The following is a 57,671-nucleotide window of genomic DNA, read 5'->3' as shown; positions in this document are numbered from 1 at the left end:
CCAATCCGCGTAAGCCAGCCGATCCACGCAAGCCGACCGATCAGCGCAACTCAGCCGATTCCCGCGGACCAGCCGATTCCCGCGGACCGGCCGATTCCCGCGGATCAGGCGATCGCTGCGAGCCAGGCGATCGCTGCGAGCCAGCCGATCACCGCAGGACAGGCGATCACCGCGGGCCAGGCGATCACCGATAGCAGGCCCCCCACGCTCGCGCACGTCGCCGAGCTCGCCGGTGTCTCTCCGGCGACCGCGTCCCGCGTCCTCACCGGCTCAGCCAGGGTCAGCCACCAAGCACGCCTACGGGTCGAGAAGGCGGTGGAACTCCTCGGCTACGTCCGGCGCCGCCAGCCCGCGCTCGGCACGGTCCCTTCCGGAGCGATCGCGGCGGTGCTCTGCGAGGACAGCGCCCGCGTGTTCGCCGACCCGTTCTACTCCCGCCTGCTGTGGGGCGTCCGGCGGGAGCTCGACGGCCGGGCCCCGCTGGCCATCCTCATGGTGGGCAAGCCCGACGAGTGGCGGGTGACCACGGACTACCTCCGCGGCGGGGATGTGGCGGGCGTTCTGCTGATCGGCTCACACCGTGACCATCCCGCGGCGCTGGTGCACGCGACCGCGGGCGCCCCGGTGGTCCTGGCCGGACGGCCGCTGGGCGATCCGGCCCTGCCGTACGTCGACGTCGACAACCTCGGAGGTGCGCGGGCGGCGGTCCGCCATCTGCTCGCGACCGGCCGCTCCCGCATCGCCACCATCGCGGGCCCGGCGGACATGGGCGCGGGCGCCGACCGGCTGGCCGGCTATCGGGGGGCCGCGCGGGAGGCCGGGATGGACGTGACCGGGATGGTCGGGCACGGTGACTTCGGCCCGCTCTCCGGCGAGCACGCGATGGACCGGCTGCTGGACCGGCGGCCCGACCTCGACGCGGTGCTGGCCGCGTCCGACCTGATGGCCACCGGGGCCCTGCGCGCGCTGCGCCGGGCCGGTCGCCGGGTGCCCGACGACGTCGCCGTCGTCGGCTTCGACGACGCCCCGATCGCCCAGCGCACGCTTCCCCGGCTGACGACGGTGCGGCAGCCGGTGGAGGAACTGGGCGCGCGGCTCGTCCGCGAGTTGCGCGCCCGTATCGCGGGTCGGATCACCACCGATCGCGGCGTCGTGCTCAAAACCAAATTGATCATTCGCGACTCCGCCTGACGCCCGCCCGGCACACCGCCTGACGCCCGCCCGGCACACCGCCTGACGCCCGCCCGGCACACCGCCTGACGCCCGCCCGGCGCCTCGCCCGGCCCACCGGCCGGCACCGCGCCTGGCACTCCGGCCTCCGCCCGACGCTCCGTCTGGCGCCGCATCGAACGCTTCGCACGATGCGGCGCCTGACGCGGCGGCCGACACAGCGACCGACACACCGTGCGTTCGCCGACCTGCCGGCACGACCTTCCTGGTCCCTCTCTGTCCCCAATCGCCCTGTCCAGGGCACCCGATGAAAGGAATCCCGGTGAGAAGACGGCATCGATGGCGCGCGTTCACGGCGATGAGCGTGCTGCTGACCTTGTTGTGCGGCGGCCTGGCGGCCGTCGCCGCGTCCCCCGCCCAGGCGGCGGTGGCGTGCAAGGTCGTCTATACGAAGAACGCGTGGAGCACCGGCTTCACCGCGAGCCTCGACATCACCAACCAGGGTGACGCGGTCGACGGCTGGAAGCTGACCTACTCCTACTCGGGCAACCAGACCCTCGTGAACGGCTGGAGCGGCAAGTGGTCGCAGTCCGGCCGGCAGGTGACGGTCGAGAACGAGACCTGGAACAAGACGCTCGCCTCCGGCGCCACCGTGAACGTCGGCGCGCAGTTCAACTACAGCGGATCCAACGACGACCCGGCCGTCTTCACGTTCAACGGCGTCCGCTGCAACCAGACCTCGACGCAGCCGACCGTCGCGCTGACCAGCCCGGCCGCCGGCGCCACCTACTCGGTGGGCGGCACGGTGCCGCTCGCCGCCACGGCCGCCGCCGGTTCAGGGGCGACGGTCAGCAAGGTGGAGTTCTACAACCAGGACGGCCTGCTCGCCCCCGGTGACACCACCGCCCCGTACACCCTGTCCTGGTCGCCGGCCGCGGCGGGGAACCACTCGCTCTACGCCAAGGTCACCGACAGCACGGGCGCGACCGCGGAGTCCGCGCCTGTCGGCATCACGGTCACCCAGGGCGCGAGCATCGTGACGAGCCCGGCCTCCTTCAGCCTCGCGTCCGGTGCCAAGGCGACCTACGGCGTCAAGCTCTCCGAGGCGCCCACGGCGAACGTGACCGTGACGACGGCCCGGACCGCGGGCGTCACCAGCCTGTCGGTCACCGCCGGGGCGACGCTCACCTTCACGCCCCAGAACTGGTCCGCCGAGCAGGACGTGGAGATCACCGCGGCCGCGACCGGCAGCGGGGAGGCCACCTTCACCTCGACGGCCACCGGGTACACCGCGGCCAAGGTGACCGTCCGGCAGATCGACGGGACGGGCGGCGTCTACGAGCAGCGCTTCATCGACCAGTACAACAAGATCAAGAACCCGGCGAACGGCTACTTCAGCCCTGAGGGCATCCCGTACCACTCGGTCGAGACGTTCATGGTGGAGGCCCCCGACCACGGCCACGAGACGACCTCCGAGGCCTACAGCTACCTCATCTGGCTGGAGGCGATGTACGGCAAGGTCAGCAAGGACTGGGGGCCCTTCAACGCCTCATGGGCGCTGATGGAGAAGTACATGATCCCCACTCACGCCGACCAGCCCACCAACGCCTCGTACCAGGCGAGCAAGCCCGCCACCTACGCGGCTGAGCACCCCCAGGTGACCTCCTATCCATCGCAAATCGACGGCAGCATCCCGGTAGGCCAGGACCCGATCGCGGGTGAGCTCAAGTCCGCGTACGGGACCGACGACATCTACGGCATGCACTGGCTGCAGGACGTGGACAACGTCTACGGGTACGGCAACACTCCCGGCGGCGGATGCGAGAACGGCCCGAGCGCGGATGGCCCCTCGTACATCAACACCTACCAGCGCGGCCCGCAGGAGTCGGTCTTCGAGACGATCCCGCAGCCGACGTGCGACGCGTTCAAGTACGGCGGTCCCAACGGCTACCTGGACCTGTTCATCAAGGACGCCAGCTACGCCAAGCAGTGGAAGTTCACCAACGCCCCGGACGCCGACGCGCGTGCCGTCCAGGCCGCGTACTGGGCGAACCTCTGGGCCAAGGAGCAGGGCAAGGCCGGCGACGTCTCCGCGACCGTGGGCAAGGCCGGCAAGATGGGCGACTACCTGCGCTACGCCTTCTTCGACAAGTACTTCAAGAAGATCGGCAACTGCTACCCCGCCGCGACGTGCCCCGGCGCGACCGGCAAGGACAGCGCGCACTACCTCCTCTCCTGGTACTACGCCTGGGGCGGCTCGCTGAGCACCAGCGGCGGCTGGTCGTGGCGCATCGGCGACGGCGCCTCGCACTTCGGCTACCAGAACCCGATGGCCGCGTACGCTCTGGTGAACGACCCGGCGCTCGCGCCCAAGGGCTCGACCGCGAAGGCCGACTGGCAGGCGAGCCTCACCCGCCAGCTGCAGCTCTACAAGTGGCTGCAGTCCGCCGAGGGCGCCATTGCCGGCGGCGTGACCAACAGCTGGGACGGCAGCTACAGCGCCCCACCCGCGGGCCTGACGAAGTTCTTCGGCATGGCCTACGACTGGCAGCCCGTCTACCACGACCCGCCCAGCAACCAGTGGTTCGGGTTCCAGGTGTGGTCGATGCAGCGGGTCGCCGAGTACTACCAGGTCACCGGTGACGCGAACGCCAAGTCGATCCTCGACAAGTGGGTCTCCTGGGTGTTGCCGCAGACCACCGCCGACCCCGCCACGGGTGCCTACCGAGTGCCCTCCACGCTCCGCTGGAGCGGCCAGCCGGACGCCAACTGGTCCGGTACGTCCGGCATGCCGCCGGCCAACACCGGCCTGCACGTCACCGTCGCCGACCACACCGACGACGTCGGCACCACAGCCGCCCTGGCCCGCACCCTGACCGCCTACGCAGCCAGAGCCAACCATGCCCAGGCCAAGCAGACGGCCAAGAACCTCCTCGACGCGCTCTGGAAGCACCAGGACACCAAGGGAATCTCGGTCTCGGAAACGAAGGCCGACTACAGCCGCGTCAAGGACCCGGTCTACGTGCCCCCTGGCTGGACCGGGACGATGCCCAACGGCGACCCGATCAACTCCAGCTCGACGTTCATGTCCATCCGCTCGTTCCTCAAGAGCGACCCCGACTACAACCGGGTCTGGGCCTACGCCACCGGCGCCAGCTCCACACCGCCCGCCTTCAAGTATCACCGCTTCTGGGCGCAGGCAGACATCGCCATGGCCATGGCCGACTACGCCCGCCTCTTCAACGAGTGAGCGGAGGGAGCGAGTGAACAGAACAAGCACGCTCCACCGGCTGTTCGTCGTGGTGATCCTGGCCATGGCATCGCTCACGGTCGCGGCGCCTGCCCAGGCCGACGTCCAGCTCTGCGAACAGTGGGGCAGCGCCATCCAGGACAAGTACGTAGTACAGAACAACCGCTGGGGAACGTCCGCCACACAGTGCATCGAGACCACCGGGTCCGGCTTCCGGATCGTCCGGGCCGACGGCTCGGTGCCGACCAACGGCCCGCCGAAGTCCTATCCATCGATCTTCATCGGCTGCCATTACACCAACTGCTCGCCGGGCAGCCCCCTGCCCGCGCAGATCAGCACGATCGGGAGGCTGAACAGCAGCATCTCCTACACCTACACCGGCGACTCGATCTACAACGCCTCCTACGACATCTGGCTCGACCCGACACCGAAACGGGACGGCGTCAACAAGACCGAGATCATGATCTGGTTCAACCGGGTGGGGCCGATCCAGCCCATCGGCAGGCCGGTCGGCACCGCCACCGTCGGCGGCCGGAGCTGGGAGATCTGGACCGGCAACAACGGCGGCAACGACGTGATCTCCTTCGTGGCCCCGGCGGCGATCGGCAGCTGGAGCTTCGACGTCATGGACTTCGTCGACCAGGCGATCAGCCACGGCCTGGCCAATGCCAGCTGGTACCTGACGAGCGTGCAAGCCGGTTTCGAGCCGTGGCAGAACGGCACCGGACTGGCTGTGAACTCCTTCTCCGCCGCCGTGGAGAACGGAAGTGAGAACCCACCCCCGACCTGCAAGGTCGCCTACACCACGAACACCTGGTCAGGAGGCTTCACGGCGGACGTGACCATCTCCCCCACATCCCCGGTCAACGGCTGGTCCCTGGCATTCACCCTGCCGCCCGGGCAAACGATCACCAACGCCTGGAACGCCACCGTCACCCCGGCCACCGGCGCCGTGACGGCCCGCCCCGTTGACCACAACGCGTCGATCCCGCCCAACGGCAGCCGGTCCTTCGGCTTCCAGGGCACCTACACGGGCGCATTCACCCGCCCGACCACCTTCACCCTCAACGGCACCCCCTGCACGGTGACATGACGCGGGCAAACCACCACCAGATGGGAGGCATGTAGATGCGCTAGGACCGCGACGACGTGCTCGTAGACCTCGCCAAGGCGGGCGCCCGGATGAGCCGGGCGCCCGCTGTGGGTTAACGGAGGGGGCGGGGTTTGGCTCTGAGGCCGCCGCAGCCTATTTCGCTGGCTATGGCCGGGCCCTGGGTTTCCAGGCGCAGGTAGCGGGCGATCGTCGGGCGGAAGCGCGCTTCCTTGAGGGTGTGGTCTAGCGGCCACGTGCCTTGGGTCAGGGGGCGGAACGTCTTGCCGTTGGTGCTCGCGGATATCCGGTAGGACGTGATGTTGCCCGTGGTCACGAAGTCTTCTAGGACGAAGTCCTTAGCGGTGTCCTGGCGCGGGAGGTAGGTCAGGATGTCTACGCCAGTGAAGACCTTGCCCAGGTCGATGGTGATGGACTGCGGCCCCTCGGAGGTTGTCCAGAGGGTCTGGTCGGCTTGGCCGTTCCAGCCGAAGTCGCTGTGGCCGTCGATGGCGTTGGCGGCCTCGCCGGTTGTCGCGGTCGCGGACGTGGGGGTCAGGGGGTGCTTCACCACGTCGGGTTGGCGTGGGAGCGGTGGGCGTTTGGCAGGGCGCCACTGGCGGCCTACTTCATGGAGGGTTTGGACGACTGTGTCGTCCAGGAGGCCTTGCGGGTTGGGCGGGCAGTTGAGGATGAACGTGCAGTAGCGGGGTTCGAGTTTGGCTAGGTGGCCTTCGACGATTTGTTGGGGCGTGAGCAGGTTGGTCGGTGTGGAGGGGTGCCAGAACCAGCCTGCGGGGGCGATCGTCTGGCCTTGGGACGCGGCGTAGGTGTTGCCCGGCGGGCAGAAGACGCCGCCCTTGGTCTCCTCGATGAAGAGCAGGTCCGAGTGCCACGGCACGGCGAGGCCGTTGAGGTCCAGGACCAGGCAGTTGGGTTGGAGCGAGGAGATGTGCTCGCGGATCTCGTGCCAGGGGATCGTCTTGTGGTTGAACGCCCAGTGCCAGGCCCAGCCGTCGAGGATCAGCAGGGGGATGGGGCCGTAGCCCGTGAGCAGTTCGGTGAGCTGGGCCTTGACGAAGTCGATGGCTTCGCGGGTGATCGGCGGGCGGTCGTCGAAGCCCTTGGGGCCGACGCCGTTGGTGCGGTCCCAGATCGAGAAGTAGAGGCAGGGCGTGAGACCTCGGGACCGGAAGGCGTCGACGTATTCGCGCACGATGTCGCGTTGGGCCTTGTAGGTGGTCTTCTTGGTGGGCCACAGGCAGAAGCCGTCGTGGTGCTTGGCCGTGAGCACGCCGAACTTCATGCCTGCGGCCTTGGCCGCATCCGCCCACTGGCCGCAGTCGAGATGGGTCGGGTTGAACGAACGTGGGTCTTGGTCGGGCTCGACCCACTCCGCGTCGTGGTAGGTGCCCATGTTGAAGTGCAGGAACATGCCGAAGCGCCAGTCGACAAAGCGCTTCTGGAGGCGGTAGCGGTTGCCCATGGAGTAGGACGCGGATGCGGGCGTGGCTGCGAGCAGGGGAAGAGCGGCGCCTGCTCCGAGGAACGTTCTGCGGTGGAGACTCATCGTGCACCGCCTCGGTGGTTGGCGACGGGGACGAGAGTGGGCTTGCCGATGGTGGCGTTCTCCTCGGCGATGACGGCGAGAGCCAGGGTGTTGCGGCCGCGCTCACGGAGGATGCCGGCGGGCAGTGCGAAGTCCCGCTGCGGGCCGGTGGAGAGGTACTGGCCCATGTTCCAGCCGTTCAGGAAGAGGATGACGCGGTACTTTCCGCTGCCCTGTGGGAAGCGCAGGGTCAGGGGAACGTCCTGATCCTTCGGCAGGTCCAGGTTGAACGTGGTGCGGAGCCAGGACGAGCCCGGGGTGATGGTGGACTGCGCTGGACGCCACGTGCGGTCGGAGTAGCCGGGGAGGGTCCAGCCGAGGCGCTCGCCTATGAGGCCACCGTTGTTGAGGGGACCTCGGACGGGGTCGGTGGCACGGGCGCCCTGGATCTTCCAGGTGATGGCCGCGTCGCCGACCGACGCGCCGACGAGGCCGCGCGGCTGCTTCTGGCGGACGTCCTCGGCGGTCCAGTCGTCGTTGTGGCCCATGTTGCCGACGAGAACGGCGAGGGTCGCGGGTTGCCCGGCCTTGAGCAGGCCGGACGGGATCGTGAAGTGACCCGGCCCGGGGTCGGGGTTGGGCGGGGTGGACGCGTCACCGGCGTCGGCCTGGACTCCTCCGGCGGCCGAACCCAGATAACGGCCGTTGAGCCAGACCTGGTAGATGCCCTTCCGGCCAGTGATGGCGTTGAGGTCGACGGTCTTCTCCTGGCCGTCGGACGTGAAGCGCCCGCGATACCAGACGTGCCCGTGGTGGTAGCCGTAGTCATCGGCGTACAGGACGGGCAGCGTCTTCGGCTTGATCGGGCTCACCGTGGTGGTCTTGTCGGCCACGGTCCACCGGGAGTCGTCGAAGCCTGGCTTGGCCTCGGGAGCTCCCTCGGCGCTCCGCCACCGGGTCAACTCGGGTAGGCGGACGGCTTTGGGACCTGCCGCATGCGCCAGGAGCGAGCCGCTCGGGGTGCGGCGGGCGGTGATCCGCTTGCCGTTGAGGGTGAGACCCCTGGCTGGGGCGAACACCTCTACGTCCCCCGCCTTGGCCAGGTCGGCGCGCAGGTGGATGGTGCTCTGGCCCTTCGCCGAGCGGACGAGGGAGGTGCCGCGGACGAGGACGTCGTCGGCCCGCCAGAACTTCGCCGCCTCGGCGTCGGTGCCGAGCAGGAGCAGGAGCGGGCGGCGGCCGCCGTCGCTGATGAGCACGCGGGCGAGGCCCTGGTGGTCATAGCCCAGCGTGAGGTTGCCGTTGGCGTACGAGGTCTGGACGGAGCCGGAGAGCACCTTGACCGTCGGGCGCGTGGCGTAGCGGAGGACGGTGGTGCCTTGCGTTCCCTCCTTGCCGTAGAGCACGGCGACGTCCCGGCCGCCCGACTCGGTGTGCGTGAGCAGTTCGGAGGTGCTCACCGCCAGGCGCTGGCCGCCCATGTCGTAGCCCGCGAGCAGAAGCTTGGCGTCGCGGCCCTTGACCCGGACCGGCACGGTGTACGAGCCGTCGGGCGCCGTCCAGGTGAGGGTGGCGGACTCGTCGGCGTCGGTGGTGCGGTCGGCGTGACGGACGAGCACGACCTGGGTGCCTGTGTCCGGGTTGGCGCGAGCCTCGGTGTGCACGGCGGCGTTGCTGGACGCGGGGGCGGACGCGGGGTCTGTCTTGGTCAGCGGCGCCGCCGTGGTGAGGAAGAGCCCCTGCCGCTTGAACTCGTCGTACTTGGTGGTCAGCTGCCGGTTCTCGGTGATGGCGGCGCCGTAGTCGTAGGAGGTGTAGACGTCATTCGGCTGGGGCAGCCAGCCCCACGACGTTCCGCCGTACGCCATGTAGTAGCCGAACATGGTGGCGCCGCTGGTGACGAGGTTGGACTTGTAATAGACCTTCATGTAGTCCGGGCCGGTCAGCTCCCGGCACTTCTCATAGCCCGCGTCGTTCAGGTCGATCGCGCCTGCCTGGTATTCGGCGGCGTAGACGGGCGCCTCCCTGCTCCTGCGTTCGGTGACGCCCGTGCCCCAGGTGCCCCACGTACGCGGGTCAGGGCAGTTGAACGCCTGCGGATAGTCGTCCACGCCGAGGATGTCCACGGCGCCCTGACCTGTGGACCAGTCGGTGGTCCAGTCGGCGGCGTCGCAACACTGGTTGTGCGTGATGGGCACGTCGATCCCGGCCGCGCGCGCTCTGGCCGAGATGTCGGCCATGTAGGCACGGTCGGTGTTGACGGCGTATTCGTTCTCGGCGTTGTAGGCGATGACCGAGCCGCCACGGGTCGCCTGGTGGCGGACAATGATCGGGTTGATGCGGTCGAGCCATTCGCGGTAGGCCGCGGTGTAGCCGGGATCGCTGGAACGAGCACGTCCCGGCACGTTCTTGAGCCAGGCGGGCAGGCCGCCGCCCGTCGTCTCGGCGTTGATGTACGGGCCGGGCCGGGCGACGACGTACAGGCCCAGTTCCTCGGTCATCCGCAGCAGCCGGTCGACGTCCCGGACGCCGGTGAAGTCGTACACCCCTTGCTTGGGTGAGTGGTAGCCCCAGTGGAAGTAGAGCGAGACGCCGTTGAAGCCGGCGGCCTTGATCCTCTCCAGGGTGTCCCGCCAGAGCGCCTGGCTCGGCAGCCGGAAGTAGTGGAACTCCCCCGACCACAACAGCACCCGCTTGCCGTCGACCATGAGCGAGTACTTGTCATAGGTGATCTTGGGAGCGGCGACGGCCCTGTCCGCCCCCGCTTCCGGCCCCGCCTCCGCCCCCGCAGGGGAACCCGGTGCCCAGAACGTGGCGGCCACCATGAGCGTCGCGAACAGGAACGCGAGCGTCCTGCGGAAGCCCCGGCCCTGGGGACCTCTTCTTCGAATGCTGTCCTTGCCGGTGCTGCCTCTTCTAAGGGTTGGTCGCATCGTGGGCGTCCTTCCGCAGATCGGATGGCGGTGATGGCGGAGACGGTCGCGTCGCCGAGCAGGACTGGAGGGGCACGCGGCGCCTGGCGCCAGCAGACGGCGCCCGGCGCCCGGCGCCGGGATCAGGGCACGGGCGCGCGCATGGAGGAGTCTCCGGGCTCTCGCACGGCCTCGAGATGGGGGTGGTGGCGCCCCGCCCCCACCGCTCAGCGGAGGCGGAGGCGGGGCGCTGTCCGTTACTTGGTGAAGGAGAAGGAGCTCAGCCGCACGTCACCGCCGAAGACGAGGTAGACGTCCGTGCGTCCCGAGGCCTGCGCGATCTTGCCCGTGATGTCCTGGTAGGTGTACTTGTCACCGGTGGACGGCACGGTCAGCGTGCCGAGCAGCCGGCCGCCCGGCCCGCCGGCGCGGACCTGGATCGTCGCGGTGCCCGCGCCCGCCTTGGCCACCCGCGCCTTGATGCCGGTGGGGCCGGAACGCAGGTCGGCGTCGGCGAACGAGATCCACGCGCCGGCCACGCCGCCGACGGCCGTTCCGCTCGCCTTGGACTCGTCGACCAGCTTCACCTTCGAGTAGTCGTCGAAGTTCACCGCGAGCGTGGCCTTGCTCAGGTCGCGGGCCGGGACGCGCTCCCCGTTGACCTTGATCGAGGCGCGCTGCCGGATGTCGCCCGCCGAGGCGCCGACCAGCAGGTCATAGGTGGACGACTCGACGATCTCCTTGCCGCGCGTCACGTCCCAGTGCGCCAGGTCGGCCTTGGCGAAGGTCAGCCGCACGGTCGTGGTCTTGCCCGCGGCCAGGTGCACCTTCTGGAAGGCGCGCAGCTGCTTGAGCGGCTGCTTGACGCGCGAGGCCCGCTGGTGCGTGTAGAGCTGGACGACGTCCGAGCCCGCGACCTTGCCGGTGTTGGTGACGGGCACGCTCACGGTCACGTTCGCACCCGACCCGGAGACCTGCGGGCGCCCGTACCGGAACGTGCTGTACGACAGTCCGTGGCCGAACGGGTAGAGCGGCTTGCCCTTGTAGTAGAGGTACGTCCGGTTCGACTTGATGATGTCGTAGTCGAAGATGCTCGGCAGTTCCCGGTCGGACCGGTACCAGGTCTGGGTCAGGTGGCCGGACGGGTCGACGTCGCCATAGAGCACGTCGGCGAGGGCGTTGCCGGTCTCGGCTCCGGCGTGCGAGGTCCACACGATCGCCGGAACGTTCTTCTGCTCCCAGGTGATCGCGGTCGGGTAGCTGTTCTCCAGGACCAGGGTGGTCTTGGGGTTGGCCTTGAGCGCGGCCTGGATCAGCGCCCGCTGCCCGGCGGGCAGCTCGGTGGAGGGCCGGTCGTAGTTCTCACGGCCGTTGATCGTCGGGTTGCTGCCCGCCAGGAAGACGACCTGGTCGGCTCCCTTGGCCGCTTTGACCACCTCGTCGGCGCCCTTGACCAGCGTCTCCTGGGCGAAGACGGCGGCGGCGTCCTTGGTGCCGAGCTTCAGCTTGCCGTCGTCGCCGATGGCGACGTAGTTGCCCGAGCTGAACCACGTCTCGTGGGTCTCATAGCCCGCGTACCGCAGCTTGACGTTGCCGTCGGACTGCTTCTCCACCGCGAACTGCTGCTGGACGAACCACCCGTTCGGCTCGACCTGGTCGTTGACGAAGCTCGACCAGTTCCAGCCGACGTACTTGCCGTTGGCCGCGTTCCGCAACGTGACGATCCCGTCGCCCCAGTCGGTGACGTCGAACTGCGAGGTCGCCGCGGGCGCGGTGTCGCTCAGCGAGAGCGCGGCGCCGGAGGCGCCGGAACCGCCGGTGACGTACTTGCCGCTCTTGACGTCCTTGAGCGCGATCCGGTCGTCACCGCGCACGCCGGTGACCGTGGCACCGGGGCCGAGCTTGGCCTTGATGCCGTCCACCGGCGTGACCTTGTACGGCATCTGGCCGGAGTACCAGTCGGTGTAGACGACGTCGGCGAGAGGCCCGACGACGGCGACCTTCTTCGCGGAGCCCTTCGCCAGCGGCAGGGCCTTGCCGGAGTTCTTCAGCAGCACCATCGCCTCGGCGGCGGTGCGGCGGTTGAGGCGCTTGCTCGCGTCGGTGTTGAGCACCGAGGTGTCGATCTTCCCGTACGGGCCGCCGTCCGGGTCGAACTCGCCGAGCCGCACCCGGATCGACAGGGCGCGCTTGACCGCCGCGTCGATGTCGGCGACCTTGATCAGACCCTTGGCCAGCGCGTCCTTGATCGCCGTGACCGTGACCGAGGCGTCCCGGTTGTTGGCGGTGAAGCTGTCGTTTCCGGCCTTGAGGATCGCCGCGTCGCCCTGGGTGAAGTCGGGGTAGTAGTTGGTGTTCCACCGCGGGTCGGTGCCGGAGCCGGCCAGGCTGTCGGGCAACCCCGCGTCGGTGACGTTGAAGAGGTCCTTCTTCGTCCAGGACCGCACGAGCCCGGCGAGGTCGGGGTTGACCGCGTTGGGCCGCCCGTTGATGAGGTTGTACGCCGACATCACGCCGGTCGCGCCATCGGCGGCAAGGATCGGCTTGAACGCCTGGCGGTCGTACTCGTTCAGCACCCGCTCGCGCAGCTGCACGTCCGTGGTCGAGCGAAGGGTCTCATTGTTGTTGCCGAGGTAGTGCTTGAGCGTCGGCGCGGTGAGCAGGTACTTGGGGTTGTCGCCCTGCATGCCCTTGCCGTACGCGTTGGCGATCGCGGCGGTGAGCGTGGTGTCCTCGGAGTACCCCTCCTCGTTGCGGCCCCACCGGGGGTCGCGCAGCAGGTTGGTCACCGGCGCCCACAGGTTGAGGCCCCAGTACATCCGCTCGTCGTTGGTGGAGTGGTAGCCGCGGGCCTCCACGCCGGTCGTCTTGCCGACCTGCTTGATCAGGTTCGGGTCCCAGGTGCTGGCGAGCCCGACGGCCTGCGGGAAGACCGTGCCCTTGTCGGCGTCGATCTTCTGGTCGCCCCAGCTGGTCCACGCGAGACCGTGCACGGCCTCGGTGCCGGTCTTGAACGCCTTGATGCCCAGCCGCGGGATCGCCGGCTGGTACTGGTGGAGCAGCGAGATCTTCTCGTCGAGCGTCAGCCGCCCGAGCAGGTCGGCGACCCGCGTGTCGAGCGAGAGCGCCGGGTTCTGGAAGGGCAGGCTCTCCCGCGCGGTGGCGGGAGTGGCGAGGCCGACCGAGGCCGCCAGGGCCACGGACAGCAAGGGGATCAGCGGCCGTCTGAACCGGCCGGGTGAACGGGTGGATGCCACAACGATTCTCCTCATCGTCGAAGCTGCTGCACTTAACGGATTGGCCCCCGCCCCCGAGGTGTTGGTCTTTCTTATTCAGTTGTTCCACGCGCCTCGAGGTGCACCCCCGCACTAAATCGAAGCGCTTCGATTAATGTCCGAACAAGGTCTGCAGCGAATATCTCCTCGTCAGTTCGCGGGCGCGGTGCCGGCGCGTGCGGTGCCCGCGGTGCCGGCGCGTGCCGTGTCGGCACGTGCCGTGTCGGCGGTGCCGGCGTGTGCCGTGCCGACGCGTGCGGTGCTGGCCCGTGCGGTCAGCCGCGGCGGCAGCAGCGTGGCCGGCGGCACCTCCTCGCCGTCGAGCTTGGCCATGAGCAGCTCCACGGACCGGCGCCCCACCTCCTCGGCCGGGATGGCGACCGAGCTCAGCGGCAGCTCAGCGTGTTCAGCCAGATCGTCCGGGCAGATCGCGACCACGGACAGATCCTCGGGCACGCGCCGTCCCGCGTCCTGGAACGCCTTGACGAGCGGGGCCAGGACCGACTCGTTGTGGATCACCACCGCGGTCAGCTCCGGTTGCTCGGCGAGCAGCCGGTCGACCAGCGCGCGGGCCGCCTCGACGGTGGCCTCGCACGGGTGCACAGTGCCCGCGACGCCGTGGCGCTCCGCCGCGGCCAGGAACCCCTCGGAGGTGCGCTGGGCGTAACCGGTCCCCCGTTCGTACACCTCCGGCGGCGAGCCGATCAGGCCGACCGCGCGGTGTCCCAGGCCGGCCAGATGCTCCAGGCACGCCTCACCGGCCGCCCGGAAATCCAGGTCGATGCAGGTCAGGTCCTCTGTTTCGGCGGGGAAGCCGATGAGCACGGAGGGCCGGTCCAGCGAGCGCAGCATGGGCAGGCGCTCGTCGTGCAGCTGCACGTCCATCACTATCACCGCGTCCACCAGGGCGCTGTCGGCCACGCGGCGCACGCCCTCCTCGCCCTCCTCCTGGGTGAGGAGCAGCACGTCGTGGTCGTGCCGCCGCGCGGTGGTGACGACCGAGACGGCGAACTGCATGATGACGGGCACGTGGATGCCGGTGCGCAGCGGGATCACCAGTGCGAGCACGTTGGACCGGCTGCTGGCCAGCGCGCGGGCCCCCGCGTGCGGCCGGTAGCCGAGCTCCCGGATGCTGGCCCGCACCCGGCGGACGGTCTCCGCGGAGATGGAGCGCTTACCGCTCAGCACATAGGAGACCGTGCTCGGCGACACTCCGGCGTGCCGCGCCACGTCAGTGATCTTGACCACGGACCGTCCCTATTTGAAGCGTTTCGATTATGTGAATGATAAGTGTGTCACATCGCTGACACAATGCCGTTCAGCCAGAATATCCCTGCCATCTGGCACGTAATTTCTGCCGGCCTGAACGCCTTGCGATCGCGGGCTCACCGAGCATGATGGCGAGCGCCGCCCCGGTCAGTAGGGCGCCCGCGAGAGCCGTCGACCGTGCGCCCGTGACCGGCAGCAGGAGACCGCCGAGGAGCGCCCCGCCGCCGATGCCGAGATTGAACGCGGCCGAGGTGCCCGCCGAGGCGACGTCGGTACCGCCCGGCGCCGTCTCCAGCACCCGCGCCTGCATCGCGGTGGCCAGCGCGGGCAGGCCCAGCCCGAGCAGCGCGAGGGCCACTCCCGCCATGACGGGGGTCGTGCCCGCCACGTACAGCATCGCGAGCGCCGCCGTCAGCATCGCGGCGGCGACCCCGAGCATCGCCCGCGGCCCGCGGTCGACCAGCGCTCCCGCACAGGCCAGCCCGATGATGTCCGCCACCCCGTTCACCAGCAGGAGAACACTGATCGCGTGTTCCGGAACGCCGCTCACCTCGGTGAGGAAGGCGGTGATGTAGGTGAAGAACGTGAACGTGCCGGCCACCGTGAGCACCGTCACCGCGACCAGGAGCAGATAGCGGCGGCGGTCCGGAGCGGTGGCGGTGTCGGCATGGCTCTCCCCCGGCGGCGTGGACGGCAGCAACGCGGCCGTCGCGGCCAGGGCGAGCGTGCCGAGCACGCTCAGCACCGCGAACGACCACCGCCAGCCCACCTGCTGCCCCAGCCAGGTGCCGGCCGGAACGCCGAGCACCACCGCCAGCGACCCTCCGGTGAAGACGAACGCCGCCGCCCTCCCCCGGATCTCCGGGGCCAGCAGGCCGGCTGCCACCACCACCGCCACCGGCCAGAACACCGCGTGCGCGAGCGCCGTGGTGATCCGGGCCGCGAGCAGCACCCAGTAGGAGTCCGCGACGGCCGTCACCCCGGTCGCCACGACGAAGACCGCCAGCACGACGAGCATGAGCCGGCGCCGGTCCACCTTGCCCACCACCAGGGTGAGCGGCACCGACACCACCGCGACCATCAGCCCGTAGCCGGTCACCAGCAGGCCGACCGCGGTCTGCGAAGTCTGCAGGTCCGCGGCGACGAGTTGCAGCAGGCCGATCGGGAGGGTCTCGGTGGAGCCGTAGCAGAAGGCCGCGATCGCCAGAGCGCCGACGGCGGCGGGACCGGAGAGGTCCCGCCTCCCCGGCTTCCGTCCCGGCTCCCCGCTCACCGGCTTCTGGTTCACCGGCTTCTGGTTCACCGGCTTCCGGCTTCCTGACTCGGGACGCGGCCGGGCCCGCCCGTGGCGATCAGGTCGCGATACCAGAACGCGCTGTCCTTCCAGGTGCGCGTGCCCGTCGCATAGTCGACGTGGATGATGCCGAACCGCCTGGAGTACCCGTAGGACCATTCGAAGTTGTCCATCAGCGACCAGGCGAAGTAGCCCCGCAGGTCCACTCCGGCGTCGAGCGCCCGTTCGGCCGCCGCGACATGGTCGCGCAGGTAGGCGATGCGCCGCTCGTCCCGTACCCGGCCGTCGCCGTCCACGGTGTCGTCGAACGCAGCGCCGTTCTCGGTGACCATCAGGGGCAGCCCGGGATGGTCGCGGTGCAGCCGGAGCAACATCTCGTCCAGGCCCGTCGCGTCGACGACCCAGCCCATCGCGGTGTGCTCCCCCTCTTGCGGCAGGAACGCGACGTCCTCGCAGCCGACGAACGGGGTGGCCTCGCTGACCGCGTGCCCGTCGGCCCCGGGCTCGGCGGAGGAGGGCCCCAGCGAGACCAGGGTCGGCTGGTAGTAGTTCACGCCGAGGACGTCGATCAGCGGGGCGCAGGTCCCCGCGTCCCCGTCACGGACGAACGACCAGTCGGTGATCGGCGCGGTGTCCTCCAGGAGGTCGGCGGGGTAGCCGGTGCCCAGCATCGGGCCGAGGAAGATCCGGTTGGCCACCGCGTCCACCCGCCGCACGGCCTCCGGGTCGCCCCGCAGGTGGTGCAGGTTGAGCGTGACCGAGTGCCGGGCGTCCGGCGACACGACGCCGCGGAGAGCGCGCACCGCCAGGCCGTGCCCGAGGTTGAGGTGGTGGGCGGCGGCGAGCGCGGCGGCCGGGTCGGTGCGGCCCGGGGCGTGCACCCCGGACGCGTAGCCGAGGAACGCCGAGCACCACGGCTCGTTCAGCGTCGTCCACATCCGCACGCGGTCGCCGAGTTCGCGCCCGATCCGTTCGGCGTACTCGGCGAAGCGGAACGCGGTGTCGCGCACCGGCCAGCCGCCCGCGTCCTCCAGGTCCTGCGGCAGGTCCCAGTGGTAAAGGGTGGCGACCGGTGCGATGCCGTGCTCCAGCAGCCCGTCGATGAGCCGCGAGTAGAAGTCGACGCCCTTGCGGTTGAGCGGCCCGTGCGTGCCCTCGGGCAGCACGCGCGACCATGAGATCGAGAAGCGGTACGCGTTGAGCCCCAGCTCGGCCATCGACGCGAGATCCTCGGGCCACCGCCGGTAGTGGTCGGCCGCCACGTCACCGGTGTCGCCGGCCAGTACGCGCCCGGGCGTATGGCTGAACGTGTCCCAGATCGACGGCGCGCGCCCGTCCTCGTTCGCCGCGCCCTCGATCTGGTACGCGGCGGTCGCCGCGCCCCACAGAAAGCCTTCCGGGAACCCCATCAGCCCTCCTCGGGCAGTGTGATCTCGACCGTGTCGCCGGTCGCGCGGATCACGGTGCCCTGTTCGTGCGCCTCGGCGTCGCCGCCCGACACCCCGGACACCGAGCGGACTCCGACCAGCAGAACGTTCCAACCGGCCGCACCCGCAGCCGTGACCCGGACCACCGCGCCGTTCCGGGAGGTGGTGAACGACGCGGCGGTGGTCCCGTCCGGGGCGGGGATCTCGGTGGTCACGGCGGCGCCGTCGACCGGCTCGTACACCCGCAGCGTCACGCCCTCGGCATGGTCGTAGTCGGGCCTGTCCTCGACGGCGCCCTCGGGGATCACCGCGCCGGGCCGGACGAGCAGCGGCACGCTCTCGAAGCCGTGCCGCTCCCGCACCCACCGGCCGCCGCGCACCTGCTCGCCGGTGAGGTAGTGCGTCCAGACGCCGTCGGGCACGTAGTACGACACCTCCCCGCTCGCGTCGAGCACGGGGGCCACGAGCAGGTCGTCGCCGAGCATGTACTGCCGTTCCAGATGGGTGCAGGCCGGGTCGCCCGGGAACTCGAGCACCATCGCGCGCATCATCGGCGTCCCACCCTCGTACGCCTGCCGCGCGGCGCCGGACAGGTAGGGCATCAGCCGCATCTTGAGCCGGGTGAACGTCCGCAGCACGTCCACCGACTCCTCGTCGAACGCCCACGGCACCCGGTAGGAGTGGCTGCCGTGCAGGCGGCTGTGCGAGGACAACATGCCGAACGCGATCCACCGCTTGAAGAGCGCCGGATCGGGCGTCCCCTCGAAGCCGCCGATGTCATGGCTCCAGTAGCCGAAGCCCGACAAACCCAGCGACAGCCCGCCGCGCAGGCTCTCCCCCATCGCCTCGAACGTCGACTCGCAGTCGCCGCCCCAGTGCACCGGGAAGCGCTGGGACCCGACCGTGGCCGAGCGTGCGAAGACGACGGCCTCGCCCTCGCCGCGCCTCTTGCGCAGCAGCTCGAACACGGCCTGGTTGTAGAGGTAGGTGTAGTAGTTGTGCGCACGCTCCGGGTCGGAGCCGTCGTAGTAGACGACATCGGTCGGGATGCGTTCGCCGAAGTCGGTCTTGAAGCTGTCGACGCCCATGTCGAGCAGCGCGTCCAGCTTGGCCACGTACCACTCGCGGGCCTCGGGGTTGGTGAAGTCGACCACCGCGCATCCCGGCTGCCACTTGTCCCACTGCCACACGTCGCCGTTCGGGCGCTTCAGCAGGTAGCCGCGGGCCTTCCCCTCGGCGAACAACGGCGAGCGCTGCCCGATGTACGGGTTGATCCACAGGCAGATCCGCAGGCCGCGCTCCTTCAGCCGGCGCAGCATCCCGGGCGGATCCGGGAACACCCGCGGATCCCACTCGAAGTCGCACCAGTTGTACTCGCGCATCCAGAAGCAGTCGAAGTGGAAGACGCTCAGCGGCAGGTCGCGTTCGGCCATCCCGTCGATGAACGACGAGACCGTCTCCTCGTCGTAGGAGGTGGTGAACGACGTCGACAGCCACAGCCCGTACGACCAGTCCGGCAGGCGCGCCGGGCGGCCCGTCAGCGCGGTGTACTTGCGCAGGATATCCTTGGGTGTCGGCCCGTAGATGAAGAAGTACCGGAGTGACTGTCCCTCGACGCTGAACTGCGTCCGGGTCACCACCTCGGACGCCACCTCGAACGACACACGCCCCGGGTGGTCGACGAACACGCCGTATCCGCCATCGGTGAGGAAGAACGGGACGTTCTTGTAGGCCTGGTCGCTGTTGGTGCCGCCGTCGGCGTTCCAGACGTCCACGACCTGGCCGTTCTTGGCCAGCGGCCCGAACCGTTCGCCCAGCCCGTACACGTGGTGGTCCACGCCGAGGTCGAGCTGCTCGCGCACGTAGTGGCGGTCGTCATCGGTGTCGATGACGGCCATCGCCTTGAACCCGCTGCCGGTGAGCCGGCGCCCCTCGGCCAGGAAGTCGACCCGCCACTCCTCGCCGCGGTTGACCCGTACGGACAGCGCGCCCGAGGTCAGCGTCACCGCCTCGTCGTCCAGCTCGGCGGTCGCCACGCTTGCCCCGTCGGCGAGGAGCTCGAACTCCGGCCGGGGCTGCCGCTCTCCCGCGAAGTGCGTGATGGTGACGCCGATGACGTCGGGCATGGGAGACGTGCACGAGAGCGTGACGACCGGCCCCTTGAGCAGGTCGCCGCGGTGGCGGATCCGCTCGGCCGGCGCGTGCACGGTGAACGAGCCGGGCCCGGTCACGCAGTCGAAGGCCTCGGCCGGGTACACGGCGTGCACGCCCTCGCGCATCATCCAGTAGCCGTCACTGAACTTCATTTACTTGATCGCTCCCGCAGTGAGTCCGCGCGCCAGGGTGCGCTGGAAGATCAGGAAGAAGACGACGGTCGGGATGAGCCCGAGCAGCGACGCCGCGCTCGACATCGTGGCGTCCATCATCCGCTGCCCCTGGAGCACGCCCAGTGCCACCGAGACCGTCTGGTTGTCCTGCGACACCAGGAAGACCAGCGGGATGAGGAACTCGTTCCAGGTCCAGATGAAGAAGAACACCATCAGCACCGAAAGCGTCGGCCGCACGCTCGGCACGACGATGCGCCACAGGATCTGCCAGCGGTTCGCGCCGTCGATGCGCGCCGCCTCCAGGAGAGGCTTGGGGAACGTCCCGAGCACCGAGGACAGCAGATAGGTGCCGAACGCGCTCTGGATGACCGTGAAGACGATGATCACGGCGATCCGGGTGTCGTACAGGTCGACCTGCTTGGCCAGGTAGTACAGGGGGTAGACCAGCGCCTCCTGCGGCAGCGTGTTGGCCAGCAGCAGCAGCGCCAGCACCCACATGCGGCCCTTCACCCGGCCGATGCCGAGGGCGTAGGCGTTGAACACCGACAGCAGCACCGCGAGGATCGCGACCGAGCCGCTGATCAGCGCGCTGTTGAGCAGGACCTGGCCGAAGCCGACCCGTTCCCAGAAGTCGGTGATGCTGTCGAAATGGAGGCCGCCGGGCGGTGCCAGCGGGCCGTCCTCGGTGTACTCCTCGGGCGTCTTCAGGGCGTTGAAGACGACCACGACGAACGGGATCAGCATGATCCCGGCCAGCGCCGCCAGCCCGACGAGGACCGCGTAGGCCGAGGGTCCGCGGCGGCGCCGCCGGCGCGGGCGCGCGGCCCGCTCCGAGGTTCGCTTGGCGGTGATCGCGGTCACCGGTCCTCCTCCAGATCACGACCCTGGAAGCGCAGGAACACCACCGTGAGCGCGACGATGATCAGGGTCAGCACGGTGGCGATCGCCGAGCCGTAGCCGACGTCGGTCTTGTCGAAGAAGTTCGTGTACGAGTAGTACGACGGGACGTTGGTCGCCCCGCCCGGGCCGCCCTTGGTGAGGACGTAGATCGGACCGAACACCTTCAGCGCGGCGATGGTGGTCCACAGCAGCACCACGAAGATCTCCGGCCGGATCTGCGGCACCGTCACGTGCCAGAAGCGCCGCGCCCACGAGGCTCCGTCGATCTCGGCGGCCTCGTAGAGCGAGGGCTCGACCCGCTGCAGCCCCGACATGAACACCACCAGCGGGAAGCCGACCTGGATCCAGACCATGACCCCCACGACGCTGTAGAGCGCGGTGTTCGGGTCGCCGAGCCAGTCATGCGCCAGCGAGCCCAGGCCCACCGCCTTCAGCAACTCGTTGACGGCGCCGTTGTCGGGAGCCAGCAGCCAGCTCCACACGATGCCGCCGATGACGATCGGCAACACCTGCGGCATGTAGATGCAGGCCCGCAGCACGCTGGCCACGCGCGGGCCGAAGTGACGGTCGATCAGGTCGGTCAGCAGGGCGGCCAGCACGAGCCCGAGGGCGGTCGGGATGATCGCCATGCCGACGATGATCAGAGCGTTGTGCTGGAACGAGGCCCAGAACTCGCCGTCCTTGAACAGCTCCGAGTAGTTGGCCAGCCCGATCCACTTGGGCGTGCCCACTCCCTGCCACTCGGTGAGGCTCGTATAGATGTTCATCAGGAACGGCACCCCGATGACACCGGTGAAAAGCAGCAGCCCGGGGATCAGGTACGGCAGGTAGGCCAGCCGTTCCCGCCGCCCCCGACCCGTCCGGGCTGCCGCCTTCGTCGTCGCAGTGGTCACTTGGGAAGACCGCTGTCGTAGGCCTGCTGCAGCGTGCCCAGCACCTTGTCGGGCGTGGCGCTGCCGTTGATGAGCTTCTGCGTCTCCGACACCCACTTGTCGTAGAAGCCGGTGACCGGCCAGTCAGAGTAGAAGCCCAGCCCGTCGCTGGTCGAGAGGGTGGTGAAGCCCTCGATCAGCTTCTTGGTCTTGGCGTCGGTGATCGCCGAGGCGTCCGCCGCGACCGGGATGCCGCCGGCGTTGCCGAGCGCGTTCTGGATGCCCTTCTTCATCGTGATGTCGATGAAGTCATAGGCGAGTTCCTTGTTCTTGGAGCCCTTGGGCACGACCCAGTGGTTGCCACCCGATCCCGGGCTCATCTTCGCCTCGGGCCAGTTGGAGATGCTCCAGTTGAACTTGGCGTCCGACTTCACCCGGCCGAACCACCAGCTGCCTGAGAACATGATGGGGAACTTGCCGCCCATGAACGCCAGGCCGGCGTCCTCGGCCTTGGTGCTGACCGAGTTCTTGGCGATGTAGCCCTTCTTCACCCAGTCGGCGAAGGTGGTCGCCCCGTACGTCCAGGCGGCGTCCTTGAGGTCCGCCTTGGCGGTGTAGCGCTGGAAGGCGTCCACCCAGGGGCGGTCGGCCTTGGTCAGCGCGAGCTGGTAGAGGTACTGGTGCGCCATGTACTCCGCACCCGAGTTGGCCAGCGGGGTGACGCCCTTGGCGACGAACTTGTCCAACGCGGACGTGAACTCCGCGAAGGTGGTGGGGACCTTGATGCCGTTCTTCTTGAACAGGTCCTCGTTGTAGTAGACGAGCAGGTATTCGGCGTAGTTGGGAATGCCGAACCACTTGTCGCCGCCCATGGTGCCCTTGGCGTCGTACTTGGCCGTCACCTGCACGTTGGGGCTCAGCAGCTTGTCCCAGCCGCGCTTGGTCACCTCGGACGAGATGTCGGTGAGCAGACCCTGCTTGGACAGGAGGCCGGTCGTCGCGTTGCCCTTGTTGTACTCCAGCACGTCCGGGGCGTCCTTGGAGTTGAGGACCATGGGCGCCGTCTTCTGGATCTGTTCGAAGCCCTTCTCCTCGAACTTGACCTTCACGCCCGGGTGGGTCGCCTCGAACTCCTTGATGGCCTGGCTCCAGGCCACGCCCATGGCGCTGTCGGGTGTCTCGTAGTGCCAGAGCCGCAGTTCCTTGCCGCCCGAGCCGCCGTCGTCGTCGCCTCCGCCACAGGCGGTCAGCGCCATCGCCCCCGCGGTGAGCACCGCGAGCAGGGCCGTGCCCTTACCTCTGAACATGGGGATTCCTCTGCAACATGGGACTTCCTTCTGGGGTGGTCGTGTCCCCCGCGCCGCGCTCCCCGACCCCCGGCAGGGATTGTCGAAGCGCTTCGATTGCCAGGATCGTAGACCGGAGGTGATCCAGCGCACAATAGGGAGGTGGAGATCACCTGCGGAAACTCCATGCGACCTGCGCGGATGTCATGGGAACGCTCCCACCGCATGGCCCGTCCACCACGGCAACCTTTTCGGAACCCCGGGGCGACTATCCGGCATGGCGAGCACTCACATCCTGGGCGGATCGTCCCTGGACGGCCAGGTCCAGGGTGAAAGATGGGACTTCGGCCCGCTTTCTGACGACACATCCGATGCTCGCTGTTACCCTCGTCCTCCGGTGCGGATCAGCACCCGAGGCAATCCCAATGAAGGCAGTGACAGTGGGGCCGCAACAGAACGGGGAGCGCTCCCATTGAGGTCGCGGGACGAGGCCGCCCGTGCGGAGTTCCACCGTTTCTTCAAACAGCACCACCGTGAACTGGCCCGGCTCGCCTACCTCATGCTCGGCGATCCCGACGCCGCCGACGACCTGGCCGCCGACGCGCTCGCGGCCGCCTGGCACCGGTGGGACCGTGTGCGGGACGCCGACCAGCCGCTCGCCTACGTACGGCGGATGGTCGTCAATCTCTCCAGCTCCCGGATCCGTACCCTGGTGCGTGAGCGCGACAAGTTCTCCCTTCTCGGCGCGTCGGCGGACGAGCACACCTACGGCCCCGACGTCTCCGCCGTGGTCGACGTCCGGGCCGCGCTCCAGCGGCTGCCCGAGCGCAAGCGGGCCTGCGTCGTGCTGCGGCTGGCCTTCGACCTGTCAGAGCAGGAGACCGCCCGCGTCCTCGGCATCTCCGTGGGGACCGTGAAGAGCCAGACCTCGCGGGGAGTCGCCGAATTGGAGAAGCTGTTGCGGGGGCACGGCGGCGCAGTCGAGGAAATCATCACCCGCGCCGCGCAGGGGGACGAGCAACCGAAGGAGGGCACGTGATGCGGGGGCGCAACGGGGAGCACGAGCCCACGCCGGAGCACGAGCCCGCGCTGGAGAACGGGCCTGCGCCGGAGCACGAGCCCACGCCTGGGAGCTTCGACCGATGGCGGGACCTGCTGCGTTCCGAATCCGAACGGCACGATCCCAGCGAGGAGGTCATGTGGGCTCGCGTGGAGTCGGCCATGGCCGAACCGCACGGCGGCAGTGCCCGGCGGCGCCGCAGGGTCGCCCTGCGGGTGGCCGCGGCGGCGGTCGCCACCGCGGCGGTGATCGGGTCCGCCGTCGCCATGCGGCTCACCGGCCCGGACCGGACCCCCGTGGTACCGGTGGCGGAAGGCACCGGCACACCCCGGACGAAACCGTCATCGCCGGGTGCCGCCACGCCCACGGAGGGCGGCAGCCCCAAGCCCGGACCGGGCGGTACGACCACGTCATCGTCGTCGTCACCTGCCTCCAGCCCCACATCCAAGTCGACCCGCACACCGGTCAACTCCGACGGCGCCGTGGCGGCCACGGCGTCGCTCGACCCGAACAGCTCGGCCTACTGGGCGCAGCACAACATCGTCCTGAACGTGCGGCAGCCGCTGGACCGGCTCGCCGTGACGATCCGGATCGCCCGGACCGGGAAGGTGTCCCCCACCGGATCGTGGCTGACACTGCCCGCCAGCGACTTCGAGATCTCCACCGGGAACGCCGGGGACGACGTCGTCTACCGGTGGACGCTGCGCGCGGGCCGGTCGGTGCCGGTGGGCTCGCACACCCTGGCGGCCCAGTACAACCGGGGAGCCGGTCACGACCCCCGCAAGGACACCTTCACCGTGACCGCCACCGCGGGAGAGAAGCAGGCCACGCTCTCCGGTCATTTCTGATCCCTGGCCAGGGCTGCGTAGCGCTCGCCCATCAGCCGCAGACCGAGCGCGTCGGGGTGCAGCCCGTCCGGTAGGCGGGCGGCGTCGTCCTTGCCCAGCAGCTCACGCCCGTCCAGATAGGCGAGCGAGCGGTCGCCCCGGGCCCGGCGCAGCGCCACGGCCTCCGCGAGCAGGTCGCGGATCATCTGCAGGGTGAGATCGCCCTCGGCCTCGAAAACGCCGTCGGGGCGGTCGGCACGGGTGTAGGCGGTGGTCTCCCGCTCCGGGCTGATGATCGGCGACACCACGGTGATCGGGATGTCCGGCCGGTGGTCGCGGAGCGTGGCGAGGAAGCCGTGCACGAGCGGGGCGAAGGTGCGTTCCCGCAACGACGCCTTGTTGTGGATGTTGATGCCGAGCTTGAGCGTGATGTGGTCGGCCGGAAGCTCCGCGATCATACGGGCCACCAGCGGATCCAGATGGCACTGCCCCGCGTACCCCAGGTTGGTGAGGTGGCGGCCGAGCAGCCGCGCCGCGACCGCGGGCCAGGTGCACGACGGCGTCGCCTCCAGTCCGTGCGTGATGCTGCTGCCGTAGACGATCCAGCGGGGCCGCCCGTCCGGCCCGGGCGGCTCGATGGCTCCGTCCAGCCCGTGGACCGCGCCGATCCTGACCCCCGGCACGTGCGGCAGCCACAGCTCGATGTCCTTGGTGCCGTCCGGCAGCCCTTCGAACTCCAGGGACTCGCGTTCAAGGCCGCCCGCGTGCGTGGTGTACAGCTCGCCGTCCACCACCAGGTCGTACCAGACCATGAGCGCGGGATCGCAGTCCGGCGCCGGCACGGGTTCGACGTCCACGGCGATGCGGGTGGCCGCCGTACAGAAGCACAGCCGCACTCCGCAAGGGCCCGCCGCCTTGTCGACCAGATCCGGATGGTGCAGGGGCAGGTCGTCGACCGGCAACCGCCACGGCCGCACGAAGCCTTCACCCTGTTCGACATTCAAAGAGCGGCGTTCAACGTCCACGGCGCCCTCGATGCGGACGATCCCGTCCGCCAGGACATGGCCGGCCATGTGACCTCCCCTCCGGAAAGCGCTTACCTCATCACGCTAGAGATCGACTGGATCCGCGTCAACCAATGCTTTCAATCTCGTTCAGACGGCAACCTTCCGGTGCCACCGAAGCGACTAGGGCCACGAAACCCCGGAACGAACGGAAGGAAACGCATGGTGACCAAACGAGCGGCGGGCCGGTGGATCGTGACCGTCCTCGCAGCCGGGCCGGCCCTCGCGACCGCGGGCTGCGGGGCTGACGCGCCCCGGCAGGCGACCGCGGTCAAGGCGGCCACGGCGAAGGTGGCTGCCGCACCCAGTTCGTGGCCGGCAGCGAAGGGGCCATGGCCCGTCGATGCCACGATCCCGGTCAAGGGCACCTACGACGGCGGCCTCAAGCGCTTCTACGGCACCGGCAAGCTGGGCGGCGGCGGCCAGGACGAGGGCCAGGACCCCCTGTTCAAGCTCGCCGATGGCGCCGTGCTGAAGAACGTGATCATTGGTGCCCCGGCCGCGGACGGCGTGCACTGCCAGGGCACCTGCACTCTCCAGAACGTCTGGTGGGAGGACGTGGGCGAGGACGCGGCCAGCTTCAAGGGCAAGTCCGCCTCGTCCACCTACCTCGTCCAGGGCGGGGGCGCCCGCAAGGCCTCCGACAAGGTGTTCCAGTTCAACGGCGCGGGCAAGCTCACGGTCTCCAATTTCCAGGTGGAGAACTTCGGCAAGCTCGTCCGTTCCTGCGGCAACTGCTCCAAGCAGTACAAGCGCACCATCGTGCTCGACCAGATCACCGTCAGGGCGCCCGGCGCGGCTGTCGTCGGCGTCAACACCAACTACGGCGACACCGCCACGCTGCGCGGCATCACCATCTACGGCGACGCCAAGAAGAAGATCGCGATCTGCGACCGGTTCACCGGCAACAGCTCCGGCAAGGAGCCGAAGAAGACCGGCAGCGGTGCGGACGGCAAGCACTGCCTCTACTCCGCCCCGGACATCACTTACAGGTGAGGCCCTGCCGGACCGATTAAAACGTGTCAAGACTGCCTGGCGGCGACGAAGGAGCTCTTGACGCGTGCTCTGGCTCACATCTAGGGTCCTCCGCGAGCAGGAGTTAAAACGTTTTCACGATGTCGGCGCACATCGAAGCTCGTGGAGGTACGACCTTGACCGACCTCAGCCGTAGACGGGTGCTGCAGATCGGCACCGCCGCGGGGGCGGGGGCGCTACTGGCCCCCGCCCTTCCGGGGCAGGGCCTTGCGGCACAGGCTCTTCCGGCGCAGGCCGGGGCGCGGACGTTCGCGCCCGCCGGCCCCATCCGGCCGGGCGCCGTCTTCCGGCCCCGTTTCCGCTGGTGGTGGCCGGACGGGCTGGTCGACCCCCGCGAGATCCGGCGGGAGATCGACCAGATCGCCGACGCCGGGTTCGGCGGCGCGGAGATCGTGGCCGTGCACCACAGCATCCGCGACAAGTCCGTTCTCGACCCGGCGGGGCACGGCTGGGGCGGATCGGCCTGGAACGCCGGCGTCGAGGCGGCGCTGGACCAGGCGAAGCGGCGCGGCATCACGGTCGACCTGACGATCGGGCCCGCCTGGCCCGCCGCCGTCCCCACACTCACACCCGACAGCCCGGCGGCGATCCACAAACTCGCGTACGGGACCGTGACCGTGACCGCGGGCCAGACCTACAACGGCCCGGTGCCCGAGCCGGTCAGCGCGCCCGCGGCAGGGGTGACCGCGCGGCGGCTGGAGGCCGTGCACGCGGTACGGATCGACACCGCGAACTCCACCCGCAAGGAGACGGGGCTCTCCCGTACCTCCTGGCAGGATCTCACCGTGCAGGTCCGGGACGGCGCGATCGAATGGACCGCGCCCGGCGACGGCGGGTCCGGCGGCACGCCCGGCGGCGACTGGGTCCTGCTGTCGTACTGGCGTCGTGGCAGCGGGCAGCGGCCGGAGTCCGGCCCGCACTCCGCCCCCGACTGTGTCGTGGTCGACCACTTCAGCGCGGCGGGGACGAAGGCCGTGACGGACTTCTGGGAGTCCAGGCTGCTCACCCCGAAGATCCGCCGCCTGCTCCGGCAGGTGGGAGGGGCGCTCTTCGAGGACTCCATCGAACTGGAGACCAAGGCCCTCAACTGGACCCCTGACCTTCCCGCCGAGTTCGAGAAGCGCCGCGGCTACGCGTTGTGGCCCTACCTCCCGGTGATCGTGCGCAAGAACGAGAACGCCGTGCACGCCTACGAGGCGAAGATCACCGCACAGGTCCGGCACGACTTCTGGCTGACCGTCTCCGACCTGTTCAACGAGCACCACTTCAGGGCCCTGACGAAGTGGGCCCACTCCCTCGGCCTGGAGATGCGCGCCCAGCCGTACGGCCTGGAGACCGACGCGATCGAGAGCGCCTCGATCGTCGACGTCCCCGAGGGCGAGTCGCTCGGTTTCCGGAACCTCGACGACTACCGTGCGCTCGCCGGCGGCCGTGACATGGCGGGACGCACCGTCCTGTCCTGCGAGGCGGGGGCGTACCAGGGCGGGGCCTACAACACCACGTGGAAGAAACTTCTGCGCACCATGGGAGGCGCCTACGCCGCCGGGCTCAACCAGACCGTCCTGCACGGCTTCTCCTACGCGACCGCGCCGGGAGTCGCGTGGCCCGGCTTCGCCGCGTTCACCCCCTACAACGGCACCGTCGGCTACTCCGAGTCGTGGGGACCACGCCAGCCGACCTGGCGGCACGCGCCCGACATCGCCGCGTACCTGGGCCGTGTCCACCAGACCATGCAGGCCGGGCGGAACCGCGTCGACATCGCGGTCTTCCGACAGAAGGGCTACACCAAGACCGGCATCGGCGCGGCCTGGGTGACCGCGGCCGGCGTCCCGCTCGGCTGGACGCACCAGTTCATCAGCGCCCCGCTGCTCGATCTGCCGAGTGCGACCGTCTCCGGGGGCCGCCTGGCCCCCCGTGGACCCGCCTACAAGGCGATCTTCATCGAGGGTGACCGGTTCACCGGGATGGAACGCACCCTCCCGCTGGCCACCGCGCGGCGGCTCCTCCAGCTCACCAAGGCGGGGTTGCCGCTGGTCTTCCTCGGCGACTGGTCCGGCGCCACCGTTCCCGGTGTGCCCGCAGAGGGCGAGAACGAGCGGCTCCGAGCCGTCCTCGCCGAGCTGTTCGCCCGGCCCACCGTCCGCCAGGTCGCCGCCGAGGCCGACGTGCCGGGTGCCTTCGCCGCGCTCGGAGTCACACCCGACGTCCGGTATGCGGCGAGCTCGACCCTGCTCAACGCGCACCGGGTCGTGCGCGGCGCGGACCACCACTACGCCGACCACTACTACCTGGTCAACGGCAAGCACGCCGAGACGGTCAAGCCGCCGGTCGCGGCCGTCGACCACGACGTCACGCTGACCCGCACCGATCGGCGCGCGGTGCCCCACCGGCTGGACCCGTGGACCGGCGAGCTGGAACGCGTCGCCGTGTACAGGGCCGACGGCGACCGGGTCACCCTCCGCGTCGCCCTGCGTCCCGCCGAGGCGACGATCATCGTGCTGGCACGCCCGGGGCGTGCCGCCCCTCACGCCACCGCCCCCCACGCCACCGCTACCGACGCCCCCGAGATCCGGTACGCGGGAGGGCGCCCGGTGGTCCGGTCCACCGCCGCCGGGACGTTCACGACGAGTCTCTCGACCGGCCGGACCGTCCGCACCGTGATCGGCCCGCTGCCCGCGCCGCTGGCCCCGGCCCGCTGGCGGCTCAAGGTGGAGGACTTCCGTCCCGGCGCCACCGCGGCAGAGACCGAGATCGTCCACCACGAGCTGGCGCTGGACGGCCTCAAAGCCTGGCCTGACATCCCGGAGCTGGCCGACGTCTCGGGCATCGGGCGCTACATCACGACCGTCGATCTGGACGCGTCCTGGTCCGGCGCCTATCTGGAACTGGGCGAGGTGTTCGACACCTGCCGGGTCACGGTCAACGGACGCCGGCTGCCGCCCGTGAACCTCTTCGCGCCCGTCGTCGACATCAGCCCGTACCTGCGGCGCGGCACCAACACGATCGAGATCGAGGTGGCGACCACCCTCAACAACCGGCTGCGCGTCTCCGACCCCGGCGTCTACGGCCGCGCCGCCCGCCAGCCGTACGGCCTGACGGGTCCCGTACGGCTCGTCCCGTACGGCGAACGGGCGATCAGTATCCGCTGAGCGGCCAGAGGGAGGTAGGCCACGCGGTCACGCCGTCACGCGGCACTCGGTGCCGTTCAGCGTGAACCTCGCGGGCTTGCGGTGGGCGCCGTCGTCATCCTGTCCGAGAAAGCCGAACTGGGCCGTCCCGCGCGGCTGGATGGTCCGGTTCCAATCGGCGGCGGTCACCGTCACCTCGTTGCCCACCTGCTCCCGTCCCCCGTTCCAGAGCTGGGTGATTCGCTGTCCGCCCGGGAACGTCCACGCGAGCCGCCAGCCGTCGATGGGCGAGCCGCCAAGGTTGGTGACCCGCACCTCGACCTGGAAGCCGCCCGGCCACTGCCCGTTGACCGAGTAGGCCACCGCACACTGTGTCACGGCCTTCTGGGGCGTCCGGGAGACCCCTGGAGGCGCAGCGGAGGAGCCGTCGCCGCCGGTGCCCGGAAGATGGCTGATCAGCAGGGCCAGCGGGCCGAGCGCGACGATGACGCCGCTGGCGATCAGCAGTGCCCGCCCGCGAGGCAACCCCGGCTCGGAGGCCGGCTCGGCCTCGCGCAGGGGGACCCGCTCGGGCTCGTCCAGGACCTTGGTCGTGTGGCCCGGTCGTGGTGTCGGGTCGAGGTCGCCCGCCGGAACGTCGCTCGCCGGAACATCGCTCGCCCGGGCGGGGCGTCGCCCGGGGGCGACGACGTCCGGCAGCCCCGCGGCACGCCGCAGGCCGGCCGCGACCTCGACGGCGGACGGGCGCTCCTCCGGCGCCTCTTCCAAGCAGCTCTGGAGGAGCCTGGCCATCGGCTCGGGGACGTCCAGCGCCGGAAGCTCCTCGGCGCTCACAGCCGTCCGGCCGGCGAGCGCCGCCAGCAGGGTCACGCCGAGAGAGTAGACGTCCGCGCTCGGGGTGGGCTCCTCCCCGGCCTGCAGTTCGGGGGCGATGTAGCCCGGCGTGCCGAGGAGAAGGCCGTCGGCCTCCGCCGCCGCCGCCGAGATGAAGGCGATGCCGAAGTCGAGGATCTTGATCCCGGTCGGCGTGAGGAAGACGTTCGCGGGCTTGATGTCGCGATGCACCACCTGGAGCGCATGCGCCGCCGCGAGCGCGTCGGCGAGCTGCGCGCCGATGCCCGCGACCTCCTGCCAGGGCAGCGCCCCCTCCGCCAGCCGGGCGGAGAGGCTCTCGCCTTCGAGCAGCTCCATCACCACGTACGGCTGGTCTTCCTCGCCGTAGTCGTGAACGCCGGTGATGTTGGGATGATTCAGCCGTGCGGCGGCCTTCGCCTCCTCGCGGAAGCGCCGCCTGAACTCGTCCGGCCAGTCCTCCCGCGGAATCTTGACCGCGACGGGGCGGTCCAGCACGACATCGAGCGCGCGCCAGACGGTCGCCATGCCCCCGTGGCCGAGTGGTCCGACCAGCCGGTAGCGCGTGCCGAGAGAATCGCCAGGGCTCACCATACGGGGACCTTATGCCCGGCGCACGGGGGCTCATCCGCAGTTCGCCGATCTCCGATCTTCGATCTTTCGGAACGGGACCGAGGGCACGCGGGAGGCGCCGCGTGCCCTCGGAAAGGGGCAGACGTCAACGGTCAGGACGTCATGCAGTGAGGAGTGATCTCGCTGGCTGCTCCCGAGGACCTGACCACGTAGCCGAACGTGGTGGAGCCGCCGACCGGGAGAGCGCCGTTCCAGGTGGCGTTCTTGACCTCCACATCCGCCCCGGTCTGTGTGTGGGTGCCGCTCCAGAGGGTGTCGACGGTCTCGCCTCCGGCGAACGTCCAGTGCACGGCCCAGCCGCCGAACGGGACGGTGCCGGTGTTGGTCACCTTCACCTCTCCCTGGTGGCCGCCGTTCCAGGAACTGATCGTCCTCTGCTCCGCCCTGCACACCGCGCCGGGCTGCTGCGTGGGCGTCGTGGTGGGTGTCGGGCCGGTCCCGGGGCCGACGCCGGTCACTTCGCCGTTCCCTCCGTCGAAGACGACGTCGGAGCAGTTGTAGAAGGTCTCCGCGCTGTCGGAGCGCTGCCACACCGAGTAGATGAGGTGCCGGCCGCTCTTGCCCGACGGCAGTTGAGCGTTCCAGTAGTAGTAGGAGGCCTCGTTGCCGGGCGAGCCGACGCTCGGGGGGTCGGTGACGGTGTCGAACGGCTGCTCTTCCAGGTCGTTCCAGGTCAGCGCCCGGGTCGGGCTCCAGCTGTCCTTGGTGATGTAGAGGCGGAACGAGCCGGGGTGGGCCGCCCACTTGTTGTACCGGAACTGGATCTCCTTGCCGGAGGTCAGGTGGGTGAGCGGCCAGTCGTCGCGGGCCAGGTCGTACCCGCCGAAGTCGTAGACCTTGGCGTCGCCGCTGCACAGCTTCCCGTCCGGGATGAACCCGCGCGTGCGTCCCGCGCCGTCCGAACGCAGCACGGCGAACCAGTTGTAGAGGGAGGTGGTGCCGCTCTGCGCCACCGCCGCCTTGCAGGCCGGGTTGTTGGGCTTGATCTCACCCGTCGGGCTGAGGCCGTCCTTCCAGCACAGGTACGTCCGGCTGCCGGCCATCATCATCGCGCCGTGCGCCGATGCCGGCGCGGGGCTCAGCCCGAGCCCCAGCAGGGCCGCCAATCCGACGGCGCACGCGGTCCGTCGCCGCAGTCTCACCATGTCCTCCTCTGTCGCGGCCCCTGGATCGATCTCTCGCCCCGGACGGTAAACCCGGCACTCCCGGGTGTGAACGGGCCTTTCAGTCCTTTCACCGGCTCAGTCCTTTCACCGGCGGGGTCACGAGTTGAGCCGTGACCGGCCATTACGGCACCATGACCGTGAAAGCGCCTTCCAAGGGGCCGGGGGGAACCAGTGATCACGCTCGAGGACGTGGCGCGGCACGCGGGGGTATCCCTCGCCACCGCCTCACGCGTACTGAACGGCAGCAACCGGCAGGTCGGGGCCGAGTTGCGGCAACGGGTCGAGGCGTCCGCCGCGGAGCTCGGCTACGAGGCCGACGTCACCGCGCAGACCCTGGCCCGCGGCTCCAGCAACGTCATCGGGCTGATCGTGCACGCCCTCACCGACCCCTACTTCGCCGCCCTGGCCGAGGGCGCGATGCGGGCCGCCGACCGGCACGGCCTGACCGTGATGATCGGTGCCACGCACCGCGACCCCCGGCGGGAGATGCAGCTGGTCTCCACCCTGCGCACGCAGCGGGTCAGGGCGATCGTGCTGGCCGGATCACGCATCTCCGACGAGGCCGTCACCGGGCGGCTCTCCGCCGAGCTCGACCGCTATCGCGAGGGCGGCGGACGTGTCTCGTGCATCGGGCAGGATCTGCTCGGCGTCAACACGGTGGCCCCGGCGAACCGCGAGGGCGCTGCGGCGCTGGCGCGCGCGCTCGCCGACCTCGGACACCGGTCGTTCGCCGTCCTCGGCGGCCCGCCGGAGCTGCTCACCGCCACCGACCGGGTGGGAGGGTTCGCCGACGCGCTCGCCGAGCTCGGCCTCCCGGCGCCGCGAGTGGTCCCCGGCGGCTTCGACCGGGATGGCGGGTACGACGCCGCCAACGCACTCGTCGACGCCGGCCTGGACGACGTCACCTGCACCTTCGCGGTCAACGACGTGATGGCGGTCGGCGCCCTGGCCGCGCTGCGCGAGCGGGGCGTGGACGTCCCCGGTGCCCTGTCGGTCGCCGGCTTCGACGACATCGCCACCCTGCGCGACCAGGTGCCGGCGCTGACCACGGTCCGCCTGCCGCTGGCCGAGATGGGCGAACGGGCGCTGGAGCTCGCGCTCGGTGACAAGAGCGACCCCGCCACCGAGCGCATCGAGGGCGAGGTCGTGCTGCGCGCCAGCACCCAGCCGCTCTGATCAGTCCTGGGGCAGGACGAGTTCGGCGTAGCGGCGCTTCATGGTCTCCACCACACCATCGGGGTCGGCGGCCCAGACGTCGGCATTGAAGATCTCGACCTCGATGTCGCCGGTGTAACCCGCGGCGGCCACCGCCGCGGAGAGCGGCGCGAAGTCGATGACGCCGTCGCCCATCATGGCGCGGGCGAGCAGGACGTCCGCGGGCAGCGGGGTGAGCTGGTCGCAGACCTGGTAGCTCGCGATCCGGTCGCCTGCCCGGGCGATCTGGTCGAAGACCTCGGGATCCCACCAGACGTGGAACGTGTCCACGACGACCCCGACCCGTTCGGCCGGGTAGGGCTCGGCGAGGTCCAGCGCCTGTTTCAGCGTGGACAGCACCGCCCGGTCCGCGCAGTACATCGGATGCAGGGGCTCCAGCGCGAGCCGTACGCCCCGTTCCTCCGCGTACGGCACCAGCGACTCCAGTGCCTCGGCGACGTGGGTCCGGGCGGCAGCGAGGTCCCGGGACGTGCGGAGCCCGGGCGGCTCGCCCGGCACCACGCCGGGCAGCCCGCCCACGACGAGCACCAGGCACGCCGCGTCCAGCTCCGCCGCCTCGTCGATCGCCGCCCGGTTGTCGCGCAGCCAGGTTCCGCCCGTGAAGAATCCCCCGCGGCACAGCGACGAGACGCGCAGGCCCGCGTCCCGGACGAGCCGGACGGTTTCGGCCAGCCCGTACTCGGCGACGGGCTCCCGCCAGAGCCCGATCGCCTCGATGCCGTGCTTGCGGCAGCCCTCCACCGCCTCCGGCACCGACCAGCGGCGGGTCGTCCACTGGTTGAGCGACAGCCTGTTCATTACTCCACCCCGTACGTCATGAGAAGGGCGCTCATGCGGGCCACCGCGAGCTCCGGATCGGCCAGGAGACTCGCGGCGTCCGCAAGCTTGAACACCTCGGCGAGGTGCGTGATCGACCGGGCGCTCTGCGCTCCGTTGACCATCGAGAACGCCTCCTGGTGGCCGTTCAGCCAGGCCAGGAAGACGATGCCGGTCTTGTAGTGGTACGTCGGCGCCTCGAAGATCTTGCGGGCCAGCGGCACGGTGGGCCCGAAGGCCTCCTCGTAGAGGTCGGTGCGGCCCGCGTCGAGCGCGCGCAGCGCCACGGCGGCCGCGGGGGCGATCGCGTCGAAGATGCCGAGCAGCGCGTCGCTGCCGCCCGCGATGAGCTCGGGGTAGTTGAAGTCGTCGCCGGTGTAGAGCCGGACCCCCTCGGGCAGCGCGGCCCGCAGCCGCACTTCCCGGTCGGCGTCCAGCAGCGACACCTTCACCCCATCGATCTTGTCCGCGTGCGCGCGGGCCAGGTCGAGGAAGTGCTCGCACGCCTCGTCCAGGTCCGGGGAACCCCAGTAACCGGCGAGGTTGGGGTCGAACATCTCCCCCAGCCAGTGCAGGATCACCGGCCGGTCGGCCTGCCTGAGGAGCCGCCCGTACACCTCCTGGTAGTCCTCCGGCCCGCGGGCGACCCGCGCCAGCTGGCGGCTGGCCATGATGATCACCCCGGCGCCCGCGTCCCGGACCGTGGCGAGCTGTTCCTCGTACGCGGCGGTGACGGCGTCGAGGGTGGCGGCGTCCGGGGCATGGTCGGTGCCCGCCCCGCAGGAGACCAGCTCGGACGGCTCCCCGAAGTGCTTGGCCTCCGCCGCGCTCCGGCGGATCAGCTCCTGGGTGGCCGGCCAGTCCAGCCCCATGTTGCGCTGGGCGGTGTCCATGGCGTCGGCGACGCGCAGCCCATACGACCACAGGTGCCGCCGGAACCGCAGCGTGGCGTCCCAGTCGACGGTGGCGGGCATGCCAGGGCCGTTGTCGGCGAGGGGGTCGGCCACGACGTGCGCGGCCGCGTAGGCGATGCGCCGCGCAGGCTGCGCGCCCTGGTGCTCCCAGGCGCGCGGCTCGGCGGTCACGTACTCCTCCAGGCCGCCCTCGGCCGTGGGAAGCCGGAGCCCGCGCCCCTTGGCCGCCGGTGTCGACACCGTCGTGCGGCGTGGCCGGCGATGTTCGCGTGAAATCATCATGCCTCCGTGCCGAAGTCGATCGGGGTGAGCTCCACGCGGCGCCCCTCGGCGGACGAGAGCAGGCCCGCCTCGGCGAGCTGCACGCCGCGCGCGCCCGCGGCGAAGTCGTACGGGAAGGGCGCGTCCTCCACGACGTGCCGGATGAACATCTCCCACTGGACCTTGAAACCGTTGTCGAACTCGGCGTTGTCGGGCACCTCCTGCCACTGGCCGCGGAACGGTTCGGTGGCGGGCAGGTCGGGATTCCAGACGGGCTTGGGCGTCATCGAACGGTGCTGGACACGGCAGCGGCGCAGGCCGGCGACGGCGCTGCCCTCGGTGCCGTCCACCTGGAACTCCACCAGCTCGTCGCGGAAGACGCGGGTCGCCCACGACGAGTTGATCTGCGCGACGATGCCGCCGGAGAGCTCGAAGATGCCGTACGCCGCGTCGTCGGCCGTGGCCTCGTAGGGCTCGCCGGCCTCGTCCCACCGCCGCGGCACGTGGGTCACCGCGCGGGCGGTCACGGCCTCCACGGTGCCGAAGAGGTTCTCCATGACGTAGTGCCAGTGCGGGAACATGTCCAGCACGATGCCGCCGCCGTCGGCCGCACGGTAGTTCCAGCTCGGCCGCTGCGCGTCCTGCCAGTCGCCCTCGAAGACCCAGTAGCCGAACTCGCCCCGCACCGACAGGATCTCGCCGAAGAATCCGCCCTCGACCAGGCGCCGCAGCTTGCGCAGACCGGGCAGGAAGAGCTTGTCCTGGACGACGCCGTTCTTCACGCCGGCCGCCCGCGCCACCTTGGTCACAGTGATCGCGTCCTCCAGCGATTCGGCCGTCGGCTTCTCCGCGTAGACGTGCTTGCCTGCCTCGATCGCCTGGACGACGGCGCCGACGCGGGCGGAGGTGACCTGCGCGTCGAAGTAGATCTCGTTGGCGGGGTCGGCGAGCGCCGCACCGAGGTCGGTCGTCCAGTCGTCGATGTCATGGGCGGCGGCCAGCTCGCGGAGCTTCGCCTCGTTCCGGCCGACGAGCACGGGCTTCAGCAGCACCCGCCCGCCGCCCGCGAGGGCGACGCCGCCCGCCGAGTTGATCGCCAGGACCGAGCGGACCAGGTGCTGGCGGTGGCCCATGCGGCCGGTCACGCCGTTCATGACCACGCCGATGGTACGTGCAGACATCGTCTCTCCCGCGGATCGTGCGCCTCAGTGCACCGAGGGGCGCCGAGGCTTGGTAAGCGCTTTCCCTCCTACCGAAGCCTAGGAGAGAAAGCGCTTACCCACAAGCTCGCGGGGTCAGCGCACGCCGTAGAGGTGCTCCAATGCGAGCTGGTCAAGACGCTCGAAGGCGGCTCCACGGGCGGCGAGCGCGTCCACGTCCGGGGTGAAGTCGCGGACCGCCTGCCAGCCTTCCCCGTCGCCGAGGGTCGGTGTGGCCAGCTCGTCCACCCGCGCGGCGCGCAGCGCGTCGGCGACCTCGGGATCGGCGCGGAACGCCCGGACCTTCTCGCGCAGGATCAGCCAGTTGCGCATGCAGGCCCGCGCCGACTCCCAGACACCCTCGTCGTCCTCGGTGCGCGGCGGCTTGAAGTCGAAGTGGATCGGCCCGTCGTAGTCGCTGCCGTCGATGAGGTCCACCACCCAGAACGCGCCCCGGGCGTTGCCCGCGCCGAAGCGCAGGTCCTGGTCGTAGCGCGGGCCGTTCTGGCCGTTGAGGTCGATGTGGTAGAGCTTGCCCTGCCACAACGCCTGGGCGAGGCCGTGCGCGTAGTTGAGGCCCGCCATCTCCTCGTGCCCGACCTCGGGGTTGACGCCGACGAGCTCGGGCCGTTCGAGCCGTTCGATGAACGCCAGCGCGTGGCCGACCGTCGGCAGCAGGATGTCGCCGCGCGGCTCGTTCGGCTTGGGCTCGATCGCGAACCGCAGGGCGTACCCCTGATCGGAGACGTACTGCCCGAGGACGTCGAAGGCCTCTTTGTAACGGTCCAGAGCGACCCGGACGTCCTTCGAGGCGCCGGACTCGGCGCCCTCCCGGCCACCCCAGCACACATAGATCTCCGCGCCCAGCTCGGCGGCCAGGTCGAGATTGTCCATCACCTTGCGCAGCGCGAAACGCCGTACGTCGCGGTCGTTGGAGGTGAACGCGCCGTCCTTGAAGATCGGATGCGAGAAGAGGTTGGTGGTGGCCGTGGTGACGGCCAGCCCGGTCTCGTCCAGCGCCTTGCGGAAGGCCGCGATCCGCTCGTCGCGTTCGGCCGCCGACGCCTCGAAGGCGAAGACGTCGTTGTCGTGGAAGTTGACGCCGTACGCGCCGAGCTCGGCCAGCTTGCGCACCGCCCGCTCGGCGGGCATCGGCTCACGGGTGCCGGGGCCGAACACGTCGACCCCCTGCCAGCCCACCGTCCAGATGCCGAATGAGAACTTGTCCTCCGGCCGCGGTGTGTAGTCGTTCACGGGCTTCTCCTTAGATGGGTGTGTCGCGCAATGCGGCGTACCGGACCCGGACGTCGGACGCGTCCGACGGGTCGGCGGTGTGATGGGTCGAGGGTGCCTCCGGCCAGTCCGGCGGCTCCGCCGTTCCGGCCAGCACCCAGGCGGCCTGCCGGGCGGCGCCGAGCGCCACGTACTCGGCGGGCTCGGGAACGATGACGGGCGTGCCGAAGATCGCGGGGGCCAGCGTGCGGACCGCCTCGGAACGGGCGCCGCCGCCGATCAGCAACGTGCGGCGCGGCCGTACCCCCTGGGCGGCAAGATGATCGACGGCATCGGCCAGCGAGCACAGCAACGCCTCGACCGCGGCCCGCGCGAGGTTCTCCCGCGTCGCGTTCGCCGTGGTCAGCCCGGTCAGCACGCCGGTCGCGTCAGGCCGATCAGGAGTCCGTTCGCCGTCCAGATACGGAAGCATCGTCAGCCCGCCCGCGCCGGGCTCGGCCGCCAGCGCCGCCGCCGAGAGCCCGTCGAGATCCGTGCCGATCAGCTCGGCGGCCGACGACAGCACCCGCGCGGCGTTGAGCGTGCACACCAGCGGCAGGTAGCGCCCGGTCGCGTCGGCGAAGCCGGCCACGAAGCCGCCCGGGTCGGCGGCGGGCTTCTCGGCGACCGCGAAGGCCGTCCCCGAGGTCCCGATCGACACCACCACGTCCCCGTCCCGCAAGCCCAGCCCGAGCGCCGCACCCATGTTGTCCCCCGTACCCGGCGCGAGCAAGGCACCCCACTCGGTCTCCCCCACCGCCTCGCCGGGCGCCGCGACCCGCGGCAGTTGAGGCTCGTGCCCGAGCGCTCCACGCACCAGGTCCGGCAGATAGCCCGCAGGCGACCAGTACCCCGTACCGGAGGCGTCACCACGGTCGGTCACGTATTCGGCGGCGCCGAGCATCCACGTCAGCCAGTCGTGTGGAAGGAGCACCGCCGCCGTGCGCCGCGCGTTCTCCGGCTCGTTCTCGGCCATCCAGCGCAGCTTGGTCACGGTGAACGAGGCGACCGGCACGAGGCCCACCCGTTCGGCCCACGCCCGGGGCCCGCCGAACTCCTCCCGCAGAGAGAGGGCCTGCGGCGCCGACCGTGTGTCGTTCCACAGCAACGCGGGCCTCACCACGGCCCCGCCGTCGTCCAGCGCGACCATCCCGTGCTGCTGCGCGGCCACGCCGACCGCGTCCGCGCGTTCGAGCAGCTCCCTGGCCTGGCCGAGCGCATCCCACCAGTGCCGGGGATCGCATTCGGTGCCGTCCGGATGCGGTGCCGACGCCGACGCGACGATCACACCGTCCTCGGCCCGGCAGAGCACGACCTTCGTCGACTGCGTGGACGAGTCGACCCCCGCGACGAGCATTGGCATCTCCGATCTGTCGAAGCGCTTCGACCCTAGTCATGCCGTGACCCAGGACACAACAGGGTGGAGCTACCCCCACCCCTGTACCTGGACCCAACCTCCTCCATCCGGCGGGCTGGGCCCAATGTCCGAGGCACCTGGTTCGATCAAGGTTGTGTTCATCGGCTGAACACGGAGGACGAGAGACATGGCGAACTTTACGATCCCGCGATCCACCCGGTTTGTGCACCCCCTCCTCACCGAGGTGACGCTCCTGCTCGTACTGTTCGCCGCGTACAAATGGGGCCGCCAGCTGGTCGAGAGCGGCGTGGCACAAGCCATGACGAACGCCACCTGGCTTTGGGACCTGGAACGCACTTTGCGCCTCCCCAACGAACAAGCGCTCCAGAAGCTCGTCCTCCAGTGGGAGCACACCGCATTCCTCTCCAACCTCTACTACGTCGGCGTGCACTTTCCCGGCACCGCGGCCCTCCTCATCTGGCTGTGGACCCGGCACCGCGCCCACTACAAGCGGATCCGCACCGAACTCGTGGTCCTCACCGCCGCAGGCATGGCCGTCCACGTCCTCTTCCCCCTGGCCCCGCCTCGCCTCGCCGGCCTGGGGATGACGGACACCATGCTCACGGTCGGCCCCTCGGCCTACCCCGCAGCCGCCGACGGCATCGCCAACCAGTACGCCGCCATGCCGTCCCTGCACGTCGGCTGGGCCCTTCTCGTCTCCCTCGCCGTCCTGCGCGTCTCCTCCAGCCGCTGGCGCTGGCTCATCGCCATGCACGCCCCCGTCACCGTCTTCGTGGTCGTCATCACCGCCAACCACTACTGGCTCGACGGCCTGGTGGCCGCCGCCCTCCTGGCCACCGCAATGCTGCTGACCATGTCCCTGCAAGCCCGCCGCACCCGCACCGCAATAACCCGAGACACCTACACCCTCGCCGCCTGAGGCCCCCCACCAGCCAATTCTCGCCCAGACCAACGACGTCGTCGGTACCCGGACTTACACTTGCCTCATGAGCGCCCAGCCCGTCCGCCAAGAAGATCCGCAGGATCCTCAAGTGATCATGCGGAGCTTGCCGCAGCGCGAACGCCCTGAGTTCCTGCGTCAGTACAAGGCGGCTGCGGCTGCGGCCCGCGACGATCTGGGCGAGTACAAGAAGTTGAAGCGGCTTCTCCACCGCTGGAGCCTGGCCGTGGTCGCCACCAATCAACCTGGCTACTACGAGGCGATTGAAGACGCCAAGAACGGCGTCGGCGATACCGTCCCACTCGACGCGGCGATCGCCGCCGAGATCGCTCGCCGGACGTGAGCTACAAACCAGATCTGTCCGAGCGGGTCCTCGGGCAGCTCGGCGGATTTCCAACGGAAGCGCTCGGCGCGTTGGCTCAGGCCATGGCCGACGTGTGCGAGAACCCTTACGACCCGCTGACGTCCATGGCAACCGACGATCCGCAGGTGCGCCGGGCTGATTTCGGTGAGCACGGATTCGTCACATTCTTGGTCCTCGACTCCATGGAGATCGTTCGGGTCGTGGACGTTACCTGGATCGGCTGATCGACCGGGTTGGGCCTAGCCTGAATTGCATGATCTCTGAAGTTGAGATGGGGCATTTGCGGCGGGCGGTCGAGCTGGCTGGGGAGGCGCTCGCCGCTGGGGACGAGCCGTTCGGGTCGGTGCTGGTCTCGGGGGCTGGTGAGCGGCTGGCGGAGGACCGTAACCGGGTCGCGGACGGGGATCGGACGCGGCATCCGGAGTTCGAGTTGGCACGGTGGGCGGCGGCGAACATGACGCCTGAGGAACGTGCGAAGGCGACTGTCTTCACGTCCGGTGAGCACTGCCCGATGTGCGCGGCGGCGCATGGGTGGGTCGGTCTTGGGCGGATCGTGTACGCGGCGTCGTCGGCGCAGCTGGTGGGGTGGCTTGCGGAGATCGGTGTGGGTGCGCCGCCCGTACGGCCGCTGCCGGTGCAGGAAGTCGCGCCGCATGTCGTGGTGGAGGGGCCGGTCGAGGAGTTCGCGGAGCAGCTGCGGCAAATGCACCGCGAGTGCTTCACACGCTAGGTGTGGAAGCGGACGCGCTGGCCTGGGCGAGCTTGGGCGGCGCGGCCAATGTCGGGAGTCTCGACGACCGCTATGACCGGATAGCCGCCGGTCAGTGGGTGGTCCGCCAGGAAGAGCACGGGCGTTCCTGAGGGTGGGACCTGGAGGGCGCCGGTGACCATGCCCTCGCTGGGAAGCTCGTCCGTGCGGGCGCGGGCCAGGGGTGGGCCGGTCAGGCGCATGCCCACGCGGTCGATCTGGGTGGTCACCTCGTAGGGCTCGGAGAGCAGCGTGCGGAGGGCGTCCTCGGTGAACCAGTCTGCGCGCGGGCCGGGGAGGACGCGGAGATGGAGGTCTCCGGCGGGCGGGGGCGGGACGGGAAGCACGTCGACGCTCAGGGAGGTGGCCGGGGGCGGGCCCACGGGGAGGATCATTCCCGGGGTGAGCGGGGTCCCGAGTCTGGCGAGCGTGTCGGTGGAGCGGGAGCCGAGGACGGGCGGTGTCTCGATGCCGCCGCGTACGGCCAGATAGCTGCGCAGGCCGGTGGGCGGTGCGGCCAGGGTGATCGCCGCGCCCTTCGGGATGAAGAACGGGGCGTACGGGGGTTCGGTGCGGCCGTTCACGGCGATGGAGGCCGGGGCGCCTGTCACGACCGCGTAGACCGCGATGTGAGAGTGGAGTGTGAGACCGCCAAGGGTGACCTCCAGGGCGGCTGACGATGCGGGGTTGCCCAGGGCCCGGTTGGCCAGGCGGAGAGCGGCGGGGTCGGCCGCGCCTGAGGCACCGACGCCGAGCGCGGCATGGCCGGGGCGGCCTAGATCTTGGATCGTGGTGAACGGACCCGGCGCGATCACTTCGAGGGTCATGCGGACACGAAGCGCACCTGCGTGCCAGGACGGAGCAGGGCGGGCGGGTCACGGTCCAGGTCCCAGAGCACGGCGTTGGTACGGCCGATCAGCTGCCAGCCGCCGGGCGAGTCCACGGGGTAGACACCCGTGAACTCACCCGCGAGGGCGACCGACCCGGCGGGAACGCGGACGCGCGGGGTCCGGCGGCGCGGCACGTTCAGGTCACCTCCGATGAGGTAACCGAAGCCCGGTGCGAAACCGGTGAACGCCACCCGCCACGGGGTGGTGACGTGGGCCGAGATGACGTCGTCGGGCGTGCGGCCGGTCAGCTCGGCCACGTCGTGGAGATCCTCACCGTCATAGACGACCGGGATCTCGATCGTGCCCGCGGACGCCGCCCCCGAGGGACGTCCGCGGGCCGCGCGGACCGCGGTGGTGATGGCCGCCCGGTCCGCACCCGGGTCCAACAGGAGCGTGACTGTGCGGGCGGCCGGAACGAGGTCCACAACGCCGGGCGGCGGCGCGGCGGCGAGCGCCGCATACAGGCCGAGCATCTCGTCGAGGCCCGGCAGTTCGACAAGGAGGGCTGCGTCTCCGTTGGGCAGGATCCGCATTCTCAGACCGGTGCCATGGCGAACGCGGCGACGGTGACGCCCGCCTCGTTCAGCCCGGTGCGTACGGCCCGGGCCAGTTCGACCGCGCCCTGGGTGTCGCCGTGCACGCAGATGGAATCTGCCCGGACCGGGATGACGGTGCCGTCGATCGCGACGATCTCGCCCTCGGTGGCCATGCGCACGCAGCGTTCGGCCACCTCGACGGGGTCGTGCAGCACCGCGCCCGGTTCCCGGCGGGAGACCAGCCTGCCCTCGGGTGTGTAGGCACGGTCGGCGAACACCTCGTGCATCACCGGCAATCCCGCCTCCGCCGCCAGGCGGAGCCAGGCCGAGCCGGGCAAGCCGAGCGCGGTCAGGTTGGAATCGAAGTCGAGCACCGCGTCCACGACGGCCTCGGCTTGCCGCTCGTCGTGCACGATGGCGTTGTAGAGCGCGCCGTGCGGCTTGATGTAGCTCACCCTCGTGCCCGCGACGTCGGCGAACTGCCGGAGCGCGCCGAGCTGGTAGAGCACGTCGTTCGCAAGCTCGGTCGGCGGCACGTCCACAAAGCGCCGCCCGAAGCCCGCCAGGTCGCGGTAGCCGGTGTGGGCGCCGATCGCCACACCGCGCCGGGCCGCCAGGTTGCAGGTGCGCCGGAGCACGGTCGGGTCGCCCGCGTGGAAGCCGCACGCCACGTTGGCGCTGCTCACCACGTCCAGCAGGGCGTCGTCGTCACCGAGTTCCCAGCGGCCGAAGGCCTCGCCGAGGTCGGCGTTCAGGTCGATGCGCATGTCGATGTCTCCTCCGGAGGGTCAGTTCCACAGATCGGCGATGCCGGTCAGCGCCTTCCAGCCCACGAAGAGCGAGACGCCCCACGCGAGCACGCCCAGCGAGAGCAGCCAGTTCGGGTAGCGGTAGCCGCCGAGCAGGTCGCGGCGGCGGGCGGCCACCCACAGGATCAGGCCGAGTCCGACCGGCAGGATCAGGCCGTTGAGCGCGCCCGCCAGGATCAGAAGCGTGACGGGCGTCTTGCCGATGGCCAGGTAGATGGCGGTGGACACCACGATGAACGCGACCACCAGCCAGTTGCGGTTGCGTTCGATCCAGGAGGAGAACGACACCAGGAACGACACGGAGGTGTACGAGGCGCCGATCACCGAGGTGATGGCCGCCGACCACATGATGAGGCCGAAGACGCGCAGCCCGGCCTCCCCGCCCGCGTGCTCGAAGGCGGACGGCGCGGGGTTGGCTGCGGCCAGCTTCACGCCGCCCGCCACCACGCCGAGCACCGCCAGGAACAGCAGCACCCGCATCATCGCCGTGATCAGGATGCCGTTGATGGAGCTGCGGGTGATCTCCTTGACGTTCTCCTCACCCCGGACGCCGGACTCGATCATGCGGTGCGCGCCGGCGTAGACGATGTAGCCGCCCACGGTGCCGCCGATCAGCGTCGTGATGACGAGGAAGTCGACCTCTTCCGGCAGCACGGTCTGGGTGAGCGCATCACCGAGCGGCGGGCCGGACACGATCGCCACGTACAGCGTCATCAGGATCATCACGATGCCGAGCCCGATCACGATCCGGTCCATGGCCACCCCGGCCCGCCGGATCAAGAAGATCGCGATCGCGAACGCGGCCGAGACGGTACCGCCGATCTTGACGTCCAGCCCGAGCAGCGCGTTCAGGCCCAGCGCGCAGCCGGCCACGTTGCCGATGTTGAAGACGATGCCGCCGAAGACGTCGAGCGCGGCGAGCAGGTAGCCGGCCCCGGGCAGCACGCTGTTGCCGAGGTCCTGAGCGCGGCGGCCGGACACACCGACCACGCGCCACACGTTCATCTGGATGGCGATGTCGACGAGCACCGACACCAGGATCGCGAACGCCATGGCGGCGCCCAGCTTGGCGGTGAAGACGGTCGTCTGGGTGATGAATCCCGGGCCGATGGCGCTGGTGGCCATCAGGAACATCGCGCCGATGAGCGCAGCGCGCGGCGCGGCCGAAGGCGGCTTGACCTGTTCCTTGGTGATTCCGTCCGTCATGGCTGCCCCTTGGTGGAGAGTTGCGGCCTTTCGCACAGGGTAGAGATTGTTCAACAATCCTTCAATCCCCTTGTTGATACATTCTCGGCCGAACGGGGCTACGCTGACGGTGCGGCATGAAGGGGGAACGATGACGGCGGCGCCGGAGGCATGGCTCAGCAGGATCGCGGCGGCCCGGGACGACCTCGACCGATCGAGCACGGCGGCGCGCGTGGCCGACCTGCTCCGCGACCAGATCACCGCAGGCCTCCTCGTGCCGGGCGCACGCCTCCCCGAAGAAGAGCTGGGCAAGGCCGCCGGCGTCTCACGCAACACCCTGCGCGAGGCGTTCCGCATGCTCGTCAAGGAACGCCTGCTGGTGCACGAGTTCAACCGAGGCGTCTTCGTGCGCACGCTGACTCCCGAAGACGTCACCGACATCTACCGCGCCCGCCGGATCCTCGAAGGCGAAGGCCTGCGCAACGTGCCCGCCGCCACACCCGAGGCACTCGCACGCCTGGACGCGGCAGTCACCGCAGGCGAAAAGGCCGCCGCAGCCGGCGACTGGCCAGAGGTAGCCACCGCCGACCTGCAGTTCCACAAGGCGATCGCGGCGCTGTGCGGCAGCTCCCGGGTGGACGAGATGGTGCGCCACCTGCTGGCCGAGCTGCGCCTGGCGTTCCACCAGATGGCCTCACCGCGCGACTTCCACGCGCCCTACCTGGAACGCAACCGGAAGCTGGTGACCCTGGTGCAGCGCGGCGAGCTGGAGGCCGCCGAACGTGAGCTGAACGACTACCTCAACACCGCCCAGGCACAGCTCCTCCAGACGTACCATCGCGAGCCCTGACCGAGCCCGCGTGATCGGAAATCGCGGAGACAGGGCACGAGCGGCTCTGCCAGCCTGAAGCGATGATCACGAAGGAGGTCTCGTGAGCGACGACGAGAAGTCCCGCCTCGGCGAGTTCAGCGCTCGGCTGGAGAGCGACGACATCGACGTCGTCCGCGAGGCTCTGGACGACTACCAGTCGGCGCAGGCGGACACCAGGTGGGGTGTGGACAACCCATACTGGCCCGTGGCCAACGAGGTGCTCTTCGCCGCCCGAGACCTCCTCGGGCAACCTCCGTCCGGCCGCAGCCACGCGAGCGCTCTCACCGCGATGTTGCATCTCGCCGAAGAAGAGGACGCGGACCTGATCGCCGACGTCCTCGAAGGCGTCCCGGACGCCGAGGTGCGGGAGATGGCGCTTCTCGCGGCCGGCACCGCCCTCGCGAAGGGCGAAGAGCCGAACCGGCGGCTGCTGGCGCTGATCACCGCCATGGCGCTGGACGAGGACCTTGACGTACGGGAGCGCAAGGACGCCCTGCACCCCCTGGAGGGTCTCGATCTCCCGGAGGCCGAGGACCTCCTCGTCCGTCTCAGTGAGTCATCCGAACTGGAACTCCAGGTGCACGCGGCGGGTTGCCTCGCGACGCCTCTGCGGCTCCGCGTTCACCGCGACCGCGTCAAACAGCTCGCGGAGTCCTGGCCGGAGGACGCGGGTTGGGAAGCCAAGCACATTCGCGAAGCGCTCGAAGGCTTCCACAGCACCTACTGGAAAGACACCGAGCTGGACGACCCCGTACTCCGGAAGGCCCATGACGAACTGAGGTTCCCGCTCACCGACGAGGGATGTCTGAAAGCCTTCGCCACCCTGCTCCGCAGCGAGGACCCGGTCGCCGTGGGCATCGCGCTCGACCACTACGAGTCCTCGGAAGGGCTGCGTTACGTCCTGGAGGACGAGGAACGTGCCGAGGCCTACATGCCCGAGGTGCTGGCCCGCGCTCGTGAGGTGCTCCGGCGGCCGATGTCCCTCGCCGAGGTGAGCGCCCTGAACATGATCGGGACGCAGCACGCCGAGCCAGCCGACGCCGACCTCCTGCTGGACGTTCTCACCCGCACGGACTCGGACGCGGTGCGCAAGGAGGCCATCTGGACGGCCTACGGCGTCCTCGACCAGGCGAAGGACGGAAGGTTGGTCACCGCCCTGGGTGACCTGATTCTCGACCCTACCGTCGGCTTCTACATCACGAAGGAGACGGCGATCCGCGTCCTGGCCGACACCCTCGGTGCCGACGCGGATGACCTTCTCCTCCGAGCACTCCGCGAGGGTGAGCCAAAGGTGCAGGCCCACGCGTCCTACTACCTGGTCAGGACGGGCGGCCTGGATCGGCATCGCGCCATCCTGGAGGAGGTCGCCGAGAGCTGGGGCGACCGGCCTCCGCAGCATCCCTGGGGCGAGGACCCCATTGAGCTGATCTTCGGCAAGCCGCACAGCGTCCATTGGGAAGGCCACCGGCTGGCGGACCCGGAGCTGCATCGGGCCCACAAGAGGCTGAGGGCACCAACGGTGGACGAGTCGTACCACCAGGCGCTTCGCACGCTGCTCGAAAGTGACGACCAGGCAGCCCTGGGCATCGCCCTCGACCACTGGTGGAGCCCCGACGGCGCGGCGAAGCGCGGCGGCGAGGAGGCGCGAGAGCCCGACAGGGCAATGGTCCTCGATCGCATCCGCGACATGCTGCGGCAACCACCCTCACCGGCCGAGCTCAGCAGCCACTACGGGCCCGATGCCCTTCACCTCAGCGCACTGGCGGCGCTGCGCGTCGCCGCGGAGCCGTCTCTCGTCGCGGAGGTGGTGGAGACCGCCGCGAGCGACCTGATCCGTTCCCAGGCCCTCGACACGGTGCAAGCGGTGTTCGAGGAGGCTGAGGAGGCGGACCTACGGCTCGTCGAAGCGCTTGGGAACGTCGCGTGCGACAAGAACGTGCCGCTGCATGACCGCGTCAGGGCACTGGAACTGCTGGACGAGTCACCAGGAACCAACTCCGTGGACGCGCTAGTGCGAGCAACGCGCTGCCCCGAGCTAGAAGTGCAGGCCGCAGCGGCATGGGGCCTGATGTGGGATGAGGTCATCGAGGACCATCGCGCCTTGCTTGAGGAACTCAATGCGAACTGGCCCGTCGAAGACCCTCCGTGGGAGGTCACTCGGGTGCGGGACATGCTCAACGCGGTCAAGGAGTGAGCCGGACCACGCCCACGCGCTGACCTTCACCAGCCCACCGACCGCCATTGGGTCACCCGAAGTCCTCATCACCGTGGTCGTGGAGCCCCTGCCTGAGGACGTCCGTAAACCATTTGGCCAGGTCGCCCCTATCTGTCGTTCACCAGGCGTTCGGCGATGATCGACAAGCTCACCGGAGCAAGATCCACTTCGGCGAGTTCAGGAGCCATGCTGAATGTACGACGCACCGCGAACCGGCATGGCCCTGCGCCGGAGATCTTCCGCCCTGGTCGCGGCGGTCACCGCCGGTCTCACCCTGTCCCTCGCGGCCCCCTCAGCGGCAGGCACGGCACAGCCGACGGCCGCCGGGGTGCCGGTGCAGTTGCTGTCGATCACCGATCTGCACGGCTACTTCGGTGAGTACACCACCACGGTGCCCGGGGCGCGGTCCGGGGAGCCCGCACAGCAGGTCGGTGGCGGCGCGTACCTGACCACCCATCTCAAGCGGCTCCGCGCCGGCAAGCGGAACTCGATCCTGTTCTCCGCCGGAGACGACTTCACCGGCTGGCCGAACGAGACCGGCTGGTTCTGGAACGAGCCGACGATCGAGTATCTGAACTCGATCGGGCTGGACTTCTCGACGGCCGGCAACCACGAGATGGACCGGGGCTTCACGTTCCTGCGCCACATGATCGACGGCACCTGCCAGGGGCGTCCCGACGACGACCTGTGCTTCACCGACTCGACCGGCCGGCGATTCCGTGGCGCTGACTACGGCTACCACTCCGGCAACCTGGTCCACGAGCGCACCAGGAAGCCGGCGCTGCCGCCGTACCACGTGGAGTACGTCGACGACGGGCGCGGCGGCCGGCTCCCCGTCGGCTTCGTGTTCGCCACCACCGCGCTGACCTCGCAGGAGCAGATGTCCTACACGCCGAAGGGCTTCGACTTCCTCGACGAGTCCGAGGCGGTCAACAAGTACGCCGCGCTCCTGCGCAAGCGGGGCGTACGTGCCATCGTGGCGGTCATCCACGAGGGCTTCTCCCAGCAGTCCGGAGCGGGCTACAACGAGTGCGTCAACCCGTCCGGCCCCGTGGTGGACTTCAACGCCCGGATCACCCCGGACGTCGACGCGATCGTCACCGGGCACTGGCACGCGCTGGTCAACTGCATGCTCCCCGACCCTGCCGGCAACCCTCGGCCCGTGGTGGAGGCGGCCAACCACGGCCGGCTGATCAACGAGATCAACCTCCAGCTCGACCGGCGCACCGGTGAGGTGCTGCGGGACCGGACCGCCTCGGTCAACCACGCCAACACCAAGAACGTTCCGCCCGACCCGCAGACACTGCGGATCGCCGAATACTGGCGGCGGCAGATGGTGCCCCGGGGCAACACTCCGGTGGCGAAGGTCACCGCCGACCTGACCCGGGCACCGAACGACAGCGCCGAATCGACCCTGTACAACGTCACCGCCGACGCCTTCCACCGGGCGGCCAACCGGGACGGGCGGGCCGACCTCGCGGTCGCGATGCCGGGCATCCTCCGCCGCGACATCCGGCACACCGCCGACCCGGCCAACCCCGCCGACGCCCCGGGCCGGGTGCTCTTCTCCGAAGTCGCCCTGGGCACCGTCTACGACAGCGGCATCGGCGTCGGCCTGGTCCGCGGCGACATCACCGGTGCACAACTCGACACGCTGCTGGAAAGCCAGTGGCAGCAGGCCGCCGACGGGTCGGTCAAATACCGGCAGATGGCCGTCTCCGGCAACGTCCGCTACACCTACGACCCGACGAAACCGGTCGGCCAGCGGATCGCCCCCGCCTCCATCCGGATCGGCAACCGGCCGGTCAAGCCGCACGCCACCTACCGGATCGCCACCCTGGCGAATAACTTTTTCGCCAAGCACGCCACCCCCGGCTTCACCGCCCTGTTCAACGCGAAGAAGCAGGACCGCAGCCTCTACAACGGTGGCGACGCCCTCTGGCGCTACCTGGAGAGGAAGTCCCCGGTGAGCCCGCCGGCGCTGAACCGGGCGACGCCAGTCAGCTAGGACGCTGTGAGGGTTCTGTTGGAGGCTGGAGGGCCTTGACGTCGATTCCGCTCAGGCACTTCAGTGCGAGGGTGACCGTAATGGAGACTTACGTTGAGCATCCGCCGTTGCCGGAATTAGCGGGGATGGTGCGGGCAGTCTGGATCCAGCGCACCGGTGAGACGGCGTACGTGCAACGGCACCTGCCCACGGGCGGGGTCGAGATCCACTTTCCGATCGGTGGCCGTCCCCAGCTGGCCGGTCCGCTGACCGGTCCGGAGATCGAGGTCATTCCGGCGCACACCACCATCGTGGGGGTGCGGTTCCGGCCAGGGACCGCGCCGCCCCTTCCGACGGTGCTCGACGACCTGGTGGACCAGCGCCTGGCCCTGGCGGAGCTGTGGGGAGCTTCGGGGGACCGCCTCGTGGAGGCGATGGCTCAGGCCAGGACGCCCGAGCGGGCGCTCATGCTCGTGCAGGCCCACCTCGTGCAGGAATTCCGAAGCGTCCCATGCGTGGATCCGCTGGTGGGCGAAGCCGTCAAAGCGCTGATGCCCTGGAACCCGGTCAACATCGACACCCTGGCCACCCACCTGGCGCTCTCCGCGAGCCAGCTGCGCCGCCGCTGCCTGCACGCGGTCGGGGTGAGCCCCAAGGTCCTCCAGCGGACGTTGCGGTTCCAGGGCTTCCTCGCGCTGGCGCAGGCCGGCCCCATGTCCTCTGGTCAGCGTGGTGCGGACGGCATGGCGGGACTGGCGGTTGACGCGGGGTACGCCGACCAGGCAGGCCGCTACGAGTCTGACTCTGCGCGATTCGTTCAAGACTCCGTCGTCACGCCGCTCCTAATGTCGCACGCGTGCCTGATCCAGCCGAGTTCACTGTGGCGCGCCGACAACCCCTGAAGGAGCAGACCCATGCTTGACCCGAACGTACGCCGCGTACTCGACGGCACCTCGATCGCTCACCTCGCCACCGTCCTCCCCGACGGCTCGCCCCACACCACTCCCGTGTACGTCGGCACCCGCGGCGACCGAATCGTCTTCTTCACCGGTCCGGGCATGCGCAAGGCCCGCAACCTGCGCCGCGATCCCAGGATGGCGCTGTCCATCGCACCCGTCGACAACCCGTTCGAGCCCGTCGTCATCCGTGGCCGCGTCGTCGAATGGATCGAGGGCGACGCGGGGTGGGAGATCATCGACCAGCTGGCCACGAAGTACACCGGCATGCCCTACCCGCGAGGCCAGGAACGCGTCGTGGCCGTGATCGAGCCCGAGCGACAGACCGCCGGTGTCGGCTGAGTTCGATGCCTGGTGGCTCCTGGCTAGGGCGCTTCAGTTGGCGGGCGGGAAGGCGGCTCGGACGCGGTCGAGTTCGGCCTTGGTGATCGGCAGGACCGTGCCGTGCCGGGGCCGGGAGGGCAGGTCGTAGTCGTCCGGGATGCTCCAGCTGGGCTTGTCCAGTTCGCGGGTGGTGAACGGGATGTATCCGCGGCCAGAGGACTCGTCCATGAAGGCGTACCAGCGGTCTTCGGTGTTCGACTTGAAGACCGTCGGGCCTTCCAGCCAGCCCAGACCGAAGTCGGTCCTGATGCAGTCGTCCACCAGCTGCCAGTTCCGCGGCCTGGTGTCGGGGAGGTCGACCGCGGTCAGGGACTTGGAGCGCTCGAGGACGAGGTCGGCGGTGCAGGAGCCGATGACGCCGTCGTCCGTGCTGATGCGGTAGAAGTAGTCCCCGTCGCGGACGACGGTGGCGTCGATGCTGTTCGCGCCGGTGTCCTTCCATACGCGAGGCTTGGAGAAGGTGCGGAAGTCGCGGGTGGTCGCGTACATCAGGCGGGTGTTGACGGTGCCCTGGTGGTCCGGGTCGTCGGCGCTGTAGAGGTTCGATGCCCAGTAGACGACGTAGGCGCCGAGCCTCTTGTCGTAGGTCGCCTCGGGTGCCCAGGTCATGCCGGCGGTGTCGTCGGAAACCCGCACGTGGCGCTGCTCGGACCAGCGGACCAGGTCGGTGGACTCCCAGATCTCGATGTGCCTGCTGCCGTGCCTCGTCGCATGATCCCACCCCGGGCCACCGTGGATCTTCAGGTCGGTGGCGATGAGGTAGAACTTGTCGCCCTCGGGGGAACGGATGATGAACGGGTCGCGTAGGCCCTTCTCGCCCTGCGTCGAGGTCAGGACCGACGTGCCGCCGTTCAGGTCGTCCCAGCGCAGCGGGTCGTTGCCGCGGCTGGCGGCGAAGAAGACCTGCTCGCCGTCGGCGTACTTCTCCCCGGCGAAGTAGGGAAAGAAGTAGCCCTTCAGCGGCCGCTTCTTCGGCAGCGGGCGCACCGTGAGGTCGAAGCGCCGCATGGTCTGGCGGTGCCCGAGCTTGACGGTCGCTGTGAGGGTCGCGGTGGCGGGGCGCTTCCCATGCGCGGGCCGGCGCACCTCGCCGGTCCGGGTGACGGTCGAGGGATCGGTGGACTTCCAGGAGATCCGGGCGCCGTGGAGGCCCCTGTCCGGCAGGGTGATGTTGCCGCGGACGTCGTGGGCGTCCCAGACCGTGAGCGCTTTGGCGGCCTCGTTCAGGCGGCCGTCGAGGGTGGTGCCGGAGACGGCCCGGGACGGCGGTGTTTCGGCGACTGCCACGGGTGCCGCCAGCAGGGCCACGGACAGCATCGAGAGGAACAGCAGCCAGGCTCTGGAACGGGCACTCACTTCGGTCCTCTCGACGGCCCGGCGCTGTCCGAAATATCGGACAGTGATCTTGAAATCGGCCAAACCGTACAGGGGCCCATGAGGGCGGTCAAGGGACGGGCTAAGAGGGTGCAGGCGCGCCGATCATGGGGCGTAGTTCATGACGTGGTCGTGGAGGAGTTGGGGGGCAGCAGGGTCGTTGCGGCGGAAGGCCTCGATGAGCTGGGCGTGCTCGGCCGATTTGGAGTAGATCTCGGTTCTGTGGATGCGCAGGGAGAGCGTTGTCCAGAGCTCGATGCCGAGCGACTCCCAGACCGACGTCAGCAGGCGGTTGCCCGAGGCCTCGACGATCTCGCGGTGGAAGTCGATCGACAGGCGCATCTGGGCTTGGAGATCTTCGGTCTCGGCGGCTTCGGCGAGGCGCTGGTTCTGGGCCTCCAGGGCGTCGAGGCAGTCGGCCAGGTGAGGGAGGGCCAGTTCGACGGCGGTGCGCTCCAGGCCGGCGCGGACCGGGAAGATCTCGGCCAGGTCCTTTTCGGTGAACGCGCGGACGCGGGCGCCGCGGTTGGGCAGCGACTCGATCAGCCGGAGGGCCTCGAGCTGGCGGAGGGCCTCCCGGACCGGGCCCTGGCTGACTCCGAGCTCGGTCGCGATGCGGCGTTCGACGATGCGCTCGCCGGGTGCCCAGCGGCCCGTGGAGATCCCGTCCACGATGAACTCGCGGATCTGGTGGGAGAGTCCTGCGCGCAGCAAAGGAGCGTCGTCGGTCGCGGCGTTCACGCTGACCATCGTAGAGGTGCGGGTCAGACGGTGGACGTAAGTGAACCTTGACGTGGCTTGGTAGACTCCTAAATGATCGATCATTGATCAATGATGATCGGTTAGTGGGCGGCGACCCCGCGCCACGCACCCTCGCACGGAAGAAGAACGCGATGGCTGAGACCACCAAGGCCAAGCCGGCCCGGGCCCGCAAGGCCCGCACCCCGGCCAGGCGCACGACCGATGCCGCGACCCTTGTCGCCTACTACCGGCAGATGTTGCTGATCCGCCGTTTCGAGGAACGCGCGGCGCGGGCCTACACCGAGGCCAAGATCGGCGGCTACTGCCATCTGAATCTGGGTGAAGAGGCGACCGTCGTGGGGCTGATGTCGGCGCTGCGGCCCACGGACTATTTGTTCACCAACTACCGCGAGCACGGCTATGCCTTGTCCAAGGGCATCGAGCCGCGACGGGTGATGGCCGAGCTGTACGGGCGTTCGACCGGTGTCTCCAAGGGCTGGGGCGGGTCGATGCACATGTTCGACGCCGAGGCCCGGCTGCTCGGTGGATACGGGATCGTCGGCGGGCAGCTGCCCTTGGCCACCGGGGCTGCTCTGGCTGTTTCGTACAAGGGTGGCGACGACGTGGTGATGTGCCACATGGGCGAGGGAACGGCCGCCATCGGGGCGTTCCATGAGTCGCTCAACATGGCCGCTCTTTGGAATCTGCCGGTCGTCTTTGTGATCATCAACAACGGGCTCGGCATGGGCACGACCGTGGAGAACTCCGCTGCGGAGCCCGAGCTCTGGCGGCGGGGCTCGGCCTACCGGATGGAGAGCGCCCGGGTGGACGGCAATGACGTGGTCGCCGTGCACGAGGCCGCCAAGCTCGCCGTGGAGCGCGCCCGCAAGGAGAGCAAGCCCTATCTGCTGGAGGCCACGAGCCTTCGGCTCAAGGGTCACTCGGTCGTGGACCCCGCGCGCTACCGCTCCAAGGAGGAGAAGGAGGCCCTGAAGGCCGCCGATCCGCTTGCGCGCATGGCGCTGGAGCTGGAGGAGGCCGGGGTCCTCAACCTTGAGGACCACGAGAAGCTCGACGCCGAGGTGACCGCCGAGGTCGAGGACGCCGCCGCGTTCGCCGACCAGAGCCCGCACCCGGACGTGTCGACGCTCTTCGACTACACCTACGCGACGCCGGTCGAGGGCGAGCTGCGCCGCCTTCCCGCCGACCCGGTATTCCAGGCCTGAGGAGGGCGACCCATGGCAACGACGAGTTACCGCCAGGCCCTCCGGGAGACCCTGCGCGCCGAGATGCTCCGCGACGAGAACGTCTTCCTCCTGGGCGAGGAGATCGGCGTCTTCGAGGGCTCGTACAAGATCACCGAAGGGCTGCTGAAGGAGTTCGGACCGCGGCGGGTGAGGGACACTCCGATCGCCGAAGAGGGCTTCGTCGGTGCCGCGATCGGCGCCGCGATGCTCGGGCTGCGGCCGGTCGTGGAGATCATGACGATCAACTTCTCGCTGCTGGCGCTCGACCAGATCGTCAACCACGCGGCGAAGATCTACGGGATGTTCGGCGGCCAGGCCAGCGTGCCCATGGTCATCCGCACCCCGGGCGGCGGCGGCCAGCAGCTGGGCGCCACGCACTCGCAGAACGTCGAGCTGTTCTACTCGTTCATCCCCGGCCTGAAGGTCCTGGCGCCGAGCACGCCCGCCGAGGCGTCCGCCATGCTCAAGGCCGCGATCCGCGACGACGACCCTGTGCTGTTCCTGGAGAACCTCGCGCTCTACAACACCAAGGGCGAGCTTCCCGCGGACATCCCCGACATCGAGCCCGCCGTCATCGGCAGGGCCGCCGTCACCCGTCCCGGGACGGACATCACGATCGTCGCGTATTCACGGATGGCGCATGTCGCCACCGAGGTGGCCGAGACGCTGGCCGCCGAGGGCATCTCCGCCGAGGTCGTGGACCTGCGGAGCCTGCGCCCGCTCGACCGGCAGACCGTCGTCGACTCCGTCCGCCGCACCGGCTGCGCCGTGGTCGCCGAGGACGACTGGCTGACGTACGGCATCGGCGCCGAGATCGCCGCCAGCATCCAGGAGGGCGCCTTCGACTGGCTCGACGCCCCGGTGCGCCGCGTGGCCATGGCCGAGGTGCCGCTGCCCTACTCCAAGCCGCTGGAGCTGGCCGCCCTGCCCTCCGCCGATTCACTGATCACCGCCGTGCGCGAGACGCTCCGCGCGCGTGGCCGCCGCCTGCAGGAGACCGTCCGATGACAGAGATCCTCATGCCCCGCCTCTCCGACACGATGGAGGAGGGCGTCATCAGCTCCTGGCAGAAGCAGCCGGGTGACGAGGTCGCGATCGGCGACGTCATCGTCGACATCGAGACCGACAAGGCGGTCATGGAGTACGAGGCGTACGAGGCCGGCGTGCTCGAGAAGATCCTCGTCGCCGAGGGCGAGACCGCCGCGATCGGCGCGCCGATCGCCGTCATCGCCCCCAAGGGCGCCGCCGCGCCCTCAGCCCCCGCGCCCGCCCCGGCTCCGGAGGCCAAGCCCGAGCCGGCTGTGCCTCCGGCCGCCACTCCGGCCACGCCTCCGGCCGCCACTCCGGTTCCCGCGACCCCGGCCACGACCGCTCCGCCTGCGGCCGTCCCGGCACAGAACGGCTCGGCCGGGGCACCCGTTTCCCGTCCGCCGTCGTCGCCGCTCGCGCGCAGGCTGGCCCGCGACCACGGCCTCGACCTGACGACGATCACCGGCACCGGCCCCGGCGGCCGCATCGTCCGCGCCGACATCGAGGCCGCGATCCGCGACGTCCCCGCAGCCGCACCCGCTCCGGCGGCTCCGGCTGCGGCCCCCGCGAAGACGGTCATGCCGCAGGTGGACGAGGACACCGAGGCGGTCCCGCTCAACCGGTTCCGCAAGGTCGCCGCCCGCAGGCTCACCGAGAGCAAGCGGAACGCGCCGCACTTCTACCTGACCCGCGACGTGGACGCCGAGGCGCTGGTGGCGTTCCGGGCGACGCTGAACGAGGCGCTCGCCCCCGTGAAGATCAGCGTGAACGACCTGATCGTCAAGGCCTGTGCCACCGCGCTGCGCGAGCACCCGGAGATCAACGTCTCGTTCACCGAGGAGAACCTGCTCTTCCACAAGCGGGTGCACGTCGGCGTCGCGGTCGCCGTGGACGGCGGCCTGCTGGTCCCGGTCATCCGCGACACCGACCGCAAGGGCGTGGCGGAGATCGGCGCGGAGACCCGCGCGCTGGCCGCCAAGGCCCGCGACGGCAAGCTCGGCGCGAACGAGATGAGCGGCGGCACGTTCAGCGTCAGCAACCTCGGCATGTTCGGCATCGACTCCTTCTCGGCGGTCATCAACCCACCGGAGTCGGCCATCCTCGCCGTGGGCGCCGTCCGCGACGAGCCGGTCGTCCGCGACGGCCAGATCGTCCCGGGCAAGCGCATGTCCGTGACCGCCTCGTTCGACCACCGCGCCATCGACGGCGCGACCGGTGCCAAGTTCCTGGCCCGCCTGGTCGAGCTCCTGGAGCAGCCGCTCCTCATCGTCGCCTGACGACGAGAAGGCGCGTGTGCCCGCCGCCGGTGTAGGGCGGCGGGCACAACGCATTCCCAAGCAGAATCTGATTCGGTAACGTCGGCCCCGTGATGGATGTCTTCGCGGATCTCCGGGCCGAGTACGAAGCGCTCGACGCCGTTCTCACCGCGCTCTCGCCCGAGCAGTGGTCGCACCCGTCGGCGGCCGAGGGGTGGACGGTCGCCGACGTCGTCCTGCATCTCTCCCAGACCGACGAGCTCGCCGCCGCGTCGATCGCGGGCGACGAGGAGGTCTTCAGCGCCATCCGGCCCGGCGAGGTCGACGCCAGGGCGGCCGATATCGTCGCCGCTCAGCGCGACACCTCCCCCGCCGAGATCCTGGCCCGCTGGCGCACCGCCGCCTTCGGCATTCCGGACGCGCTGGCCGGGCTTCCGCCGGGCACGCGGCTGCGCTGGATCACCAACCGCATGTCCGCGGCGGCGCTGGCCACCACCCGCATCGCCGAGCACTGGACGCACGCGCACGACATCACCGACGCGCTCGGCATCCCCTATCCCGACACGGCTCGCCTGCGCCATATCGCCTGGCTCGGCCACCGCACGCTGCCCTATGCCTTCGATGCCGAGGGGATCGAAGGCGGTCCCGTGCGGGTCGAGCTCACCTCACCCGACGGCGAGACCTGGTCGTTCGGCGAT

Annotated in this window: 45 protein-coding genes (2 of these 45 cut by a window edge); 21 read left to right on the top strand and 24 right to left on the bottom strand. The window is 69.9% G+C overall.

Annotation, left to right across the window (positions count from 1 at the left end; genetic code table 11):
* The 3 genes from F8566_RS12195 to F8566_RS12185 form a co-directional block, all read left to right on the top strand.
* On the top strand, positions 1-1,191 hold the 3' portion of the coding sequence (locus tag F8566_RS12195; protein ID WP_225993094.1) for a LacI family DNA-binding transcriptional regulator. Its footprint begins 54 nt before the window's first position; the window shows 1,191 of its 1,245 coding nt (coding positions 55-1,245); the start codon falls outside the window, past its left edge; its stop codon occupies positions 1,189-1,191.
* Positions 1,192-1,492: 301 nt separating this feature from the next.
* Positions 1,493-4,420 carry a glycoside hydrolase family 48 protein gene (locus F8566_RS12190; protein WP_225993093.1) on the top strand — a complete coding sequence of 976 codons (2,928 nt, stop codon included), beginning with the start codon at positions 1,493-1,495 and terminating at the stop codon, positions 4,418-4,420.
* A gap of 13 nt (positions 4,421-4,433) precedes the next feature.
* On the top strand, positions 4,434-5,513 hold the full coding sequence (locus tag F8566_RS12185) for a GH12 family glycosyl hydrolase domain-containing protein (RefSeq protein ID WP_225993092.1): 1,080 nt from the start codon (positions 4,434-4,436) through the stop codon (positions 5,511-5,513).
* A 112-nt stretch (positions 5,514-5,625) separates the two neighbouring features.
* Here F8566_RS12185 and F8566_RS12180 read toward each other — a convergent pair whose 3' ends face one another.
* The 10 genes from F8566_RS12180 to F8566_RS12135 form a co-directional block, all read right to left on the bottom strand.
* On the bottom strand, positions 5,626-7,080 hold the full coding sequence (locus F8566_RS12180) for an alpha-L-fucosidase (RefSeq protein ID WP_151560299.1): 1,455 nt from the start codon (positions 7,078-7,080) through the stop codon (positions 5,626-5,628).
* A complete protein-coding gene (locus tag F8566_RS12175; RefSeq protein ID WP_225993091.1) occupies positions 7,077-9,992 on the bottom strand; it encodes a beta-galactosidase in 2,916 nt (971 codons plus the stop codon). The genes F8566_RS12180 and F8566_RS12175 overlap by 4 nt, the downstream gene beginning before the upstream one ends.
* Before the next feature lie 236 nt (positions 9,993-10,228).
* On the bottom strand, positions 10,229-13,228 hold the full coding sequence (locus F8566_RS12170) for a glycoside hydrolase family 3 C-terminal domain-containing protein (protein WP_225993090.1): 3,000 nt from the start codon (positions 13,226-13,228) through the stop codon (positions 10,229-10,231).
* Positions 13,229-13,396: 168 nt separating this feature from the next.
* On the bottom strand, positions 13,397-14,494 hold the full coding sequence (locus F8566_RS12165) for a LacI family DNA-binding transcriptional regulator (RefSeq protein ID WP_151560297.1): 1,098 nt from the start codon (positions 14,492-14,494) through the stop codon (positions 13,397-13,399).
* A 70-nt stretch (positions 14,495-14,564) separates the two neighbouring features.
* Positions 14,565-15,818, bottom strand: a complete 1,254-nt coding sequence (locus tag F8566_RS12160; RefSeq protein WP_192809645.1) for an MFS transporter — start codon at positions 15,816-15,818, stop codon at positions 14,565-14,567.
* Positions 15,815-17,218 carry a GH1 family beta-glucosidase gene (locus F8566_RS12155; protein WP_151560295.1) on the bottom strand — a complete coding sequence of 468 codons (1,404 nt, stop codon included), beginning with the start codon at positions 17,216-17,218 and terminating at the stop codon, positions 15,815-15,817. Before F8566_RS12155 ends, F8566_RS12160 begins: the two co-directional genes overlap by 4 nt.
* Entirely contained in the window at positions 17,218-19,542 is a 2,325-nt protein-coding gene (gene yicI, locus F8566_RS12150) for an alpha-xylosidase (protein WP_151560294.1), read from the bottom strand. Before yicI ends, F8566_RS12155 begins: the two co-directional genes overlap by 1 nt.
* Complete coding sequence (locus F8566_RS12145; RefSeq protein ID WP_225993089.1) at positions 19,543-20,424, bottom strand: carbohydrate ABC transporter permease; 882 nt, start codon at positions 20,422-20,424, stop codon at positions 19,543-19,545.
* Positions 20,421-21,356 carry a carbohydrate ABC transporter permease gene (locus F8566_RS12140; protein WP_151560293.1) on the bottom strand — a complete coding sequence of 312 codons (936 nt, stop codon included), beginning with the start codon at positions 21,354-21,356 and terminating at the stop codon, positions 20,421-20,423. The genes F8566_RS12145 and F8566_RS12140 overlap by 4 nt, the downstream gene beginning before the upstream one ends.
* Positions 21,353-22,642: an extracellular solute-binding protein gene (locus tag F8566_RS12135; RefSeq protein ID WP_151560292.1), complete on the bottom strand. Its 1,290-nt coding sequence runs from the start codon at positions 22,640-22,642 to the stop codon at positions 21,353-21,355. Before F8566_RS12135 ends, F8566_RS12140 begins: the two co-directional genes overlap by 4 nt.
* Before the next feature lie 451 nt (positions 22,643-23,093).
* Here F8566_RS12135 and F8566_RS12130 point away from each other — a divergent pair, with 451 nt between their 5' ends.
* Positions 23,094-23,660 carry a SigE family RNA polymerase sigma factor gene (locus F8566_RS12130; protein ID WP_225993088.1) on the top strand — a complete coding sequence of 189 codons (567 nt, stop codon included), beginning with the start codon at positions 23,094-23,096 and terminating at the stop codon, positions 23,658-23,660.
* Positions 23,660-24,529 carry a hypothetical protein gene (locus F8566_RS12125; RefSeq protein ID WP_151560290.1) on the top strand — a complete coding sequence of 290 codons (870 nt, stop codon included), beginning with the start codon at positions 23,660-23,662 and terminating at the stop codon, positions 24,527-24,529. Before F8566_RS12130 ends, F8566_RS12125 begins: the two co-directional genes overlap by 1 nt.
* Here F8566_RS12125 and F8566_RS12120 read toward each other — a convergent pair.
* The gene (locus F8566_RS12120) at positions 24,520-25,581 is read right to left on the bottom strand and encodes an SGNH/GDSL hydrolase family protein (protein WP_151560289.1); all 1,062 of its coding nucleotides are present in this window, start codon (positions 25,579-25,581) and stop codon (positions 24,520-24,522) included. The genes F8566_RS12125 and F8566_RS12120 overlap by 10 nt on opposite strands.
* A gap of 153 nt (positions 25,582-25,734) precedes the next feature.
* On the opposite strand from F8566_RS12120, the gene F8566_RS12115 reads away from it, so the two are divergent.
* Positions 25,735-26,568 carry a pectate lyase gene (locus tag F8566_RS12115; RefSeq protein ID WP_151560288.1) on the top strand — a complete coding sequence of 278 codons (834 nt, stop codon included), beginning with the start codon at positions 25,735-25,737 and terminating at the stop codon, positions 26,566-26,568.
* A 155-nt stretch (positions 26,569-26,723) separates the two neighbouring features.
* Positions 26,724-29,756, top strand: coding sequence for a glycosyl hydrolase (locus F8566_RS12110; RefSeq protein ID WP_225993087.1), 3,033 nt, complete (start codon positions 26,724-26,726; stop codon positions 29,754-29,756).
* Positions 29,757-29,783: 27 nt separating this feature from the next.
* Here the strand turns inward: F8566_RS12110 and F8566_RS12105 are convergent, their stop codons facing one another.
* Both F8566_RS12105 and F8566_RS12100 read right to left on the bottom strand, forming a co-directional pair.
* Positions 29,784-31,181, bottom strand: a complete 1,398-nt coding sequence (locus tag F8566_RS12105) for a protein kinase domain-containing protein (RefSeq protein ID WP_151560286.1) — start codon at positions 31,179-31,181, stop codon at positions 29,784-29,786.
* Positions 31,182-31,312: 131 nt separating this feature from the next.
* Entirely contained in the window at positions 31,313-32,365 is a 1,053-nt protein-coding gene (locus F8566_RS12100) for a lytic polysaccharide monooxygenase auxiliary activity family 9 protein (RefSeq protein WP_151560285.1), read from the bottom strand.
* Between the two features lie 192 nt (positions 32,366-32,557).
* Here F8566_RS12100 and F8566_RS12095 point away from each other — a divergent pair, with 192 nt between their 5' ends.
* Entirely contained in the window at positions 32,558-33,562 is a 1,005-nt protein-coding gene (locus F8566_RS12095; RefSeq protein ID WP_151560284.1) for a LacI family DNA-binding transcriptional regulator, read from the top strand.
* On the opposite strand, the gene F8566_RS12090 is transcribed toward F8566_RS12095, so the two are convergent.
* From F8566_RS12090 to xylB, 5 genes are all read right to left on the bottom strand, one after another.
* Complete coding sequence (locus tag F8566_RS12090) at positions 33,563-34,399, bottom strand: sugar phosphate isomerase/epimerase family protein (RefSeq protein ID WP_151560283.1); 837 nt, start codon at positions 34,397-34,399, stop codon at positions 33,563-33,565.
* Positions 34,399-35,613: a dihydrodipicolinate synthase family protein gene (locus F8566_RS12085; RefSeq protein ID WP_225993086.1), complete on the bottom strand. Its 1,215-nt coding sequence runs from the start codon at positions 35,611-35,613 to the stop codon at positions 34,399-34,401. The genes F8566_RS12090 and F8566_RS12085 overlap by 1 nt, the downstream gene beginning before the upstream one ends.
* The gene (locus F8566_RS12080; protein ID WP_151560282.1) at positions 35,610-36,773 is read right to left on the bottom strand and encodes a Gfo/Idh/MocA family protein; all 1,164 of its coding nucleotides are present in this window, start codon (positions 36,771-36,773) and stop codon (positions 35,610-35,612) included. Before F8566_RS12080 ends, F8566_RS12085 begins: the two co-directional genes overlap by 4 nt.
* 114 nt (positions 36,774-36,887) lie before the next feature.
* Entirely contained in the window at positions 36,888-38,045 is a 1,158-nt protein-coding gene (gene xylA / locus F8566_RS12075) for a xylose isomerase (protein ID WP_151560281.1), read from the bottom strand.
* Positions 38,046-38,055: 10 nt separating this feature from the next.
* Positions 38,056-39,420 carry a xylulokinase gene (xylB, locus tag F8566_RS12070; RefSeq protein WP_404800295.1) on the bottom strand — a complete coding sequence of 455 codons (1,365 nt, stop codon included), beginning with the start codon at positions 39,418-39,420 and terminating at the stop codon, positions 38,056-38,058.
* Between the two features lie 187 nt (positions 39,421-39,607).
* Here xylB and F8566_RS12065 point away from each other — a divergent pair, with 187 nt between their 5' ends.
* The 4 genes from F8566_RS12065 to F8566_RS12050 all read left to right on the top strand — a co-directional run bounded on the left by F8566_RS12065 (position 39,608) and on the right by F8566_RS12050 (position 41,475).
* Complete coding sequence (locus tag F8566_RS12065) at positions 39,608-40,360, top strand: phosphatase PAP2 family protein (RefSeq protein WP_151560279.1); 753 nt, start codon at positions 39,608-39,610, stop codon at positions 40,358-40,360.
* Between the two features lie 67 nt (positions 40,361-40,427).
* On the top strand, positions 40,428-40,724 hold the full coding sequence (locus F8566_RS12060; RefSeq protein ID WP_151560278.1) for a DUF6247 family protein: 297 nt from the start codon (positions 40,428-40,430) through the stop codon (positions 40,722-40,724).
* Positions 40,721-40,969 carry a hypothetical protein gene (locus F8566_RS12055; RefSeq protein WP_151560277.1) on the top strand — a complete coding sequence of 83 codons (249 nt, stop codon included), beginning with the start codon at positions 40,721-40,723 and terminating at the stop codon, positions 40,967-40,969. The genes F8566_RS12060 and F8566_RS12055 overlap by 4 nt, the downstream gene beginning before the upstream one ends.
* A gap of 29 nt (positions 40,970-40,998) precedes the next feature.
* On the top strand, positions 40,999-41,475 hold the full coding sequence (locus F8566_RS12050) for a nucleoside deaminase (RefSeq protein WP_151560276.1): 477 nt from the start codon (positions 40,999-41,001) through the stop codon (positions 41,473-41,475).
* On the opposite strand, the gene F8566_RS12045 is transcribed toward F8566_RS12050, so the two are convergent.
* The 4 genes from F8566_RS12045 to F8566_RS12030 are packed head-to-tail and all read right to left on the bottom strand — an operon-like array spanning position 41,472 to position 44,934.
* Positions 41,472-42,320, bottom strand: a complete 849-nt coding sequence (locus F8566_RS12045) for a 5-oxoprolinase subunit C family protein (protein WP_151560275.1) — start codon at positions 42,318-42,320, stop codon at positions 41,472-41,474. The two genes, F8566_RS12050 and F8566_RS12045, sit on opposite strands and share 4 nt — an antisense overlap.
* On the bottom strand, positions 42,317-42,916 hold the full coding sequence (locus F8566_RS12040; protein WP_151560274.1) for a 5-oxoprolinase subunit B family protein: 600 nt from the start codon (positions 42,914-42,916) through the stop codon (positions 42,317-42,319). The genes F8566_RS12045 and F8566_RS12040 overlap by 4 nt, the downstream gene beginning before the upstream one ends.
* Before the next feature lie 2 nt (positions 42,917-42,918).
* Positions 42,919-43,686 (bottom strand): LamB/YcsF family protein, encoded by a 768-nt coding sequence (locus tag F8566_RS12035; RefSeq protein WP_151560273.1) that lies wholly within the window; start codon positions 43,684-43,686, stop codon positions 42,919-42,921.
* Between the two features lie 21 nt (positions 43,687-43,707).
* The gene (locus tag F8566_RS12030; RefSeq protein ID WP_151560272.1) at positions 43,708-44,934 is read right to left on the bottom strand and encodes an NRAMP family divalent metal transporter; all 1,227 of its coding nucleotides are present in this window, start codon (positions 44,932-44,934) and stop codon (positions 43,708-43,710) included.
* A 130-nt stretch (positions 44,935-45,064) separates the two neighbouring features.
* Here F8566_RS12030 and F8566_RS12025 point away from each other — a divergent pair, with 130 nt between their 5' ends.
* From F8566_RS12025 to F8566_RS12005, 5 genes are all read left to right on the top strand, one after another.
* Positions 45,065-45,763: a GntR family transcriptional regulator gene (locus tag F8566_RS12025; RefSeq protein ID WP_151560271.1), complete on the top strand. Its 699-nt coding sequence runs from the start codon at positions 45,065-45,067 to the stop codon at positions 45,761-45,763.
* 82 nt (positions 45,764-45,845) lie between these two features.
* Entirely contained in the window at positions 45,846-47,978 is a 2,133-nt protein-coding gene (locus F8566_RS12020; RefSeq protein ID WP_151560270.1) for a hypothetical protein, read from the top strand.
* A 214-nt stretch (positions 47,979-48,192) separates the two neighbouring features.
* On the top strand, positions 48,193-50,007 hold the full coding sequence (locus F8566_RS12015) for a bifunctional metallophosphatase/5'-nucleotidase (protein WP_225993085.1): 1,815 nt from the start codon (positions 48,193-48,195) through the stop codon (positions 50,005-50,007).
* A gap of 80 nt (positions 50,008-50,087) precedes the next feature.
* Positions 50,088-50,888 carry a DUF6597 domain-containing transcriptional factor gene (locus F8566_RS12010; protein ID WP_318836404.1) on the top strand — a complete coding sequence of 267 codons (801 nt, stop codon included), beginning with the start codon at positions 50,088-50,090 and terminating at the stop codon, positions 50,886-50,888.
* A 12-nt stretch (positions 50,889-50,900) separates the two neighbouring features.
* Entirely contained in the window at positions 50,901-51,284 is a 384-nt protein-coding gene (locus F8566_RS12005; RefSeq protein ID WP_151560269.1) for a PPOX class F420-dependent oxidoreductase, read from the top strand.
* 33 nt (positions 51,285-51,317) lie between these two features.
* Here F8566_RS12005 and F8566_RS12000 read toward each other — a convergent pair whose 3' ends face one another.
* The gene (locus F8566_RS12000; RefSeq protein WP_225993083.1) at positions 51,318-52,682 is read right to left on the bottom strand and encodes a glycoside hydrolase family 43 protein; all 1,365 of its coding nucleotides are present in this window, start codon (positions 52,680-52,682) and stop codon (positions 51,318-51,320) included.
* A 123-nt stretch (positions 52,683-52,805) separates the two neighbouring features.
* The gene (locus F8566_RS11995; protein WP_151560268.1) at positions 52,806-53,450 is read right to left on the bottom strand and encodes a GntR family transcriptional regulator; all 645 of its coding nucleotides are present in this window, start codon (positions 53,448-53,450) and stop codon (positions 52,806-52,808) included.
* Positions 53,451-53,593: 143 nt separating this feature from the next.
* Here F8566_RS11995 and pdhA point away from each other — a divergent pair, with 143 nt between their 5' ends.
* From pdhA to F8566_RS11975, 4 genes are all read left to right on the top strand, one after another.
* On the top strand, positions 53,594-54,667 hold the full coding sequence (gene pdhA, locus F8566_RS11990) for a pyruvate dehydrogenase (acetyl-transferring) E1 component subunit alpha (protein WP_151560267.1): 1,074 nt from the start codon (positions 53,594-53,596) through the stop codon (positions 54,665-54,667).
* A 12-nt stretch (positions 54,668-54,679) separates the two neighbouring features.
* Positions 54,680-55,696, top strand: a complete 1,017-nt coding sequence (locus tag F8566_RS11985; RefSeq protein WP_151560266.1) for an alpha-ketoacid dehydrogenase subunit beta — start codon at positions 54,680-54,682, stop codon at positions 55,694-55,696.
* Positions 55,693-56,994 (top strand): dihydrolipoamide acetyltransferase family protein, encoded by a 1,302-nt coding sequence (locus F8566_RS11980; RefSeq protein ID WP_151560265.1) that lies wholly within the window; start codon positions 55,693-55,695, stop codon positions 56,992-56,994. The genes F8566_RS11985 and F8566_RS11980 overlap by 4 nt, the downstream gene beginning before the upstream one ends.
* 92 nt (positions 56,995-57,086) lie before the next feature.
* Positions 57,087-57,671, top strand: the 5' portion of a protein-coding gene (locus tag F8566_RS11975) for a maleylpyruvate isomerase family mycothiol-dependent enzyme (RefSeq protein ID WP_151560537.1). The gene runs 147 nt beyond the window's last position; the window shows 585 of its 732 coding nt (coding positions 1-585); its start codon is at positions 57,087-57,089; its stop codon lies off the right edge, out of view.

Source organism: Actinomadura rudentiformis (assembly GCF_008923185.1).
Lineage (GTDB): Bacteria > Actinomycetota > Actinomycetes > Streptosporangiales > Streptosporangiaceae > Spirillospora > Spirillospora rudentiformis.
Note: the sequence above shows the minus strand (reverse complement) of the source record. Positions and strands in the feature narration are given on the sequence as shown.

Coding starts and splice junctions, on each gene's coding strand:
- F8566_RS12155 (WP_151560295.1), bottom strand. CDS start 17,218: ATGGGGTTCCCGGAAGGCTTTCTGTGGGGCGCGGCGACCGCCGCGTAC.
- F8566_RS12010 (WP_318836404.1), top strand. CDS start 50,088: ATGGAGACTTACGTTGAGCATCCGCCGTTGCCGGAATTAGCGGGGATG.
- F8566_RS11985 (WP_151560266.1), top strand. CDS start 54,680: ATGGCAACGACGAGTTACCGCCAGGCCCTCCGGGAGACCCTGCGCGCC.
- F8566_RS12105 (WP_151560286.1), bottom strand. CDS start 31,181: ATGGTGAGCCCTGGCGATTCTCTCGGCACGCGCTACCGGCTGGTCGGA.
- F8566_RS12040 (WP_151560274.1), bottom strand. CDS start 42,916: ATGCGGATCCTGCCCAACGGAGACGCAGCCCTCCTTGTCGAACTGCCG.
- F8566_RS12175 (WP_225993091.1), bottom strand. CDS start 9,992: ATGCGACCAACCCTTAGAAGAGGCAGCACCGGCAAGGACAGCATTCGA.
- F8566_RS12125 (WP_151560290.1), top strand. CDS start 23,660: ATGCGGGGGCGCAACGGGGAGCACGAGCCCACGCCGGAGCACGAGCCC.
- F8566_RS12120 (WP_151560289.1), bottom strand. CDS start 25,581: ATGGCCGGCCATGTCCTGGCGGACGGGATCGTCCGCATCGAGGGCGCC.
- F8566_RS12025 (WP_151560271.1), top strand. CDS start 45,065: ATGACGGCGGCGCCGGAGGCATGGCTCAGCAGGATCGCGGCGGCCCGG.
- F8566_RS11980 (WP_151560265.1), top strand. CDS start 55,693: ATGACAGAGATCCTCATGCCCCGCCTCTCCGACACGATGGAGGAGGGC.
- F8566_RS12060 (WP_151560278.1), top strand. CDS start 40,428: ATGAGCGCCCAGCCCGTCCGCCAAGAAGATCCGCAGGATCCTCAAGTG.
- F8566_RS12015 (WP_225993085.1), top strand. CDS start 48,193: ATGTACGACGCACCGCGAACCGGCATGGCCCTGCGCCGGAGATCTTCC.
- yicI (WP_151560294.1), bottom strand. CDS start 19,542: ATGAAGTTCAGTGACGGCTACTGGATGATGCGCGAGGGCGTGCACGCC.
- F8566_RS12115 (WP_151560288.1), top strand. CDS start 25,735: ATGGTGACCAAACGAGCGGCGGGCCGGTGGATCGTGACCGTCCTCGCA.
- F8566_RS12100 (WP_151560285.1), bottom strand. CDS start 32,365: ATGGTGAGACTGCGGCGACGGACCGCGTGCGCCGTCGGATTGGCGGCC.
- F8566_RS12065 (WP_151560279.1), top strand. CDS start 39,608: ATGGCGAACTTTACGATCCCGCGATCCACCCGGTTTGTGCACCCCCTC.
- F8566_RS12035 (WP_151560273.1), bottom strand. CDS start 43,686: ATGCGCATCGACCTGAACGCCGACCTCGGCGAGGCCTTCGGCCGCTGG.
- F8566_RS12180 (WP_151560299.1), bottom strand. CDS start 7,080: ATGAGTCTCCACCGCAGAACGTTCCTCGGAGCAGGCGCCGCTCTTCCC.
- F8566_RS12045 (WP_151560275.1), bottom strand. CDS start 42,320: ATGACCCTCGAAGTGATCGCGCCGGGTCCGTTCACCACGATCCAAGAT.
- F8566_RS12135 (WP_151560292.1), bottom strand. CDS start 22,642: ATGTTCAGAGGTAAGGGCACGGCCCTGCTCGCGGTGCTCACCGCGGGG.
- F8566_RS12090 (WP_151560283.1), bottom strand. CDS start 34,399: ATGAACAGGCTGTCGCTCAACCAGTGGACGACCCGCCGCTGGTCGGTG.
- F8566_RS12030 (WP_151560272.1), bottom strand. CDS start 44,934: ATGACGGACGGAATCACCAAGGAACAGGTCAAGCCGCCTTCGGCCGCG.
- F8566_RS12085 (WP_225993086.1), bottom strand. CDS start 35,613: ATGATGATTTCACGCGAACATCGCCGGCCACGCCGCACGACGGTGTCG.
- pdhA (WP_151560267.1), top strand. CDS start 53,594: ATGGCTGAGACCACCAAGGCCAAGCCGGCCCGGGCCCGCAAGGCCCGC.
- xylB (WP_404800295.1), bottom strand. CDS start 39,420: ATGCTCGTCGCGGGGGTCGACTCGTCCACGCAGTCGACGAAGGTCGTG.
- F8566_RS12005 (WP_151560269.1), top strand. CDS start 50,901: ATGCTTGACCCGAACGTACGCCGCGTACTCGACGGCACCTCGATCGCT.
- F8566_RS12050 (WP_151560276.1), top strand. CDS start 40,999: ATGATCTCTGAAGTTGAGATGGGGCATTTGCGGCGGGCGGTCGAGCTG.
- F8566_RS11995 (WP_151560268.1), bottom strand. CDS start 53,450: ATGGTCAGCGTGAACGCCGCGACCGACGACGCTCCTTTGCTGCGCGCA.
- F8566_RS12080 (WP_151560282.1), bottom strand. CDS start 36,773: ATGTCTGCACGTACCATCGGCGTGGTCATGAACGGCGTGACCGGCCGC.